At 63.0% G+C, this 57,671-nt stretch carries 52 protein-coding genes (1 of these 52 running past the window's edge); 11 read left to right on the forward strand and 41 right to left on the reverse strand.

Going from position 1 to position 57,671, the window contains the following annotated elements:
- From BLT65_RS41240 to BLT65_RS41255, 4 genes are all read right to left on the reverse strand, one after another.
- The coding region (locus BLT65_RS41240) for a transposase (RefSeq protein ID WP_143036663.1) at window positions 1-265 on the reverse strand (265 nt) is incomplete at its 3' end.
- 204 nt (window positions 266-469) lie between these two features.
- On the reverse strand, window positions 470-1,618 hold the full coding sequence (locus BLT65_RS41245; RefSeq protein ID WP_091789634.1) for a branched-chain amino acid ABC transporter substrate-binding protein: 1,149 nt from the start codon (window positions 1,616-1,618) through the stop codon (window positions 470-472).
- Window positions 1,619-1,719: 101 nt separating this feature from the next.
- The gene (locus BLT65_RS41250) at window positions 1,720-2,952 is read right to left on the reverse strand and encodes an NAD(P)/FAD-dependent oxidoreductase (RefSeq protein ID WP_091789637.1); all 1,233 of its coding nucleotides are present in this window, start codon (window positions 2,950-2,952) and stop codon (window positions 1,720-1,722) included.
- Entirely contained in the window at window positions 2,952-4,403 is a 1,452-nt protein-coding gene (locus tag BLT65_RS41255) for an amino acid permease (RefSeq protein WP_091789640.1), read from the reverse strand. Before BLT65_RS41255 ends, BLT65_RS41250 begins: the two co-directional genes overlap by 1 nt.
- A 249-nt stretch (window positions 4,404-4,652) precedes the next feature.
- On the opposite strand from BLT65_RS41255, the gene BLT65_RS41260 reads away from it, so the two are divergent.
- Entirely contained in the window at window positions 4,653-6,095 is a 1,443-nt protein-coding gene (locus tag BLT65_RS41260) for an aminotransferase-like domain-containing protein (RefSeq protein ID WP_091789643.1), read from the forward strand.
- Between the two features lie 15 nt (window positions 6,096-6,110).
- On the opposite strand, the gene BLT65_RS41265 is transcribed toward BLT65_RS41260, so the two are convergent.
- The 10 genes from BLT65_RS41265 to BLT65_RS41310 all read right to left on the reverse strand — a co-directional run bounded on the left by BLT65_RS41265 (window position 6,111) and on the right by BLT65_RS41310 (window position 16,399).
- On the reverse strand, window positions 6,111-7,037 hold the full coding sequence (locus BLT65_RS41265; protein WP_244186996.1) for a glycosyltransferase family 2 protein: 927 nt from the start codon (window positions 7,035-7,037) through the stop codon (window positions 6,111-6,113).
- A gap of 413 nt (window positions 7,038-7,450) precedes the next feature.
- Window positions 7,451-8,521: an MBL fold metallo-hydrolase gene (locus BLT65_RS41270; protein WP_167306645.1), complete on the reverse strand. Its 1,071-nt coding sequence runs from the start codon at window positions 8,519-8,521 to the stop codon at window positions 7,451-7,453.
- A 107-nt stretch (window positions 8,522-8,628) separates the two neighbouring features.
- Window positions 8,629-9,282 carry a peroxiredoxin gene (locus BLT65_RS41275; protein WP_091789652.1) on the reverse strand — a complete coding sequence of 218 codons (654 nt, stop codon included), beginning with the start codon at window positions 9,280-9,282 and terminating at the stop codon, window positions 8,629-8,631.
- Window positions 9,283-9,653: 371 nt separating this feature from the next.
- Complete coding sequence (locus tag BLT65_RS41280) at window positions 9,654-10,700, reverse strand: extracellular solute-binding protein (protein ID WP_079503209.1); 1,047 nt, start codon at window positions 10,698-10,700, stop codon at window positions 9,654-9,656.
- A 20-nt stretch (window positions 10,701-10,720) separates the two neighbouring features.
- Window positions 10,721-11,848 carry an NAD(P)/FAD-dependent oxidoreductase gene (locus tag BLT65_RS41285; protein WP_091789655.1) on the reverse strand — a complete coding sequence of 376 codons (1,128 nt, stop codon included), beginning with the start codon at window positions 11,846-11,848 and terminating at the stop codon, window positions 10,721-10,723.
- A complete protein-coding gene (locus BLT65_RS41290) occupies window positions 11,841-13,274 on the reverse strand; it encodes an FAD/NAD(P)-dependent oxidoreductase (protein ID WP_091789659.1) in 1,434 nt (477 codons plus the stop codon). The genes BLT65_RS41285 and BLT65_RS41290 overlap by 8 nt, the downstream gene beginning before the upstream one ends.
- A complete protein-coding gene (locus BLT65_RS41295) occupies window positions 13,271-13,591 on the reverse strand; it encodes a (2Fe-2S)-binding protein (protein WP_091789661.1) in 321 nt (106 codons plus the stop codon). Before BLT65_RS41295 ends, BLT65_RS41290 begins: the two co-directional genes overlap by 4 nt.
- Entirely contained in the window at window positions 13,591-14,385 is a 795-nt protein-coding gene (locus tag BLT65_RS41300; RefSeq protein ID WP_091789663.1) for an ABC transporter permease, read from the reverse strand. The genes BLT65_RS41295 and BLT65_RS41300 overlap by 1 nt, the downstream gene beginning before the upstream one ends.
- Before the next feature lie 24 nt (window positions 14,386-14,409).
- Window positions 14,410-15,315 (reverse strand): ABC transporter permease, encoded by a 906-nt coding sequence (locus BLT65_RS41305; RefSeq protein WP_091789665.1) that lies wholly within the window; start codon window positions 15,313-15,315, stop codon window positions 14,410-14,412.
- The gene (locus tag BLT65_RS41310; RefSeq protein WP_091789667.1) at window positions 15,308-16,399 is read right to left on the reverse strand and encodes an ABC transporter ATP-binding protein; all 1,092 of its coding nucleotides are present in this window, start codon (window positions 16,397-16,399) and stop codon (window positions 15,308-15,310) included. Before BLT65_RS41310 ends, BLT65_RS41305 begins: the two co-directional genes overlap by 8 nt.
- Window positions 16,400-16,700: 301 nt before the next feature.
- Here BLT65_RS41310 and BLT65_RS41315 point away from each other — a divergent pair, with 301 nt between their 5' ends.
- Entirely contained in the window at window positions 16,701-17,546 is an 846-nt protein-coding gene (locus BLT65_RS41315) for an IclR family transcriptional regulator (protein ID WP_042312828.1), read from the forward strand.
- An 8-nt stretch (window positions 17,547-17,554) separates the two neighbouring features.
- On the opposite strand, the gene BLT65_RS41320 is transcribed toward BLT65_RS41315, so the two are convergent.
- On the reverse strand, window positions 17,555-18,280 hold the full coding sequence (locus BLT65_RS41320) for a hypothetical protein (RefSeq protein ID WP_091789670.1): 726 nt from the start codon (window positions 18,278-18,280) through the stop codon (window positions 17,555-17,557).
- Window positions 18,281-18,395: 115 nt separating this feature from the next.
- Window positions 18,396-18,845, reverse strand: coding sequence for an Ohr family peroxiredoxin (locus BLT65_RS41325; protein ID WP_042312903.1), 450 nt, complete (start codon window positions 18,843-18,845; stop codon window positions 18,396-18,398).
- A 299-nt stretch (window positions 18,846-19,144) separates the two neighbouring features.
- On the opposite strand from BLT65_RS41325, the gene BLT65_RS41330 reads away from it, so the two are divergent.
- Window positions 19,145-20,884, forward strand: a complete 1,740-nt coding sequence (locus BLT65_RS41330) for an FAD-dependent oxidoreductase (RefSeq protein WP_091789673.1) — start codon at window positions 19,145-19,147, stop codon at window positions 20,882-20,884.
- Between the two features lie 21 nt (window positions 20,885-20,905).
- Here the strand turns inward: BLT65_RS41330 and BLT65_RS41335 are convergent, their stop codons facing one another.
- Complete coding sequence (locus BLT65_RS41335; RefSeq protein ID WP_091789678.1) at window positions 20,906-22,624, reverse strand: PQQ-binding-like beta-propeller repeat protein; 1,719 nt, start codon at window positions 22,622-22,624, stop codon at window positions 20,906-20,908.
- Window positions 22,625-22,811: 187 nt separating this feature from the next.
- On the opposite strand from BLT65_RS41335, the gene BLT65_RS41340 reads away from it, so the two are divergent.
- Window positions 22,812-23,918 carry an alpha/beta fold hydrolase gene (locus BLT65_RS41340; RefSeq protein WP_091789681.1) on the forward strand — a complete coding sequence of 369 codons (1,107 nt, stop codon included), beginning with the start codon at window positions 22,812-22,814 and terminating at the stop codon, window positions 23,916-23,918.
- Between the two features lie 47 nt (window positions 23,919-23,965).
- On the opposite strand, the gene BLT65_RS41345 is transcribed toward BLT65_RS41340, so the two are convergent.
- The 6 genes from BLT65_RS41345 to BLT65_RS41370 all read right to left on the reverse strand — a co-directional run bounded on the left by BLT65_RS41345 (window position 23,966) and on the right by BLT65_RS41370 (window position 28,632).
- Entirely contained in the window at window positions 23,966-24,721 is a 756-nt protein-coding gene (locus BLT65_RS41345; RefSeq protein WP_091789746.1) for an SDR family oxidoreductase, read from the reverse strand.
- A 207-nt stretch (window positions 24,722-24,928) separates the two neighbouring features.
- Complete coding sequence (locus tag BLT65_RS41350; protein ID WP_091789684.1) at window positions 24,929-25,930, reverse strand: LysR family transcriptional regulator; 1,002 nt, start codon at window positions 25,928-25,930, stop codon at window positions 24,929-24,931.
- A 110-nt stretch (window positions 25,931-26,040) separates the two neighbouring features.
- Window positions 26,041-26,448 (reverse strand): cupin domain-containing protein, encoded by a 408-nt coding sequence (locus BLT65_RS41355; RefSeq protein ID WP_042312837.1) that lies wholly within the window; start codon window positions 26,446-26,448, stop codon window positions 26,041-26,043.
- A 63-nt stretch (window positions 26,449-26,511) separates the two neighbouring features.
- The gene (locus BLT65_RS41360) at window positions 26,512-26,991 is read right to left on the reverse strand and encodes a carboxymuconolactone decarboxylase family protein (RefSeq protein WP_042312907.1); all 480 of its coding nucleotides are present in this window, start codon (window positions 26,989-26,991) and stop codon (window positions 26,512-26,514) included.
- 197 nt (window positions 26,992-27,188) lie between these two features.
- On the reverse strand, window positions 27,189-28,070 hold the full coding sequence (locus BLT65_RS41365; RefSeq protein WP_091789687.1) for an RNA polymerase sigma-70 factor: 882 nt from the start codon (window positions 28,068-28,070) through the stop codon (window positions 27,189-27,191).
- 142 nt (window positions 28,071-28,212) lie between these two features.
- Window positions 28,213-28,632, reverse strand: a complete 420-nt coding sequence (locus tag BLT65_RS41370) for a DinB family protein (protein WP_244186998.1) — start codon at window positions 28,630-28,632, stop codon at window positions 28,213-28,215.
- A 241-nt stretch (window positions 28,633-28,873) separates the two neighbouring features.
- Here BLT65_RS41370 and BLT65_RS41375 point away from each other — a divergent pair, with 241 nt between their 5' ends.
- Window positions 28,874-29,440 (forward strand): TetR/AcrR family transcriptional regulator, encoded by a 567-nt coding sequence (locus BLT65_RS41375; protein WP_244187000.1) that lies wholly within the window; start codon window positions 28,874-28,876, stop codon window positions 29,438-29,440.
- Window positions 29,441-29,639: 199 nt separating this feature from the next.
- Complete coding sequence (locus BLT65_RS41380; protein WP_091789694.1) at window positions 29,640-30,812, forward strand: porin; 1,173 nt, start codon at window positions 29,640-29,642, stop codon at window positions 30,810-30,812.
- Window positions 30,813-30,836: 24 nt separating this feature from the next.
- Here the strand turns inward: BLT65_RS41380 and BLT65_RS41385 are convergent, their stop codons facing one another.
- From BLT65_RS41385 to BLT65_RS41420, 8 genes are all read right to left on the reverse strand, one after another.
- Window positions 30,837-31,997, reverse strand: coding sequence for a porin (locus BLT65_RS41385; RefSeq protein WP_042312850.1), 1,161 nt, complete (start codon window positions 31,995-31,997; stop codon window positions 30,837-30,839).
- 307 nt (window positions 31,998-32,304) lie between these two features.
- Window positions 32,305-32,709 (reverse strand): response regulator, encoded by a 405-nt coding sequence (locus BLT65_RS41390; protein ID WP_042312851.1) that lies wholly within the window; start codon window positions 32,707-32,709, stop codon window positions 32,305-32,307.
- A 156-nt stretch (window positions 32,710-32,865) separates the two neighbouring features.
- Window positions 32,866-33,894, reverse strand: coding sequence for an aldo/keto reductase (locus tag BLT65_RS41395; protein WP_007733625.1), 1,029 nt, complete (start codon window positions 33,892-33,894; stop codon window positions 32,866-32,868).
- Between the two features lie 264 nt (window positions 33,895-34,158).
- Window positions 34,159-35,076, reverse strand: a complete 918-nt coding sequence (locus tag BLT65_RS41400) for a sterol desaturase family protein (protein ID WP_042312853.1) — start codon at window positions 35,074-35,076, stop codon at window positions 34,159-34,161.
- A gap of 288 nt (window positions 35,077-35,364) precedes the next feature.
- A complete protein-coding gene (locus BLT65_RS41405; RefSeq protein ID WP_091789696.1) occupies window positions 35,365-36,381 on the reverse strand; it encodes a VTT domain-containing protein in 1,017 nt (338 codons plus the stop codon).
- 240 nt (window positions 36,382-36,621) lie between these two features.
- A complete protein-coding gene (locus BLT65_RS41410) occupies window positions 36,622-36,933 on the reverse strand; it encodes an AtuA-related protein (protein WP_091789698.1) in 312 nt (103 codons plus the stop codon).
- Window position 36,934: 1 nt separating this feature from the next.
- Entirely contained in the window at window positions 36,935-38,293 is a 1,359-nt protein-coding gene (locus tag BLT65_RS41415) for an acyclic terpene utilization AtuA family protein (protein ID WP_091789700.1), read from the reverse strand.
- Window positions 38,294-38,317: 24 nt separating this feature from the next.
- Window positions 38,318-39,622, reverse strand: a complete 1,305-nt coding sequence (locus tag BLT65_RS41420) for a CitMHS family transporter (protein WP_091789702.1) — start codon at window positions 39,620-39,622, stop codon at window positions 38,318-38,320.
- A 100-nt stretch (window positions 39,623-39,722) separates the two neighbouring features.
- On the opposite strand from BLT65_RS41420, the gene BLT65_RS41425 reads away from it, so the two are divergent.
- Window positions 39,723-40,610, forward strand: a complete 888-nt coding sequence (locus tag BLT65_RS41425; RefSeq protein ID WP_091789705.1) for a LysR family transcriptional regulator — start codon at window positions 39,723-39,725, stop codon at window positions 40,608-40,610.
- Window positions 40,611-40,825: 215 nt separating this feature from the next.
- Complete coding sequence (locus tag BLT65_RS41430) at window positions 40,826-41,746, forward strand: response regulator (protein ID WP_091789708.1); 921 nt, start codon at window positions 40,826-40,828, stop codon at window positions 41,744-41,746.
- Between the two features lie 73 nt (window positions 41,747-41,819).
- Here BLT65_RS41430 and BLT65_RS41435 read toward each other — a convergent pair whose 3' ends face one another.
- From BLT65_RS41435 to BLT65_RS41460, 6 genes are all read right to left on the reverse strand, one after another.
- Entirely contained in the window at window positions 41,820-43,457 is a 1,638-nt protein-coding gene (locus tag BLT65_RS41435) for a gamma-glutamyltransferase family protein (RefSeq protein WP_091789711.1), read from the reverse strand.
- A 68-nt stretch (window positions 43,458-43,525) separates the two neighbouring features.
- Window positions 43,526-44,404, reverse strand: a complete 879-nt coding sequence (locus tag BLT65_RS41440; RefSeq protein WP_091789714.1) for an ABC transporter permease — start codon at window positions 44,402-44,404, stop codon at window positions 43,526-43,528.
- Window positions 44,404-45,348 carry an ABC transporter permease gene (locus tag BLT65_RS41445; protein ID WP_009770856.1) on the reverse strand — a complete coding sequence of 315 codons (945 nt, stop codon included), beginning with the start codon at window positions 45,346-45,348 and terminating at the stop codon, window positions 44,404-44,406. Before BLT65_RS41445 ends, BLT65_RS41440 begins: the two co-directional genes overlap by 1 nt.
- Before the next feature lie 5 nt (window positions 45,349-45,353).
- On the reverse strand, window positions 45,354-46,850 hold the full coding sequence (locus BLT65_RS41450) for an ABC transporter substrate-binding protein (protein ID WP_091789717.1): 1,497 nt from the start codon (window positions 46,848-46,850) through the stop codon (window positions 45,354-45,356).
- Between the two features lie 44 nt (window positions 46,851-46,894).
- Complete coding sequence (locus BLT65_RS41455) at window positions 46,895-47,998, reverse strand: ABC transporter ATP-binding protein (RefSeq protein ID WP_091789720.1); 1,104 nt, start codon at window positions 47,996-47,998, stop codon at window positions 46,895-46,897.
- On the reverse strand, window positions 47,995-49,017 hold the full coding sequence (locus BLT65_RS41460; protein ID WP_091789749.1) for an ABC transporter ATP-binding protein: 1,023 nt from the start codon (window positions 49,015-49,017) through the stop codon (window positions 47,995-47,997). Before BLT65_RS41460 ends, BLT65_RS41455 begins: the two co-directional genes overlap by 4 nt.
- A 162-nt stretch (window positions 49,018-49,179) precedes the next feature.
- On the opposite strand from BLT65_RS41460, the gene BLT65_RS41465 reads away from it, so the two are divergent.
- A complete protein-coding gene (locus BLT65_RS41465; protein ID WP_091789722.1) occupies window positions 49,180-50,061 on the forward strand; it encodes a LysR family transcriptional regulator in 882 nt (293 codons plus the stop codon).
- 22 nt (window positions 50,062-50,083) lie between these two features.
- Here the strand turns inward: BLT65_RS41465 and BLT65_RS41470 are convergent, their stop codons facing one another.
- The 3 genes from BLT65_RS41470 to BLT65_RS41480 form a co-directional block, all read right to left on the reverse strand.
- Entirely contained in the window at window positions 50,084-51,037 is a 954-nt protein-coding gene (locus BLT65_RS41470) for a diguanylate cyclase domain-containing protein (RefSeq protein WP_091789725.1), read from the reverse strand.
- The gene (locus BLT65_RS41475; protein WP_091789728.1) at window positions 51,031-55,050 is read right to left on the reverse strand and encodes a response regulator; all 4,020 of its coding nucleotides are present in this window, start codon (window positions 55,048-55,050) and stop codon (window positions 51,031-51,033) included. Before BLT65_RS41475 ends, BLT65_RS41470 begins: the two co-directional genes overlap by 7 nt.
- Before the next feature lie 465 nt (window positions 55,051-55,515).
- Window positions 55,516-56,223, reverse strand: a complete 708-nt coding sequence (locus BLT65_RS41480) for an SOS response-associated peptidase (protein WP_341865852.1) — start codon at window positions 56,221-56,223, stop codon at window positions 55,516-55,518.
- 410 nt (window positions 56,224-56,633) lie between these two features.
- On the opposite strand from BLT65_RS41480, the gene BLT65_RS41490 reads away from it, so the two are divergent.
- Together BLT65_RS41490 and BLT65_RS41495 are read left to right on the forward strand one after the other, a co-directional pair.
- Window positions 56,634-56,885 (forward strand): hypothetical protein, encoded by a 252-nt coding sequence (locus BLT65_RS41490; protein ID WP_042312882.1) that lies wholly within the window; start codon window positions 56,634-56,636, stop codon window positions 56,883-56,885.
- Entirely contained in the window at window positions 56,875-57,093 is a 219-nt protein-coding gene (locus tag BLT65_RS41495; protein ID WP_081921274.1) for a hypothetical protein, read from the forward strand. The genes BLT65_RS41490 and BLT65_RS41495 overlap by 11 nt, the downstream gene beginning before the upstream one ends.
- 313 nt (window positions 57,094-57,406) lie before the next feature.
- On the opposite strand, the gene BLT65_RS41500 is transcribed toward BLT65_RS41495, so the two are convergent.
- A protein-coding gene (locus BLT65_RS41500) for a DoxX family protein (protein ID WP_042312919.1) crosses the window boundary here: on the reverse strand, window positions 57,407-57,671 show its 3' portion. Its footprint extends 80 nt past the window's final position; only the last 265 of its 345 coding nucleotides appear in the window; its start codon lies off the right edge, out of view — the gene reads right to left on this strand; it ends in the stop codon at window positions 57,407-57,409.

The following is a 57,671-nucleotide window of genomic DNA, read 5'->3' on the forward strand; positions in this document are numbered from 1 at the left end:
CCGTGGACTTTTTTAAAATGTCGCGCTCCCGCTCCAGTTCGGCTACCCGCCTTTCCAGCTCCTGAATGCGGGTCTGGGCAGGCGTCGCGCCTGCCTTTGGCGGTTCGGTCACCGCACCCTGCGGCTGGCGATCACCAAGCCAGCGACGCAGCGCCGTCTCGCCAATACCCAGCCCTCGTGCTGCCTTGGTGACCGTATAACCTTGTTGCAGTACCAGATTAACTGCATCTTCCTTGAACTGCGGCGAGAATTCCCTTCGTCCCATCGAACACCTCTCTGTTGGCTAGAAGTCTACCTTTTGAGGTGTCCAGGATCATTGGACCACTACATGCCGCCCCGCACAGGGGCGACGCTTGAAGCGCGAAGGCAAAGCGCGGATGCCAGCGCAAACACCAGCAAACCAAAACCAACACCCGCGCCGCACAGGCTCAAACGCAAATGCCAGCGCAATGGCAAAACAACCAAACCGTCACACCCCTCCACCCACAGTCTTAACACTCTTCCACTGCCCCTGCTGCACCTCGAAGAGCGTATACGGCGGCTTGATCAGATCCCCATAAGGATCAAAAGTGATCTTCCCAGTAACACCCGTCAACGACACCTTAGCCAAACTCTCAACGATCTTCGCACGATCAAGCGAATTAGCATCATGAATCGCCTTCAACATAGCAAGCGCAGCATCATACGCAAAGGGCGCATACAGCTCTACATCCTGGTTGAACCGTGCCTTATAACGCTTGCCGAACTCCTGCGCCGCAGGCAACTTATCAAGCGCGGGTCCCGGCTCAAGATCCTGGGTTCGCTCACCCGAAGTACCCGCAATCTGCAAAAAGGCATTACTCTTCAACGCGCCCGCGCCAAACAGCTGTGTCTGCATACCCAGCGAACGCATCTGCTTGACCAGCATCGCGCCCTGCTCGTCCAGCCCGCCAAAGAAAATCACATCGACATTCTTGCTCTTCATCGAAGTGAGAATCGCGCGGAAATCGACGGCCTTGTCGTTAGTGAACTCGCGCGACACGATATTGCCGTTCGCTTCCTTCACCCCTTTCTCGAACGAATCGGCGAGACCTTGCCCGAACGCCGTACGATCGTCGATGATGCCAATGCGCTTCGCCTTCATCTGCTCTACCACGAAATGCCCCGCCACCACGCCGCCAATGCCGTCATGCCCCATCGTGCGGAACACGTTCTTGTAACCCTGCTTGGTTAGCTGCGGATTGGTCGAGCCCGGCGTGATCATCGCCACATTGGCGTTGTGATACACCGTCGAAGCCGGAATGCTGCACCCCGAGTTGTAATGACCAATCACGCCGACCACGCCTTCATCCACAAGCTTCTGCGCAACCTGAATCGCCACGCGCGGATCGGCCTGATCGTCCTGCACGTCCAGCACGAACTTGACGGGCTTGCCCGCAACGGTCGGATGCTTCGCGTTTTCTTCATCGAGCGCAAGTTGCGCGCCGTATTGCAGGTCCTTGCCGACCCGCGCGACGGGTCCCGTCAACGGGCCGACAAAACCTATCTTGACGATTTCCGGATCTGCGGCAAATGCGAATGAAGCATGCGCCGCCAGAGCGCAAACCGCTAACCTGCTCAGCCATGTACGTCGATTCATGATGCGCTCCTGTCATTAGAAAATGTCGCGCTCTCTGCCTGTCGACTGACCCGATGCGCGACGCGTCGAAGTCGTCCTTGAACACATGTGTATGCGTCGCCTTAGAACCGCGTCGGCGCGTAGCGCGACAGATCGAGCGGCGGCGCGCGCCGTGCGACGAGATCGGCCACGATGCGCCCGCTCACGCCTGCCAATGTCAGTCCGAGATGCTGATGCCCGAATGCGTAAATCACGCGCTCGCTGTCGCTCGAACGGCCCAGCACGGGCACGCCGTCGGGCAGCGTAGGCCGGAAGCCGAGCCACGAACTGTCGGGCTGCGTCAGCCCCGGCAACGCGCGCTTCGAAGAAAACGTAAGCAGGTCCAGTAACGAACGGTTGCGCACGTCGCTGAAGCCGCCCAGCTCAACCGTCCCCGCAACGCGCACGCCGTCGTCCATCGGCGTCATGTAAAAGCCGCGCTCGGCCCAACCGACAGGCCGCGAAATCAGTTGCGTCGCGCCGCGATAGCGCACGTGATAGCCGCGCTCCGTGTCGAGCGGCACGCGGTCGCCGCATTGCGCCGCAAACTTCGCGGAGCGCGCGCCCGTCGCGACGACGACATGATCGAAGCGCCGTGGCGTGCCGTCGTCCGTCGTCAGCGTGACGCCGTCTGCCGTGGGCGCAATCGCGCTCACGCTCTTGCGTTCGAGCTCGAGGCCACGCGCCGCGAGCAGTTCATGCAGCGTCAGCAGAAAACCTTGCGGATCGGAGAAATGCCAGCTGTCGCTGAAGAGCACGCCGCGCTCGAAGATCGGCGCAAGCGCAGGCTCCAGTTCGCGCACCTCGGCGGCGGACAGCACGTCGAACGACACGCCGAGTTGCTTGCGCAGATTCAGCGAAGCGCGCGATGCATCGAACGACGCGCCACTCGAATACAGATACAGGCACTCGCGCGGCCTCACGTACTTCGCAAGCTCCGGTTCTTCCAGCAAGGGCGCGTAGCCGTCCTGCGCCTGCGCGAGCAATGCAGCGAGCGCGCCGGCACTCGCTTCATAACGCTTGCGCGTCGAGCTGATCATGAAGCGCGTGAGCCACGGCAACAGATGCGGCAGATAGCTCCAGCGCAAACGGAACGGACTCTCGCTCGACAGCAGGAATCGCGGCAGATCGCGGAACACGGATGGGTTGTTCACGGGAATGCAGCCATACGGCGCGAACGTGCCCGCGTTGCCGAACGACGCGCCCTGCGCGACGCCCGACGGATCGAACAGCGTGACGCGGTGCCCGTCGCGCATCAGCCAGCCGGCGCTCGCAAGCCCGATAAAACCCGCGCCGACAATGCCGATCTCTGCCATCAACGCTCTCCCGACATTGCGCGTCCATCGGCTGCGGCGAGATAACCCGTGCGCGTGCCGTCATCCGCGTTGCGCCGTTTCGCCGCCAGCTGCCATGCCGCCGATGCAAACGCGAGACTCGCGATGCTCGCCATCAGTTGCGGCCGCAGGTCGGCATCCATGCCCATTGCGACCAGCACGCCGACGATCGCCACCACAACCGCATACGAGAGCCACGGGAACAGCCACATCGGCAACTCGGGCTGCTCGCCGTTGCGTTGCAGGCGTCGGCGGATGCGGATTTGAGCGAGCGCTGTCGCGAGATAGACGAACAGCATCACAGCACCCGACGCATTGACGAGGAACAGGAACACGCCCTGCGGCGACACAATCGCGGCGATGATCGCCACATAGCCGACCACGCTGCTCAACAGCACCGCAAGACGCGGCACGCGCGATGGCGTGAGGCGCAGCAGCGCGCGCGGCGCATCGCCACGTCCCGCGAGGCGGAACAGAATCCGCGACGACACATACAGCCCCGAATTCAGTGCGGACAGCACAGCGACCAGCACAATCGCGTTCATGATGTCAGCCGAGCCCGGCACGCGCATCGTCTCCAGCGCGGCGACAAACGGCGAATGGCCCGTCACGATGCTGGTCCACGGCACGATGCACGCAATCAGGAACATCGAGCCGACATAGAACGTGATCACGCGCAGGATCACCGAGCGGGTCATCGCGGCGACGCTCTTCGCGGGATTGTCCGATTCGGCGGCGGCGATGGTCGCGATCTCCGCGCCGCCGACCGCAAAGATCACAGTCGGCACCGCTGCGAACACCGACATCGTGCCGAACGGCAAAAAGCCCTTCGCTGCCGTCAGGTTGCTCCACGCGCTGTGCGTATGGCCCAGGCCGAACACCCACGCCGCGCCGATCGCGATAAACACGATGATGGCCGCGACCTTGATCGACGCGAACCAGAACTCGAATTCGCCGTACGACTTCACCGACATCAGGTTGATGAAGGTCATCAACGACAGCAGCACCAGCCCGATCATCCACACGGGCGCGGGTATCCAGCGCTGCAGGATCGCCGCGCCCGCCACCGCTTCCACGGCGACGACGATCACCCAGAAGTACCAGTAGAGCCAGCCGCTCGTGAAGCCCGCCCAGTCGCCGAGACCAATGCGCGCGTATTCGGTGAACGACCCGACGCCCGGCACGGCGAGCGCCATCTCGCCAAGCATGCGCATCACGAACAGCACGACGATGCCCGCCACCAGGTACGACAGGCACGCTGCCGGCCCAACCTTGTTGAGCGTCGCGCTGCTGCCCACGAAAAGCCCCGCGCCGATGATGCCGCCGAGCGAAATCATCGTGACGTGCCGCTGACGCAATGCGACGCCAAGACGGGGCGTTGCGCTCTCTTGCGTATCGCGCGATGCGCGGGCGTTTGTCCTGCTCTCTGCCATGCGAAATCTCCTTCCAACTCGATCCTGCGATTCGAAAACCACACAAAACCTGATTCAAAGAATCACACAACATTTTTTTGTGTGCAATTAAAAACGTCATTGTGTGGTCCAGGACTTTCCCTGGCGTTGACGGGCGTAGTCCTTGCCAGGCTTGAAAACAGTGGCATGCATGCGTATCTGGTATAAAATCCGGCGAACTGGCACAAACAGGCAGACAAAGCCTGTTTTGTATGGAGACAGGGCGAGACAATGGCTTCCAGCAGAGACAAGGCAGCACACAGCAACGGCGCCGCAGCCGAGGTGGACCAGACAAACGGCGACCCGGTCCAGACAAAACGCGCGACCTATATCGAGGTATCGGCGTCGATCGAGGACGAGATTCGCGGCGGCGTCTATCCGCCCGGCAGCCGTCTGCCGCCGCAGCGTCAGCTGGCCACCGAGCTCGGCATCAACGTGTCGACGGTATCGCGCGCTTATAAGGAATTGCAGCTGCGCGGCCTGGTGATTGGCAGCAAGCGGCGCGGCTCGCTCGTGACGGGCGGCGCGATGCCGCGCGTCGAAACGGCGAGTGCGCCCAATGCCGCACCGGGCGGCGCGATCGATCTGACCGTCAACCGGCCAGCGACAGGCGAGTTCCTGTCGTGTCTCGCAACGACGCTCGCCGATCTGCCGCGCGATCCGCGCTATCCATCGCTACAGGAATATCAGCCGCCGCAAGGCCCCGACTGGGCACGCGCGGCGGGCGCGAAGTGGATGGCCGGGCCCGGCTTCACGCCGTCGCCGGAGCATCTCGTCGTGACGAGCGGCGCGCAGCACGGGCTCTATGCCGTGCTCAACAGCCTGATCGGCACGGACGGTGTCATCATCGCCGACCGGCTCACGTACTACGGCCTGAAGGCGCTCGCGCCCGTGTTCCAGTTCGAGATCGTCAGCGTGCCGAGCGACCGCGACGGGCTGATCACGGATGAAGTCGAACGCATTTGCAGCCGCGTCCCCGTCAAAGCCATTTTTACGGTGCCGAATCTGCAGAACCCGACGGTGACGACGATGAGCCTGGAGCGGCGCGTGGCGCTCGTCGATATCGCGCGGCGCTATGGCGTGGCGATCATCGAAGACGACGTGTATGGTCCGCTCGTCTCGCAGCGTCTGCCTACACTCGCAAGCCTGTGCCCGGAGCTGACGTTTCACATCGCCGCGACGTCGAAGATACTCGCGCCGGGACTGCGGCTAGGCTATCTGCTGAGTCCGCCTGAACGTTCAGCGCTCGCCGCCGAAGCCGTGCGCACCACGGCGTGGATGCCCGCGCCGATGTCGATGCTGATCGCGACGATCTGGATCGAAGACGGCACCGCGCGACGCATCATGGACGCGCAGCTCGCCGAGATTCGCGTGCGTCACGATCTTGCGCGGCAGATTCTGCCGCAAGAGTGGCTGGAGTCCGACCCCGCGTGCATGTTTGTGTGGCTCAAGCTGCCGCCGCCATGGCGCGCCGACGATTTCGCCGCCAATGCGAAAGCGCGCGGCGTGGTCGTGATGCCATCGTCGGCCTTTGCGGTCGATCGTGCCGAGGTCGAGCATGGCGTGCGGATCAATCTCGCGTGCGCGTCTTCGCGCGAGCAACTGGTGAGCGCGCTGCAAACGCTCGCGCAAGCGTTGCGCGATCGCCCGCGTGCGTTGTTCGGCACGATCTGATTGCGCGCCTTTGCGCTACAGTTTCGCGGCCCGCTCCGGATCGCCCGATCCCGAAGCAATGGCGATCAGGCCGAGCACATTGCCGATCAGGCGTCCCTGACGGTCGAGATGCGGCTCGGGTCTCAATGACTTGAGCGCGTTCATCACAAGCGCCCTCGCGATATAACGCGCCGTTTCACTGCGCGACATCTCGCCCTTGCGCCGCAAATAGTTCGGGTTCACGACTTGCGAATAGCCGAACCGCTTGCCCGACACGCGGCCCGATGCCATGCCGAGATGCACGCCGCTCATTTGCGCGCATCGCACGATGGGACCGCGCCTCGACAGCCGGCACGAAAAGTCCTTGTCTTCGAGCCAGCCATACAGCACGAGGCGTTCGTCGAAACGCAAGCCGCTGATTGCGCTCATGCGACACGCCATGTTGCAGCCATAGAGAGAAATGCAAGGCGTCAGCGCATGCGGCGCACTCGCCGTTCTTTCCGCATCGGTCACGATGCGCCGGGCGTTGTCCCACGTCAGCGGACAGCCTTTCGAACCATCCTGCACTGTTTTTCCCGACACACCGAGCACGGCCGGATTGGACTCGAACATCCGCACGCATTGCGCGATCCAGTCGCGGCATGGCGCGTAATCGTCGTCGAAGAATACGACGATGTCGATATCGGCCGGGAGCACATCGAGCGCACGATTCCTTTGCGCGGGCAAACCGGCCGATCCGAAGACACGCATCACGGGAAAAGGCGTCGGGTACTTTTCACCGACGTCGGCTTCATCCGTAGCGGAAAGAATGACGACACAAGGCGTCATAGTTTGACGTGCGAGAAACGCAAGCGCGTTGGGTATGGCATCGGGACGCCCTTTCGTCGCGATGACGACCGCGACACGTGTCGCGTACACATCTTTCATCTCGTCGACAGTGCGCCGTTCGATCACACTCTCCATCATCTCTCCCTGTCATCGCGACCTGCATGGAAACGCTCGATTAACGCTAGCACGTATGATCAGCGGCAACGACGCATGGCGAGATCACGCGAGAGGATTGTCCGAAAACCATGAGGTGTTGTCCAAGGGCGGGATCAAATGGCGATGTGTGTGACATCGATATTGATAAGCATGGCGAACTATTTAAATCTACTGAGAAGCGCATTCACGTTCGCCAGTTTCTACCGGCTTGAACGACATAAAAAGTACCCCTTACACATTCGGAGGCTGTGCATGTTTACGGCGTGCATTCAGTGGGAAGAAGCTACCTGACGATAGAAAGACACGCAGCGCATCCGCGCATTTCTTTCCGCGTCGCGCAGGGTATTGAGGGATGTGTCAGACGAAAGAGAGAAATACTCCTGAAATCGCGCCTACAGACTGCCGTTCTCGACGACCCGGCCTTCGGCGCGCCAGCGCAACATGCCGCCCGCGAGATTCGCGACATCCTGGAACCCTGCCTGGCGAAGCATCACGGTCGCCTGTGCCGAACGGCCGCCCGCGCGGCAGACCGTGACAATAGGACGTTCCTTGCCGAGTTCCGCCGTGCGTTTCGCCAGGCTGCCGAGCGAAATCAGCTTCGCCTCGGGAATGCGTCCAAGCGGGCCGTCGAATTCGTCGGGCTCACGCACGTCGACGATCTGCACCGATTGCAGATGTTCTTCGAGCCATTGCGGATGAATTTCCCAAATCCCCGCGAACGTGTAGGTCAGCGGCGCCCATTCGGGTTGCGGCTTGAGCGACGGATCGTTGGCCGCGACGCCGCATTTCATGTTCGCGGGAACAGCGACATCGATTTGCCGCGGATGCGCAAGGCCGAGATTCGTCATATAGCCCGCGAAATCGTCTTCGCAAAGCTCACCGCCCAGCCGTGGATTAAACCGTCGCTCTTCAGCCACGCTCGTCACCGTGAGGCCGCGATAATCGTGTGCCGGATACAGCAGACAGCTTTCGGGCAACGAGAAAAGCTGCTCGTGTACCGCGCGAAACAGCGCATGCGGATTGCCGTTCTGAAAGTCCGTGCGACCTGTGCCGCGAATCAGCAGACAATCGCCCGTGAAGGCCATCGACTCGTCGTCGAGCACGAGACTGATGCAGCCATTCGTATGACCAGGCGTCGCGCGCACACGTAAGTGCCGTGTACCGAACGCAATCGCATCGCCGTGGCTGACATAGCGGTCCGCACCCTCCGCGCCGCTCGCCGCCGATATCGCAATCTGGCTGCCCGTGCGCTTTTTCAGCAGCCACGCGCCCGTCACATGATCCGCATGAACATGCGTGTCTATCGTATAGATCAGACGCAGGCCGAGTTCGTCGAGCAACGCGGCATCGCGGCGCGTCTGCTCGAACACGGGGTCGATCAGCACGGCTTCGCGTGTGTCGCCGTCAGCGAGCAGATAGGTGTAGGTAGACGATTGCTGGTCGAACAGTTGTCGGAAGATCAGCACGCTCACGGTCTCTCAACGTGTGTCGGAAAACGTCTTTGATGCGAATAGAAATCACGCCGGCGCGCGCTTCACAACCGCGCGCGCCGGACCGTCGCTTCAAGGTCTCACTTGGGTTGCTGCACGTAACGCAGATACGGCTTCAAGGTCTTGAAGCCCTGCGGATACTTCTCTTTGGCAGCGTCATCGGAAACGGACGTCGGAATGATCACGTCCTCGCCCGGCTTCCAGTTGACGGGCGTGGCAACCGTGTGCTTCGCGTTCAGTTGCAGCGAGTCCAGCAAACGCATCACTTCGTCGAAATTCCGGCCCGAACTCATCGGATACACGAGCATTGCCTTCACCTTCTTGTCCGGCCCGATCAGGAACACCGAACGCACCGTCGCGTTGTCGACGGCCGTGCGCGGGCCGCCGCTCGCTTCCGGGTGAATCATGTCATAGAGCTTCGCGACGTTCAGATCGGCGTCGCCGATCATCGGATAATTGATCGCGTTACCCTGCGTCTCCTCGATGTCCTTCACCCATCTCTGGTGATCGCTGACAGGGTCGATGCTCAGTCCGATGATCTTCGTGTTGCGCTTGTCGAACTCCGGCTTGAGCCCCGCCATGTAGCCCAGTTCCGTCGTGCAGACGGGCGTGAAGTCCTTCGGGTGCGAGAACAGGATTGCCCAGCTATCGCCGATCCATTCGTGAAAACGAATCGTGCCTTCCGTGGTCTCCGCCGTGAAATCGGGCGCTACTTCTCCTAGTCGAATCGCCATCTTCTTTCTCCGTGGTAACAGGTTCCAACCAGTGCGTCGGATGCCGCCACCGTCGTTCTGACGACGGCCGCGGGTTATCGGGAATCAGCATAGAGAGCTTCTGACGTTAGCCGCCGGCCATGATGCCGTACGACCTGGCGGGAGCGCAAATGGTTCGCGGCGGCTCCCGATCGGCACCGACGCGAGACAAGCGTGAATGCGCAGCAGGTAACTTTTATAGCGTAGAACAAATTACACGTTTCGTGTGCAGTTTGTCAGCGCGCCGGATTTTTTCGTGCCTGTCTGTACGCCGCAGCACAGACACAAGGGGGCGCGCGAAGTCGTGCCGCGCGGCGGCGAGCGGCACGGTCCGCTCGCCTCGCATCAGACCATTACTGCTCGACCTGCCGGTTCCAGCGCTGATCCCACTGCGCACGGTGCGCGTTGATCGAATCCCAATCGACGACCGTCACCTTTTTCACCAGATCGTCCAGATTGCCGAGGCTCTTCTGCATCGCGGGCGTCATCGTTGCATGCTCGTTGGTCGGAATCTGCTTGCCCGCTGCCGCCGCCTTCGATTGAGCCGGTGCGGACAACAGGAACTGCGCGAGCTTTTGCGCAAGCTGCGGATCGGCGTTGTTCTTAACGACGCACAGGTCGACGAGCAGCAAGACTGCGCCTTCTTTCGGATTCGCGTAGCCGACGGGAATGCCCTTGTCCTGCAGATCGCCGACAGCCGTCGGCGTCAGCGGGAAGATCCCCGCTTCACCCGTTTGCACCATCTCCGAGAGCTTCGCCGAATTGGGAATGTACTCGACGACATTCGGCCCAACCGTGCTCGACCATTTGCTGAAACCCGGCTCGACGTTCTGGTCGTTGCCGCCCATCAAGCGGTTGATGGCAAGAAAGCCGTGCAAGCCGAACGTGCTGCTCGACGCGGACTGAAACACCACTTTGCCCTTGTACTTCGGATTGGCGAAGTCCATCCACGATGTAGGCGGCGCCCAACCTTTCTCTGCGAACAGCTTCGTGTTGTAGCCGATACCCGTCATGCCGAGCTGCACGCCCGCGCCGATGTCATCCTTCATGCGCGCAAACGGATACAGCTCTTTCAGCACGGGCGCATCGTCGAGTTTCTGGCACACACCCATGCTGACGGCACGCGCCATCACGCCGTCATCGAGAAACGCGACGTGAATCTGCGGGCTGTTGCGATTGGCGAGCAGCTTCGCCAGCACATCAGATGAGGTGCCCGGCACCACGACCACCTTCACGTTGTTCGCCTTCTCGAAGTCGGGCAGCACCTGGCTCGTGTACGCCTTCTCCATCGGGCCGCCGTTCATGCCGATGTAGATCGTTTTGGTTTGCGACCAGGCGGGCGCAGCCGCCCCGATCGCGAACACGGCGGCCAGCGCCGCGACCGTGCTTGACAGCTTCATTGTGGGTCTCCTTGACAGGATTAAAGAACAGCGGGGATCGCGCTTCGGTTGAAGCGCCCGATCGCAAACGCATCGAGCGGCGTCGAGGTCTCGCCGTCGATCACGAGGTCGGCCAGCACTTCGCCGACACCGGGCGCAAGCAGAAAGCCGCCGCCCGAAAAACCGAATGCATGCAGCAGGCGCGGCACCTTCTGGCTCGCGCCGATCACGGGATTGCTGTCGGGCGTCTCGCCTTCGACGCCGCTCCACGTGCGGATCAGCAATGCGTCGCGCAACGCGGGCAGCAGCGCGCACGCGTCGCGCATCACGGCGCGCGTGGTTTGCGTCGACGGTTGCGCATATTCGCCGTCGCCATGTCCGCGCCCGCCGCCGATCACGCAGTTGCCGCGTTCGACCTGGCGCGCGTACACGCCGCCGCCCACGACGCCGAGGTTGTGCGTCACGAAGCGCGGCAGCGGCTCGGTCACCCACATGTTTGGATAGATCGGCTTCATCGGCACGGCTTCGCCGAAAAAGCCCGCGACGGTGTTCGCCCATGCGCCCGCGCTGTTGATCAGCCAGTCGGCCGTGATGCGTTCGTCGCCCGCGTGAATGTGGAAGCGCGTGCCGTCGTGCGTGATATCGGTGAGCGCTGTTTGCTCGCGCACCACGGCGCCCGCCCGTTGCGCCGCGCGCGCGAAAGCGGGCGACACGAGGCGCGGATTCGCATGGCCGTCGCTCATGCACAGCGAGCCGCCCAGCGCAGCTTCGCCGAGCCACGGATAGCGCTTTCGGAACGCCGCGCCTGCCAGCAGTTCGGTTTCGAGCCCGTGTTCGCGCGCCATCGCGGCCCACGTTTCGAGCACGGCAAAGTCGCTGTCGCGCCGCGCCAGACGCAGATGCCCCGACACGACGAGTTCCCCGTCGATGCCGATCAGTTCGGGCAAGCGGTCCCACACGCGACGTGCGCGCGTCGCAAGCGGCATCTGTTCGGCGGGGCGTCCCTGGCATCGCACGCCGCCGTAGTTGACGCCGCTCGCCTGCGCGCCGCAATAGCGCCGCTCGAACAGGCCGACGCGCACGCCGCGCCGCGCGAGCGCCAGCGCTGCCGACGAGCCGACCAGCCCGCCGCCCGCGATCACGACCTGATAGTGGACGGCGTCACTCATCGCGTGCCTCCTCGGGAATCGCGGCGACGTCGTCGTCGAACAGCATCGGCGAAATGGGGATGGGCTTGATCGGCGCCTGACTGCGCAAGCGCCCGACGCTTTCCACCGGACGCCCCGTTTCCTCGCTCAGCAGTGCAATGGCCGCTTCGCCGCACATGCGCCCCTGGCAGCGGCCCATGCCTACACGCGTCAACGCCTTGAGCCGGTTGATCTCGCTTGCCTCGCCGCCGCGAATGCAGCGCCGCAACGTGCCCGCATCGACTTCTTCGCAGCGGCAAACGGTCATGTGGTCGGGCCATTGCTTCGCGGGTTGTGAGGGCGGCGCGAAGGCTGCTTCGATGCCTGCGCGAAACACGGCAATGCGTTGCAAGCGACGCTCTAGCGTCGCGGCATCGAGGCCATCCGTCTGCGCAGGATGCGCAATGCCGAGATCGTCGAGCAGCGCGAGCGCCGCGCGTCGGCCCGCGAGTTCCGCCGCATCCGCGCCCGCTATGCCCACGCCATCGCCCGCGAGATAGATGCCCGGCACCGAGCTACGGCCTGCCGCGTCGCGCTCGGGCAACCAGCAGCCGTTCAATGCATCGAAGCGAAAGCGGCATCCGGCGAGATCGGCGAGTTGCGTTTCCGGGCGCAAGCCGAAGCCGAGGCCGACTGCATCGCAGGCAATCGTCTCGACGCGCTCGTTCTCATGAGACCTCTTAAAGCGAATACCCGCCACGCCCTCTTCGCCGTCGATGCCAACCAGCGTCACGCCACGCTCCACTCTGACGCCGCGCGCCTTGAGCCACGCCACGTAATAGACGCCCTTGGCGAATGTCGACGGCTGACTGATGAGCTTGGGCACCGCCGCGACCTGATTCGACCATGCGCTCGTGTCGAGCACGGCTTCGATCCGCGCGCCTGCCTTCACGTATTGATAGGCAACGAGGTACAGCAACGGACCCGTTCCCGCCAGCACGACGCGCCGCCCGATCGCGCTTCCCTGTGCCTTCAGCGCAACCTGCGCGCCGCCCAGCGTATAAACGCCCGGCAACGTCCAGCCCGGCACGGGCAACACGCGATCCGTCGCGCCGCTCGCGACGATCAACTGCGTGAACGCCACGCTTGCCTCGCGGCCATTGCGGATCGTGTCCAGCCTGCGGCCTTCGCACGACCAAACGAGCGTGTCCGGCCGATAGTCGATATGCGGCAGAAGCGCGCGCATCGTCTCGTGTACGGCATCGGCCTTCTTCGACTCGAAGCCATAGAGCGTCGCCTTGCTGCGAGTGAAGCCCGCATCGGCAGGCGGCTGACGATAAATCTGTCCACCCCAGCGTGCGTTTTCATCGAGCACGATGGGCCGGATGCCCGCTCCCACCAGCGTCTGCGCCGCACGAATTCCGGCGGGCCCCGCGCCGACGATCACCACCTGTTGCCCGCTACTCATCGCGCACCCTTCGTCACGATCCGCATGCCTTCTTTCACCAGCGTCGAGCACGCCCGAATCCGCGCGCCATCTTCGCAGCGCACCCAGCAGTCCTGGCATGCACCGATCATGCAAAAGCCCGCGCGCGGCTCGCCGCTGAATTCGCTGTGACGCACGTGGCGCTGCTGCATCAGAATGGCCGTCAGCACGGTATCGCCCGTCAGCGCGCCGACTTCGACGCCATCGAGAAAGAACGACACGGGCGCGCGTTCGGCTTCGGCCACGCGCAGCAACTGGCTGTTGGAACGGGACATGTGAGCGGGAGAGAAAGAAGCCATCAGTGCTGGCCAATCAGAATGCGGTTGAGACCGTAGACGCGGTCGAGTAGCAGCATCGCGCCCGCCGTGATGAAGATGACGAGCGCGGAAACGGACGCCATCATCGGATCGATCGATTCGGTCGCGTACATGTACATCCGCACCGGCAGCGTGACCGTCTGCGGCGACGTGACGAAGATCGACATCGTCAACTCGTCGAAGCTGTTGATGAACGCGAGCAGCCAGCCGCCCGTGATGCCGGGCACGATCATCGGCAGCGTGATGCGGCGGAACGTGGTCCACGCGTCGGCGCCGAGCGACGCCGCCGCGTGCTCGATGCTGCGGTCCAACCCGCTGACCGACGCGAGCACGAGGCGCATCACGAACGGCGTAATCACGACCATATGCGCAAGAATCAGCCACGCGAAAGAACCCGTCACGCCGATCAACGCGAAAAAGCGCAGCATCGCGATACCGAGCACGAGACCGGGAATCACGAGCGGCGACAGCAGCAACGCGTTGAGAAAATTGCGCCCCGGAAAGCGCGCGCGGCCAATCGCCAGGCCCGCAGGCAATGCCACGACGAGCGACAGCGTCGCCGACGCGAAGGCCAGTTTCAGGCTGTTGAAGAAAGCCGTGATGAAGTCGGGATAGTCGAGAATCGCGCGGAACCAGCGCAACGAGAAACCGTGCGTGGGCAGCGTCAGGGTTTCGTCGGGCGTGAAGGCGACCAGCACGACGATCGCCAGTGGCGCGAGCACGAAGAGAATCACGACGGTATGAAACGCGAGGGCAACGGGGCCGTTCTTGCGCATGATGTTTCGCCTGTCGGGTTCGCGTCAGCCCATGCTGCGCGTATAGCGCCGCTCGAGCACGCGGTAGTAGGTGAGCATCACCACCAGGTTCGCGACCAGCAGCAGCACCGCGATCGTCGCGCCGAGCGGCCAGTTCATCGAACTCAGGAACTGGTCGTAGACGGCCGTTGCCGCGACCTTCAGACGACGCCCGCCGAGCAGGCCGGGAATCGCAAACGCGCTCGCCGAGAGGCCGAACACCATCAGGCTGCCGGACAGAATGCCGGGCACGAGTTGCGGCAATACGATGCGGCGCAGTGTCGTCGCGGGCGACGCCATCAGCGAGAGCGCAGCGTTTTCCGTTTGCGGGTCGAGCCGTTGCAATGCCGTCCACACGGGGATCACCATGAACGGCAACATCACGTGTACGAGCGCGATCACGATCGCGAAGGTCGTGTATTCGAGCTTGTACGGTCCAAGGCCGAACAGCGCGAACGCCTGATTCACGAGGCCGTTCGTGTTGAGCAGCATGCTCCAGCCAAATGCGCGCACCACCACCGACACCAGCAGCGGCGCGAGAATCACCAGCAGGAAGAGCGAGCGCCACGGGTCGCGCATGCGCGACAGCACATACGCTTCGGGCGTGCCGATCGCGACGCACAGTACGGTCGTCAGCAAGGCGATGCCGAAGGTGCGCAGAAAGATCGTGTGGAAATACGATGAGCCGAGCACTTCGACGTAGTTGTGAAAGTCGAATGCCGCGATCGGGCCGACGGCGGGATCGAAGCGGTAGAACGTCAGCGCGAGCGTCATTGCGAGTGGCACGAGCACGAGCGTCGCGAACAGAATCAACGCCGGCGCGCTCATCAGCCAGAGCGGCACGAAGGCACGCCATGGCGCGCGCGCCGCGCTGCGGTTCGCGCTTTGCGTGGCGGGCAGCGTGCTATCCATGCGCGCGCTCCTGGCCGATCAGGCGCAGCGAATCGCTATGCCAGTCGATGCCGACTTTCGCGCCCTCCGAAAACGGCTCGTTGCCTTCGTTCTGGCAGCACACCAGCATCTCGCCGACCCGGCTGTCGAGCCGGTAAAGCCATTGACTGCCGAGAAAGAAGCGGCTCGTCACGTTGCCCGCGAGACGCCCCTTGTCGGGCGCGCACAATCGCAGCTTTTCCGGGCGAATGCACAGCGTGACGGCGTCGCCGACGTCGATTGCCTGACCTTGCGCGGCGAGCTGCGTCATGCTGCCCGTCTCCGCGAGATCGTGGCCGAGGTCGATGCCGATCGCGTCGCCGTCGCGCGATACGACCTTGCCCGCCAGCATGTTCGCCTTGCCGATGAACTGCGACACGAACAGATTCTCAGGCCGCTCGTACGCGCGATACGGCGTGTCGATCTGCGTGATGCGCCCCGCTTCCATCACGACCACGCGGTCGCTGATCGACAGCGCTTCGGATTGATCGTGCGTGACCATGATCGTCGTCGTGCCGATCTTGCGTTGAATCGAGCGCAGTTCGAACTGCATGTCTTCGCGCAGCTTCGCATCAAGGTTCGACATCGGTTCGTCAAGCAGCAGCACGGGCGGCGCGATCACGATCGCGCGCGCAATCGCCACGCGCTGCCGTTGACCGCCCGACAATTCACGCGGAAAGCGATGCGCGAGCGCATCGAGCCGCACCAGCGCCAAGGCCTCGCGCACGCGATCCGCGCGCTCGGCTTTATCGATGCCGCGCATTTCCAGCCCGAAGCTGACGTTCTGCGCGACGCTCATATGCGGGAACAGCGCGTAGCTTTGAAAGACGATGCCGAGGCCGCGCCGGTTCGGCTTCATGTGCGTGATGTCGCGGCCGTCGAGCGTGATGCGGCCGCGCGTCGTATCGATAAAGCCCGCGATCATCTGCAGCGTGGTCGTCTTGCCGCAGCCCGACGGGCCGAGCAGCGAAACGAATTCGCCCTTTTCCACCGCGAGGTTGATGCCCGTCACGGCATGCAGATCGCCGAACGTCTTCGAAACGTCAGTCAATGTGAGGAACGACATGGTCTGGCCTTTCGGTGCGCGGCACCGGCTGAATCGACTGGTGTCTGTTGAGCCGACTCTAGCTAGCCAAATTCCAGAGCGTCAATGTCAAATTCCAATGAACGATATAAAGATCACGTTTCTTCCGCTGAATGGAATATTTGAGCGATTACATGCACCTTCTATTCCGCTGCGTGCCGTCAGTGAAAATACTGAATTGCACGCGCATCTGTGCTTGCACGGTGTTTGGAGACGACAGTTTGTTTTTCAGTAAGAACATCGGCTAGTATTCCGTTCAATGGAATCCGAATCGAGATCGCCAATGAATTCTTCGAAAGAAGCCGACGCTCCCGGCACCGGCATGTTGCAGCGGGCATTCGCGGTGATCCGCGCGCTGGGAGAAATTCAACCGGAAGGCGGCCGCGTGACGCGCATCGCGAAAGCCGTCGGGCTGACGCAGGCCACCGTGCATCGCATCCTGCATGCGCTGATCGCCGAAGGGGTCGTCGAGCAAGATCAGAGTACGAAGCTTTATCGGCTGAGCGTCGACTTTTTTGCGCTGGCTTCGCAGGCCGGCAATCCGAGCGGCATGCGCGAGCTGTGCCGCCCTGCCTTGCTGCGACTGTGCGCGAGTCTCGGCGACACGATTTTTCTGCTCGTCAAAAGCAGCTTCGATGCCGTGTGCCTCGACATGTGCGAGGGCCCGTTTCCGATCCGCTCGTTCACGGGCGATATCGGCGGCCGCGTCGCGCTGGGCGTCGGCCAAGGCAGTCTTGCGATTCTCGCGTTCCTGCCCGAAGCCGAGCGCGAAGAGATCATTCGCTTCAACGTGCCGCGCCTGCGGAGCTATGGCGTGCTCGACGAAGTCTACTTGCGCACGGAAATCGAACGCGTCCGGCAAGTCGGCTACGCGGGGCGCAATAGCGGCGTGCTGGAAGGCATGGCGGGCGTGGCCGTGCCGATCATCGACCGAACGGGCTGCGCGGTGGCGGCGCTGAGCGTCGGCACGCTGTCGGCGCGACTGGGAGAGGACCGTTTGCCGATGGTCGTCGAACTCCTCAAACGGCAAGCCGATCTGATCGGCCCGCAAGTGAATCCGTTCGATGTCGCGATGCGCCGTCCGATGCACGGCCTCACACGCGCGATGACGACGGAACCGATCGCGTGATGCGTGATTTACATACCGCCCGATAAAGGCGCGGACGTTTTCGCAAGCGGCTGCGCGGCACCCGCTTGAGACACCAGCGAAATAGCGGCTGAATCGGGCATGCCGTTGGCGTCGATGGCGCCTGCTTTCGCGAGCGCTTCGAGATCGCTGTCCACGCCCGCCTGCCCAACCGCGAACGGCGTCGTCAAAAACGCCGGCGCAGTGAGCGTGACGGCATAGTGCTGCTGCAGGTTCGTGACCACCGCCGATTGCGCATTCTGCACGGTAGTCTGGTTTGCAAGCGCCTGCTGGAACTGCGCGTTGCTGGCGAAATTCGCAATCAGACTGGACTCGCTCGTCCCGAGTTGCGCGGCGAGGTAGACGAGCATCAGTTCGGTTTCAGGCGTCGCGTTGAACGTGCCGCCAGCGAAAGCAAGCGAATGCAGCGTCGTGCCGCCGGACGTCACGGTAATCACGCACGGAAGCGTCGCGTTGAACGCAAGGCTGTAACGTCCGCCACCATCCGATAGAGTGGCCCCCGACCCTTGCGCGCAGGCCACGTTGACGTTCGCGCTCGCAAGCGCCTTGCCCGTGGCTGCCGTGCCCGCGAGCGCGAGGTTTTGCGTCACGATTCCGCCCGCGCAACCGTCGAAGCCGATACACACGCTGCCACCGCACGCCGCGAGCGTGGCGAGTGACGCAGCACACATGGCAGACACCGTTGGGCGAACGAAGCGGGCGATGCACAGGTTCATGGCCGTCTGCCGTCGAGGAAAGGGCGCAGATTTTTATTCTAGCTCGCCCTTTCCGGCCTGACGTTCGTTACACGCTCGTCACACGCGCAAACGCATGCGCAACCAGACGCGGTGCTTAGATCACATTGATCGCAACGTCGATATTGCCGCGCGTGGCCTTCGAGTACGGACACAACTCGTCCGCGGCATGCACGACCGCCTCGGCGACGTCGCGCGCCACGCCCGGCATGCTCACGTTGATCCGCGCACCGAGGAAGTACGCGTTGCCCGTCATGCCGAGATCGATCTCGATATCGAGCGCGAGGTCGGACGGCAGCGCGACTTTCTTCGCCTTGGCCGCCAGCCCGATCGCGGTGATCAGACAGGCCGACCACGCGCCCGCGAACAGTTGCTCCGCGGTCGGATGCGGATCGGCGGCTTCGAATACGTGCTGCGGATGCACGTCGTTGCCGGGCGCCGACAGCCTGAGGTCGAGCCGCTCTTCGTGGCCGCGCGAAGCGCCCGTGTGCTTGCTTGCCGTCGTGTGCGTCTTGCCCGTGAACAGGACTTTTTCAATTTTGGTCATCGTGATTCCTTGGTCGAAAGTGGATATCGGTTGATATGGCTTATGCGATTCGATCGCATGCGACGCATATTGCTCGAAGCGTCTCGCAATGTCAATCGCATACGATTTAATCGCTCGCACACTTTCGATAGTGACTGGCGAAGCGATGCAACGGGGTCAAATGGACAGGCGGATACGAAACCGCGAAACCGGCCCATCGCACGCAAGAATCGAACGATGGAAGTATGCTTGGCTTACGGGCAGCCAACACTTGCGCAACGCCCACGCGCCACCCCGTCATGCGCCGGAGGAAGTCCGCGATGAGCAACGAGTCAACGCCGTCAGACGCAGCGCCCGCCCGTGAGCCAGCCACGGACGCGAACCTCTTCGACGGCGATCTCCTCGAAGACCCGAGCGTGCGCGATCATCCGCGGCACCAGCAGATGTTTCCCGTCCTCTCGGAAGCGGAGATCGAGCGGATACGGCGCTTCGGCGCGCGGTCCCGCTACACGACGGGCGCCCTGCTCTATCGCGCGGGAAGCCTGTGTCCTGGCGTGTTCGTGCTGCTGTCGGGCAAGGTGCGAATAGTCGGGCGCGATGGTCTCGGTCACGAGCGGGTTATTCATACGTACACGCAACGCGGCGAGTTCACGTCGGATGTGACGCAGCTCTCCAACAAGCCGGCCGTCGTCGACGCGCATGTGGTCGAAGATGTCGAAGCGATCCTGCTGCGGCCCGACGAACTGAGCGCGATGATGATCAGCGAAGCCGACCTCGGCGAGAAGATCATGCGCGCGCTGATTCTGCGGCGCGTTCTGGTGATCGAGCGCGGACACGGCGTCGTGCTGGTCGGGCCGTCCAGTAGCGGGCGGCTCGCCACGCTGCAGAACTTCCTGCGCCGCAACGTGTTCCCGAACATGACGCTCGACGCCGACAAGGACGCCGAAGCGATCGCGCTGCTCGAACGTCTGACGCCGCAACCCGACGACTTTCCGCTCGTCCTCTGCCCGAACGGCACGGTGCTGCGCAATCCCGACGAAGGGCAGCTTGCGTCGTGTCTCGGGCTGATTCCCGAATTCGATCCGGCGCATGTGTACGACGTCGCCATTGTCGGCGCGGGTCCGGCGGGACTGGCGACGGCCGTGTATGCGGCCTCGGAAGGGTTGTCGGTGGCCGCGCTCGATTGCCGCGCGCCCGGCGGGCAAGCGGGCACCAGTTCGCGCATCGAAAACTATCTGGGTTTTCCGACGGGCATCACGGGCCAGGCGCTCGCGGGCCGCGCGTTCGTGCAGGCGCAGAAGTTCGGCGCGCACATCGGCATTCCGTGCGAGGTCCGGGCCCTGTATTGCGACAAGGAGCCGCCCGTCGTCGAACTCACCGACGCCCGGCGCATCACCGCGCGCACGGTCGTGATCGCGAGCGGCGCGGAGTATCGGCGCCCGGATGTCGAAGGGTTGGAGCGCTTCGAAGGCTCCGGTGTCTATTACTGGGCCACGCCAATCGAGGCGCGTCTGTGCCGCAAGGAGCCCGTGCTGCTGATCGGCGGCGGCAATTCGGCGGGACAGGCGGTCGTGTTTCTCGCGGCGCATGCCGAGCATGTGCATATGTTCATACGCGGCGCGAGCCTCGAACACAGCATGTCGCACTATCTGATCGAACGCATTTTGGCGCTGCCGAACGTAACGCTTCACACGCGCATCGAACTGACCGCGCTGCAAGGCGATGCGCGGCTCGAACGCGTGCATTATCGGGGCGCGGGCGGCATCGAAGGCAGCATGACGACGCATCATCTGTTCGTCTTTATCGGCGCCGAGCCGAACACCGGCTGGCTCAAGACATGCGGCGTGTCGCTCGACGACAAAGACTTCGTTTTGACGGGGCCCGACATTCCCGGAGCCGGGCTGCAATCGATGTCATTGCAGACCAGCGTGCCCGGCGTCTTCGCGATCGGCGACGTGCGCTCGGGGTCGACCAAGCGGGTTGCATCCGCAGTGGGCGAAGGCGCGGCCGTGGTCGCGCAGATCCACCGCCTGCTGGCCGAGGCGCGGGCCGCGTGCTAGCGGGCGCGCCATACAGACGCGCTACTTCAACAATCCGAACACCGCGACGCCATTCGTCGTGCCGACGTACACGCGTCCATGCGCGACCATCGGCGTGATGTACTTGTTGCCCGCGCCGAACGTGTCGCGCGAACCCGACTGATTGCTGTTGTACAGCTCCTGCGCGAGATTCGCGGCATTGAACGCATGCAGCGCCGCCACCGAACCATTCTCGGCCGCCCACACGATCGCGTTCTGCGCGCCATTCGCCGAGATGCTCGGCGTCGTGCCGGGATACGGGAACTTGAACGCGCTTTGCGATGCGGGAGTCGTGGCGAGACGCGCGCCGCTGACCGGGAACGCCTTCAGGTTGTCGCCGACCGAGCCGTAGTACACGACGTTGCCGTAGAACGCCGCCGTCGTGAACACGCCGCCAATCAGTTGACCGTCGATCTCCTGCCAGATCGCGTTGCTGGAGCCGTTGAACTTGCCGAGGTTGTCGCGATCGACGACGTAGATCTTCGAGTCCTTGCCCGATCCGAGCGCAAGATGCCGCGTGACGCCGCCCGCATCGACGAGATCGGGCAACAGCATCGCGCCGCCCGAACCGAGGTCGGCGTCGCGCGCGGATTGCGACACGGTATCGAAGGTGGCGAAATAATCCGCGACGCCGAGATTCGGCGCCGCCCCGAGTTTGACGAACGCATTGCCGAAATTGCCATTCGATGGAAAACCTTGCGCGTTCAACGTGGTGTCGAACGTGCCGTTTGCATCGAGCAGATAAAGCGACGTACCGTCCGACGCCATCCCGCCGCCGCCCATCCATATCGCGCCGCCGCTGCCGTTCGGCGTCAGGTTCAGCGCGCCCGTCTGCGCGAGCGTGTCGGCGTTGTAGGCCATCACCCAGCCGGCGTAGACGCCCTGGTCGCAGTGCGAGGTCCACGCCAGATAGACGTTGCCGTTGACCAGCGTCAGCGCCTGCCGCTCCGCGTATTGCTGCGGATCGAAGACGGTCACGCCGTTGCTGCTGTTCGCACCGCTGCCCGGATAGCTGCCGGCTATTTCCGTTGGGCCGCCGAACACCTCGGCGCCCGTGGCGAGATCGATCGCATGCAGGCGCTGGTGAATCGTTCCGCCACCGTCCTTGCTCATCGCCACCGCATACATCACGCCGTTCGTGCCGCGTCCGCGATCGATGACGGGCGTCGCCGTAATGCCGATTTCAGGGGAAATCTGCGCGCAGTTGCGGGGGTCGCTGGTCGTTTCACCCGCGCCGAGCAGCGACCGCTGCCATAGCTGGGCGTTGCTGTCGGCGTCGAACGCGTACACGCTCGCATGCTCGGTCACGACGTACACGACGTTGTGCGCCGCACCGTTCATCGACACATTGCTGACATACAGCGGTTGCGCGTCGACTTTGCCGTCGACGGACAAAAAGCCCACCTTGCCGAAGCTCGTGGCGTTGACGTTCGCAGGCGTGAGCGTGGTTTCGGCGAGATATTGCCCTGTGCGGGCCAGGTCGTTGTGGAAGGTCAGCACGTCGGTTGCTGCCGCCGCCGTGCCGCCCGAACTGCCTGAGCCACCCGTACCGCCCGAGCCGCCCGGACTGCCCGAACTCGCGCCGCCGCTCCCGCCGTTCGTGCTCGCGTTGTTCGACGAGCCGCCCCCGCTGCACGACACGCAAATCGCAGTGACGAGGCACAGGATCGCGATATGCCGCACACGGCCCAGATTGGAGAACGAACGGTGCCAGCGGTTCATGGACGTCTCCCAGGCGGTCGAGCGACCGCATAGATTGTCGGCCTTGCAGTGGCGAAAGTCGCATGTCGGCGGATTTGCGGCATCACCACTGAGCAATTCGCGTACCGCGACGCGCCCGATTCATGCGACGGAATGCACCGCGTCGCGCGTTTAATACGCACGTACGTCACATCACGAGGCATTCGATATGTTTTCAGAACCGGCACGCCGCTCGTTGCTCGCCGCAGCATGGATCGCCTTGGCATTGACGGCGGCAAACTGCGCGCAGGCCGGCGCGAACACCGCGTCGTCGCGACAGAATGCGCCCGTCGCACATGTCGCCGATCAGGCCATGCGTGTCGTTACGCCCGACGGCGACGGCACTTTGCCACTCTACGCCGATCGCGACATCGACGCCGCAGAACCCGACGTCACACGCGTATTCATCATCGTTCACGGCACGCTGCGCAACGCCGACAAGTACTTCGCCACCGGGCAGCAAGTACTCGCCGCAGCCGGTGCGGATGCAACACGAAGCATGATCGTCGCGCCGCAGTTTCTGACGACGCGCGATCTGCGCGCGTTCCCGATGCCTGACAGCACGCTTGCGTGGTCCGAAGCCGGATGGAAAGAAGGCGCGCCCGCGCGCCGCCCCGCTTCGGTGAGTTCCTTCGCGGCGTTCGATGCGCTGCTCGAACACTTCGACGACCGGCAGCGCTATCCCGCGTTATCTTCTGTGACGGTGATCGGGCATTCGGCGGGTGCGCAGGTCGTGCAGCGTTATGCCGTGGCCGGACGCGCGGAGGAAGCGTTGGCGCGCGACGGAATCCGCGTGCGGTACGTGGTCGCGAATCCGTCGAGCTATCTGTACTTCGACGATGAACGTCCCGTGTCGCGCGGGGTTTTCGAGCACGTCGATATGCAGGCTTGTCCACGCGCTGTCGAATGGAAATACGGCATGGTCGATCCACCCGCTTATGTCGCCTCGCAGGACGCCGCGCAAATCGAGGCCCGCTACGCGAAGCGCGATGTCGTGTATCTGCTTGGAATGGATGACGTGGACCCGCGCACGCATTTTATCGACCGCTCCTGCGCGGCGATGGCACAAGGTCCGTTCCGGCTCGCGCGCGGGCTTGGGTACTTCGATTACCTGCAAAGCCGGTATCCCGTCGGGCTGAATCAGCGCGTGGTCGAAGTGCCCGGCGCGGGACATGACGCGCAACGCATGCTGACATCGGACTGTGGGATGGCGGTGCTGTTCGACGGGCGGATGCCGTCGTCATGTCCTGGCGAGAGTGAAATGCTGTCGCGGTGACGCAACTCGTGCTACTGGATCACAACGTGCGTCACCGCAACACCCGCTTATCGCGCGGCTTGCGATTGCGAGAACCACGCGTCGAAGTTCAACGCGCCGAGACGCGGATTCGCGCCGGGTACGAGCGTGTCGTCGTTCAACTCCGCTCCGAAGTAGCGCGCGTCCATATCCGCGACAACCTTGCGCGAATCGTGCGTGGCGTCGAGGAAGCGCTGCACCATATCCGCAAGCCGCACGCGGTCCGGGCCCGCGATCTCGACGATGCCGTTACGCGGCGCTTCAACGGCATAGTCCGCTACGGCCGCCCCGACGTCATCCGATGCGATGGGCTGGAAGTACGCGGGCGACAGGCGGATGGTCTCGCCGTCGCCGCCCGACTGCGCGATGCCGCCGAGAAACTCGAAGAACTGCGTCGAATGAATGATCGTATAAGGCACGCCCGATTCGCGGATCAACTTTTCCTGCGCGATCTTGCCGCGGAAATAGCCGCTTTGCGCGAGCCGGTCCGTACCGACGACGGATAGCGCCACGTGATGCTGCACACCCGCCGCCCTTTCCGCAGCGAACAGGTTCTTGCCTGCCGTCGTGAAGAATTCGAGCACGGCTGCATCTTCGAATGAAGGCGAGTTGGCGAGATCCACCACGACGTTCGCGCCTGCCAATGCTTCGCTTAGGCCCTCGCCCGTGATCGTGTTGACGCCCGATGCAGGTGAAGCGGCAATGACGTCATGACCACGCCCGCGCAGATTCTTGACCACTTTGCTGCCGATCAGTCCCGTGCCGCCTATCACAACGATCTTCATGATTTTCTCCAAAGTCTTGCGCGGCGCGCTCGCCGCTTGCGGGCTTTCGAAGCCGGCAGAACGTGTCATTGCCGGTTGCTTGCCGGACATGCCGTGATGCCCGGCGTCCGTACAGGAAGCATCGTAGGTGTGTGCTCTTCGATGCGGTAGACGTTCGAAGGTATCCATCGTGTTGCCCTGCGGACACCAATCGACACTTCGCCGCGTTCAGTCGACCGTTGACATCGCATCCATCGTGGTCAGGCAATGCAGGTCGAGCGCTCGCGTGTGCTCGGTCATGTAATCGACGAACACGCGGATGCGCGCCGGAAGATGCTTGCGGCTCAGATAGCAGATGTAGTGGCCGCTATCGTCGGGTGCATACTGGGTGAGACAGGTGACGAGACGCCCTTCGCCGAGCAGATCGCACACCTGATAACCAGGCAGTTGCGCGATGCCCTGTCCATCCAGCACGGACTGAAGAATCAGATCCGGGTCGTTGAACGTATGCGGCGCATGCAACTGGCGTCGCATCGGCAGGCCGTCGACCTTGAACTCCCATTCCCTCACGCGCCCCGATGCCGTACGCAGGTTGATGCAGCGATGGTCGGCCAGTTCATCGACATGGCGCGGCAAGCCGTGAGCGGCCGCATATGCGGGCGACGCGCAGACGATCATCTGCATGGGTATCAGTTGACGCGCGACGATCTCGCTGTCTTCCATGCGTCCGTCGCGAAACGATACGTCGATACGATCGGCCGTGAAGTCGGCGGGACGGTCGTTGAGCAGCAGTTCCAGCGAGATATCCGGATACTGTGCGTGAAAACCGCGCAACAAGGGCGCAACGATCCTGCGCCCGAAGCCCGGCGTCGAGTAGATGCGCAGCCGCCCTCGCGGCGGCCCGCTGCGCAGTTCGCGCATCTCTTCGAGCGCCTGGACGATGCGCTCGACGCCCGCCTGACAGTTCTCGAAGAAGAGTTCGCCTTCGCGCGTCAGCGACGTGTTGCGGGTCGTGCGCAGAAAGAGGCGGGTATCCAGCTGGGCCTCCAGCTTCTGCACGTTCCGGCTGACGGACGAGCGGCCGATGCCGAGGCGATCGCCCGCTCTGGCGAAACTGCCTTCGTTGGCAACGGCAAGAAAGGAAACGACGCCGGCGAAACTCGTTGCAAACGTGCTTGCAATCGGATCGTCGGCGCCCGTAACGGAGCGGCGCGGTGCGTAGTCTGACATGGAAGCGCGAAGAGTGGAGGTTCTTATCCAACTAGACGTTTCAGCGCTTCCGTTTGTGACATTGTCCGCCGATTTTCTTTTGCGGCCACGCGTGCGGCCGCTCGCGCGCCTTACTTCTCCGGCACCAGAACGGGCGCGCCCTTGTCCTTCAGCAGCAGCACGAGGAACTTCGCCGGCTTCGTCTGGCTCGCGTTGTGGCCCACCGTGTGGACATCGTTCGGGCCTTCATAGAAGGACTGGCCCGGCGTCAGCGTGACTTCCTTGCCGCCCCTGACCTGCATCACGATCGACCCTTCCAGCACGTAGATGAAGCCGTGCGCATTATGCCGATGCACCGGGTCCACGGCGCCAGGCGGATATTCGACGAGGATCATCAACGCTTCCTTGCCGGGATAGTCGTCGAGCGGCTTGGTCATGACGGGTGTTACGATGGCCTGCGGCGGCTCGGCGCGGGCCTGTTGGGTCAACGCGCCCGCCATGACGAGCAGGGCTGCGATAGTTCTCTTCGAGCGAAACATGATGCGCTCCTCACATGGACGCGGCCCGTACAGACCGAGGTTGAACAAGAACGGCGCCCCGGCTCAGGCGAGGTTCGCCTTGTCGAGGCCGAATGCCTTGTCGGACGATCCCGGCACGAACTTGAACGCAACGTTCGCGCGGTTCCAGGCGTTGATGGCCATGACTTCGAATGTCAGGTCCGACAGTTCCTTTTCCGAGAACTGGCCGCGCACGCGCTCGTAGATATCGTCGGGCACGCCGTGCTCGGGCAATGTGGTCAGCACTTCCGTCCACGCGAGCGCGGCACGTTCGCGCGGCGAGAACAGCGTCGACTCGCGCCAGATCGCCACATGGTGGACGCGCAGCGCGCGCTCGCCGTGAATGGTCGCTTCCTTCACGTGCATGTCGAGGCAAAAGCCGCAACCGTTGATCTGCGAAGCGCGGATGTTGACGAGATCGCGGATCGGTTCTTCGATCGCACAGTCCTTCAGCAGGTTGCTGAGTTCGATGAACTTCTTCGATAGCTCGGGCGATTGGTGAAAGTAGTTGATACGCTGAGTCATGACTTCTCCTGGCGACGATGACGGATGCATCCGTGCGGGACGGATGCCGTTCGCGGTGGTGAACCGCACGTCGCCATGGTAGGTTCGTGACGCGCGCAGCGGTAGACCTGCGGACGGGCTCACGGTGTTGCCCATCCGGCACCAATCCCGCCGTCAGACGCTGGCGGGCGGAGTGATCGCAGCGGCGCGCAGCGCGCTCAGGGTTCGCCGTATGCGGCGGCGATGCGCGCCAGCTTGTCGGGATTGCGTTGGACGTGAATGCTGACGATGCGCTCGCCGTCCGTTTCGAATGACATCGCCGATTCGAGTTTGCCTTCGATATAGCGCAACAGCGCGCTCTGACCGTTGAGCGTCACGAGCTTGACATGAACCCCGTCCGGAAAACGCCGCAACGCCGCGTAGAAAAGCTGCGCGATGCGCCGGCCGCCCACCATCGGCTTCGGGAAGCTCGTCACCTTGCCGCCGCCGTCGCCGATCAGGGTGGCCTCTTCGGCGAGGAATGCGTTGATGGCGTGGAAGTCCGCGCTCGCGAGCGCCTGCGCAAAGCTCTGCAACAACTGTCGATGCTTCTCGCGCGGCACGGCATAGCGCGGGCGCTCGTCCCGCAGTTGCGCCTTCGCGCGGCTCACCAGTTGACGGCATGCGGACTCCGTCTTGCCGATCGCATCGGCAACCTCGTCGTAGTCCGCGTCAAAGACTTCGCGCAGCAGGAACGCGGCGCGCGCTTCGGGCGTGAGTCGTTCGAGCAGCATCAGGAACGCGACGGACACGTCGTCGGCGCGCTCGGTCATCTCCTCCGGTGTCGCGGGCGAGTCGCTGATCTCGGGCTCGGGCAACCAGATGCCCGTGTAGTGCTCGCGCTGGATCTTCGCGGCGCGCAGACGGTCGATGGACATGCGCGTCGTGACGGAGACGAGCCACGCTTCGGCGTTGTCGATGCTCGCGTGGTCGGCCGCATGCCAGCGCAGCCAGACGTCCTGCACGATGTCCTCGGCTTCGGCGACGGAACTGAGCATCCGGTAAGCGATTTTCTGCAGGCGCGGGCGAAGCTGGTTGAAGGCGAGGGCGTCGGCGTCCATAGAGTGTGTGTCCTGCCCCTTCCCGGCAACTGGAAAGAGGCGAGGCGCGACAGAGCAGAGATGGCAAAGCTGGAGTTTGCCATGGATGCGCTACGAGGATGGTAGATGGGGCATGGTTGATATGAAGAATCGGGCAGACAGATCAAGCCGCTGTGTCTTCCAGGAAGTCCGTGATCGCATCGCGGCTCGGCGTGAGGCCTCTCAGTTGAAGAAGCGCGCCCGCGTTGCCGCGATGATAGGTGCCATGCAGACAGACATGCAGAACGATCTCGCCGCGCCGCATGCGCGCGGGCTTTCCGCTGGTGAAGACGAAATCGACAGGCTGTTCGAAGCCGTGCTCCGTCATCGCGTCCACGTATGACGCGTACCAGTCGTCGGTTTCCCTGATGCCGTCTACAAGCGCGCTGAGTTCCGGCATGTTTGCCGATCGCGGCGCCTGAAACGCATGCGGCACGCCCTGCAGATGATGCTGAAAAATCCGGTCGACCGCATGGATATGGTCGAAGATACGAAGCATGAGCAAAGCATCTTCTTTGCTTAACTTATCGAAGTCGCGGCTCACGACATCGCAGAGTCCGCGATCGGCCCATCGTTTGATTCCAACGAGTTGCGAGTATGACTGACACGCCATGTGACCTCTCCTTTTCGCGTTGATCCTGATTGGTTTCGACATTGCGATTCGAATCACAAGATGCATAATACGAGCGACTGCTCGTATTACCTACTCGCATTAGGAGCGCGGAAAAATGGCGCGAAAACCGCTCACGAAACCCAGAAAACACGCGTCTCAGCAAAGATCACGCGTGACGGTCGATGCCCTGATCGAAGCAACCGCTCGCATTCTCGTGAAGGACGGCTTCGACAAGGCCAGCACCAACCGTATCGCTGAAAAGGCGGGCGTGAGCGTCGGCTCGTTGTATCAGTACTTTCCCAGCAAAGAGGCGCTTGTCGCGGCCGTCGTTAAGCGTCACGGCGAGGAACTCATGCAGGTTGTCCGTGAGACGCTAGCTGAAGTCACCGCGCTACCGATGGAACAGGCAGTGCGCAGGCTCGTGCTCGCCGCCATCGAGGCGCACCGCATCGATCCGGAACTGCACCGCGTGCTCGCCGAGCAGATTCCGCGCACGGGCGGAACGGAAGAATCGGCGCTATTAGGCGGAGAAACGTATGCGCTGTTCAGAGGCTATCTCGATGCTCATCGCGACGAGTTCCGCCCAATGGACCTTGGGCTTGCGACGTTCGTGTGCGTAACGTCGATAGAGGCACTGACGCATACGGCCGTCGTGCATCATGCCGATCGTCTCAGTGACGAAGCGTTTGGCGCGCTCGTCGACGAGACTACGCTGCTTATCGTTCGATATCTCCAATAGGGTTTTCCTCTCTTCTCCGGCATATAGCACTTCCGCCACAGATACGTTTTCTTCAACTGCAGTTGCTTAAGAAAATGCACGGCACGCATTGAAGTGCTCATCCGCTCTGCCTTGCGACAAATTTTTTGCCATCCGTTATATTCCCGTCGACATATCGACAGAGATCGATCGTCGAACACTTTTAGTGACTGGAATTTGGATGTTAAAAAGAACTGTTGCCACTGCGGCATTAAGCCTGGTCGGTTCCGTCGCGCACGCGCAAAGCAGCGTGACGCTCTATGGATTAATCGATACAGGCATCACCTATGCGAACCATGTCGCCACGTCTACCGGACATAGTTCTCTCGTCCGATATGCCGACGGCGTCGCGCAAGGCAGCCGCTGGGGCATTCGCGGCAAGGAAGATCTCGGCGACGGTCTCTCGGCCATCTTCACACTCGAAGGCGGTTTTAATTCCGGCGACGGCACGATCTCGCAAGGCGGCGCGCTGTTCGGACGACAAGCCTGGGTCGGATTGAACAAGAACGGCGTTGGCTCGCTGACATTCGGCCGCCAGTACTCGCTGTCCAGAGACTACATCCACAACTACGCGATGGGCCACGAAACGCCGGCCGGCAACTACGCTTATCACATCAACGATCTGGATCAGTTGACATCGAGCCGCATCAATAACTCGGTCAAGTTCAGCAGCGCGAACTTCAATGGCCTGACCTTTGGCGTGCTCTACGGCTTTTCGAATCAGGCGGGCGCGTTCTCGGGTTCACCTACCACGACCACGAGCACCACGACGACTCAAGGTTCGTCGAGAACATTTAGCACTGGCGTCAACTACACACCCGGTCCGTTCGCGATCGGCGCGGCGTACACCGACATCCGCTTTCCCGGCAGCGCGACGCCGGCATTCACAGCCAACATCGCGAACATCAATACGGGGCCGCTGCGCGATCTGCGCACCTTCGGCATCGGCAGCAGCTATCTGATTGGGCGCGGCAAGGTGTGGGGCAACTGGACGCATACGCAACTCACGCAGATCGCGTCGCGTGAATCGACAGTGAACAACTATGAAGTGGGCGGAAAGTATGCGTTCACGAACGCAGTCAGCGGCGGACTCGGCTACACGTTCTCCGATCTGAGCGGCGAGTTCAGCGGCAAATGGCATCAGGTGAACAGCTTCGTCGACTATGCACTGTCGAAACGAACCGACGTCTACGCGCTTGCCATCTATCAGAAGGCATCGGGCAGCAACGTCGTCAACGGGCATGAGGTGCCCGTTCAGGCGGAGATCGGTGCGAGTTCGAGTTTTATCGGTAACTCGGGGACGGGCGCCAATTCGCAGCTTGCCGTACGCGTTGGCTTACGGCATCTGTTCTAGCGCCCGTCCGCTACGTCACACGGATCAGAACGCGTGACGCAGGCCAACCGTCACGGCAACCTGCGTATCCGTCGACGACGGCGACAGCGTGTTGATCATCGCGTGCGAGAGCACCGAACCCGTCGGTGCGCCATGCACGCCCTGATAGACGCCTTCAAGGTAGAAGTCGGTGCGCTTGCTGAGCGCATAGTCCGTTTGCAGCATCGCCGTATTCCATCCCGGCGACGAACCGTTGTACGCGCCGTGCGTGTACGTGTATGCGCCCGACACGCTCAACGCAGGCGTCAGCGCGTATTTCGCGTTCACCTCGTAGTTATCCAGTCGCAACGAACCGGCCAACGTTCCCGCCGACGAATCGTTTGCGCCAAGATAGGTGCCCGTACCGAACGAGAACACACCCGCCGCGTTGTCGATCTGCGAATGGCTCCACACGAGACCGACCGTCGCGGGGCCAAACGTGTAATTGCCGCCAACCGACCAGATGCGCTGCCGTTCCGCGATAAAGTTCGCGCTCGTATCCGACGACGTGGTCGCGCCGCTACCGTTGCCCGCATTGTTGAACTGCAGGTATCCGGCGGCGAGATTGACGGGGCCCATCGCATACGACACGCCGAAGCCATACGAGCGATTGTTCGCGAAGTCGCCTGCCTTGTTGCTGAAGCTATACATCGTTTCAAGCGTGACGCCGCTCCACGTCGGACTGGTGTACTTGACCGAGTTGTTGATCACGACGGAGTTCGCAGCGAGGTTGTCGTTCTCGAACGGATGCGCGGCCATGCTGCCGCCCCACGTGTTGAACTCGGCTGTCAGCGGCCCGACGAGATCGTTCATTGCGTCGAACTGCCGGCCGAACGTCAAGGTGCCGTACGGATCACTTTGAAGGCCGACCCACGCCTGCGAACCGAAGGCACTGCCCGAAAATGCCTGCGCGCCGTTGTTAAGCAAGAAACCCTGCTCAAGCTTGAACACGGCATGCAAGCCGCCGCCAAGATCTTCCGAGCCCTTGAGCCCGAAGACCGTATTCTGCGTCGAGCTGCTCACCATCTGCCAATTGCTGTGCCCCTGCTGGTTATTGGTGTACACCAGACCGGTGTCGATAAGACCATAGAGCGTCACGCTGCTTTGCGCGTGCGCGGAAGCGGTAAAAACACCGAGTGTTGCGAGGGCGAGTAAAGATTTCTTCATGTTGGTTTGGCTCCGTGATGTAGCTGTGAAGAGTTTTTAGGCGCGCGATCATAAAAGAACGGACGATGGTTTGGCAACCTCGCACGCCCCGGACTCAGCAGCGTCTTCATCATAGGAGTGTCAAAAATAACCGGGGCTGAACGGCGCAGTCGCGCAACGCAAAAGCAACGCATGCCGATACCCGATTACTTTCAGACAGATAAAAGTGCTTTTGTGATTGGCTAACAGAAAGAGCACAGACGCGTGCTCAAAGGCGAAAAGCGTATTGCAAGCAAACCACGCATTGCACGTGGTTAGCACGGACTGGCTATCCGTTCTTCGGCGCGGAAGAAATGTTTCGTCTGCGACGACCATCGGCGGCACGTTCGAGCAACAGCCGGTCCATTGCCGACAGCAGATCCGTAGGGGCGAGCGGCTTGCGCAAAAAGCCGTCGTAATAGACGAACGCGGGCGGGCTCGGCTCGCCCGATACGAGGATGAACACGATCTCCGCGAGGTTCTGCTCGTTGCGCACGTGATGGCACAGCACGCTGCCCGACATCACGGGCATCCGCCAGTCCGCGACGACGACATCCACATCGCGCTCGCGCAGCATATCGAGCGCGGCGCGCCCATCTTCGGCGAGACAGGTCGCATAGCCATGCGCTTCGCACACGCCTTGCCATGCGTCCAGCGTTTCAACGTCATCATCTACAAGCAGCACTGTCGGCATATCTGGCCTCGCTCATGACCATTCGATGCACTGCGCTCGCGTCCGCTTCGTGACGTTCAAGCGCGCCTGGATACATTGCTGTCGAAGGAAACCGAAAGCCGGCGCCGCGTTCCGATTCGAACCCGATGATGCGCCGGCCCTACGATGCAACTCAACTCATACGGGGAACGGATTGCGTTCCGCGAATCCTTCCTGATGCCAGTACGGGTACGCCGGCCGGACCTTGCTCGCTTCATCGAGCTTCGCGACCTGCTCTTGCGTGAGATTCCAGCCCACCGCGCCGAGGTTCTGACGCAATTGCTCCTCGTTGCGCGCGCCAATCAGCACCGTCGAAACCGTGGGCCGTTGCAGCAGCCAGTTCAACGCGATCTGCGGAATCGTCTTGCCCGTTTCTTCGGCGATCGCATCCAGTGCATCCACGACGCGATACAGATACTCCTCAGGCACGGGCGGACCCATGTCGGCTGTCTTGTGCAATCGGCTCTGGTCCGGCAGCGGCTGGCCACGACGGATCTTGCCCGTCAAACGGCCCCAGCCCAGCGGACTCCATACGACAGCGCCCACACCTTGGTCAATGCCGAGCGGCATCAGTTCCCATTCGTAGTCGCGCCCGATCAGCGAGTAATAGGTCTGGTTCGCCACGTATCGCGGATAACCATAACGGTCCGCGACATCGAGCGATTTTTGCAGATGCCAACCCGAGAAATTCGACACGCCCGTGTAGCGGATCTTGCCCGCGCGCACGAGATCGTTCAACGTGGAGAGCGTTTCTTCCACGGGCGTCTTCGCGTCGAAGCCATGCAACTGGAATAGATCGATATAGTCGGTTTGCAGACGCTTTAGCGCGGCATCGACTGCCTGGATCAGATGGAAACGCGACGAGCCCACGGCATTCGGATCGTTTTCATCGAAGCGAAACGTGGCCTTCGTCGAGATGATGGTCTTGTCGCGACGCCCTTTCAATGCCTCGCCGAGAATCGATTCCGATGAGCCGTTCGAATAGATGTCAGCGGTGTCGAACATCGTGACGCCGGCGTCGAGACAGACATCGATGAGCTTGCGTGCTTCGGCGACATCCGTCGCGCCCCACGCCTGAAAGAATTCGCCTTTGCCGCCGAACGTGCCCGTGCCGAAGCTGAGTACGGGTACCTTGAATCCTGACGCGCCCAGGTGACGATATTCCATGTTGGCCCCATTGATGAATCGGTTGAATGATGCGGACCGCTCGCAAGCTTCGATGCGAGCGCAAAGGTCAGGTCCATAGACTACCCCATTGGCCCGTGGCGTGCAGGCGTGTCGGCCGACGTCATTCAATTGAAAGAAGAAGCATGCGAATATCCAGAATGAATACATGCATGCGAAAGAGATGAGCAAGCGCAGCGCCTGATCCGAATTGCAAAAACAAACGGGGCGCGCATCTCACTGCGCGCCCCGCTTCTCTAAGCTGCCTCAACCGTTGACGGTCTCGACCTCGCTATGCACCGGCTTGCTCTTGCGGCGCAGCTCTTCCGTCGTTTCGCCGCCGCCATCGGGCAGCCAGCCCGGCGGCTGGATCACGTGATTGATCGCGATCCACACGCTCTTCGCCGTCACGACATCGCGAATCAGCGTGGCCCAGTGTTCGAACTCGACGACGAACGGATTGCGTGATGTGGTCGGCGTGACGAGACCGTAGCGGCAGGGTTCTTCGGCGCGTTCTTCGACATAGGTGCCGAACAGACGGTCGAAGATGATCAGCACGCCGCCGTAGTTCGCATCGAGGTACTCGACATTCGAAGCGTGATGCACACGGTGCGCGGACGGCGTGTTGAACACATACTCGAGCCAGCCGAGCTTCGGCACCCACGTCGTATGCAGCCAGAACTGGTACAGCAGGTTCATGTAGAGCGTCAGCAGCACGACTTCAGGGCGCACGCCGAGGAACACGAGCGGCGTGAAGAACATGGCCGAGCCCGTCAGCTTGCCTGTCACGCCGAGCCGATAGGCCGTGGAAAGCGTCAGCTGGTTCGGCGAGTGATGCACGGCATGCGTGGCCCAGAAGAAGCGCATACGGTGCGACGCGCGGTGATACCAGTAGTAGCAGAACTCCTGTCCGATGAAGAGCGCGAACACCATCACCGCGCTATTGATCGACACAGTGAAGAGGCGATGGTCCCACGCGAGGGCGAAAACCGGCGTCGCGAGCGAGAGCGGCAACAACGCGAGCAGCTTGCGTCCGACCAGGTCGAACAGCGAAATCCAGACTTCGTACCACGCGAACGGAGTGGCGGTGCTGCGGTTTTTTCTGCTGAGCACGACTGCTTCGATCAACGACACGAATACGATGACGGCCGAAGCGTAGAGAGGGAGTTTTCCGAAGTGTTCCATGACGATGCCATAACGGTTGTGGCGGGAGGTATCGTCTGCGGTGGGTTGGATCAGTCAGTGCATCGCATCCGATATGCGCACTGTAGTGATGGCCGTCGTTACAGGCTATGCGGAAGTTATTTCACCTTATGTCATGGCGCCCGGCGCCTTGTGGGACGGGGCTTTCGGGGTTTTTTGCGAGACTCGGAAAATGGCCACGGAAGGGGAAAAATTGCAGCGATTGCCGTGTTGCGAACGGTCGTGCTACTCAAAGGTGAATCGCTGCAATCACAACGATTCGCCCAAGCCTCAGCCCGCCATCGTCGCGCGCACCGTGTATTCGCCTTCCGGCACCGCGACCGCCAGCCGCTCCAGCGACGTGTAGAAATCGGCGGGCAGCGGTTCGACGGGATAGCCGCGTTTCTCCCACGCATCCAGACCGCCCTTCAACGCGTGCGCGTGCCGAATGCCCTTGCGATGCAACTGCTCGATGATGCGCCGCGCCGTCGCCTCGCTCGGACAGACGCAATACACGACGATGGGATGCGCGAGCAGCACGGCGTCCAGCTTGTCCGGCGAGTCGAGATCGAGCGGATAGGCGCCCGCGATCCGGTAAGCCTCTTGTTCGCGCACGCTGCGCGGCCGTGCGTCGAAGACCAGCGGCGGCGCGTCCGAACGCATCATCGTATCGAGCTGCTCGGGGCTGATACGCGTCTTAGCGAGCAAGCGCCGGAATTGCACGCGCCGCACCCAGCGGTACAGCAACACCGTCACGCAGATGGCCGCGAATGCGTCGAAGATCGTGCCGCCGTTGTGCCGCACCAGCAGCATCGCCTGCACGATCTCGTCATGCAGCGCCGCGCCGCCGAGCAGATACGCGCCCGTCCACAGCGACGCGCCGACGGCATCCCAGAACAGAAACACGCTGGTCGCAATCGCCGTCGTGCCGAGCAGCGGCGCGGAAATCAGGCCGAGGCCGGGCAGGAACTTGGCGAGCGTGAGAATCGGCGCGCCATGCCGCTCGAAGACGCCGCGCGCAGTGCGCAGCGTCGTATCGAGCGACAGCGAAAAGCGCACCAGCCCGTTCAGCAGTCGCCGGCCGCGCACGCGCCCGACGAAGAACCACATCGAATCAGCGAGCAGCGTCGCGCCAACGGCCGCGCAGAACACGGCCGCGTACGACACCTGCCCCATCGCCGCCATGGTCCCGGCGAGCATCAGCATCGGCGCGGCCGGCACGGGCACGCCGAGTTGCGTGACCAGCACGCTGAGAAACACGGCCCACGGGCCGAGCGAAGCGGGGATAGCGGTGGGGAAATGCCACACGACAGCGGTCCTTTAAAGCATGGTGCGGGCGGCGTTCTCGCTGAACGACGCCCGTCGAAACGGCGTTGCGCGTTGCAGTTGCTGAAGCCGAAAACGAACCCGGCCAGCAAGCGACGCCCGGCGATTCTAGACGGGATTGCGCGAGGACGTGTTCCTGCCGTACAACGCGCCGCCTGTCTTTCCATGCAAAAAGTAACGGATTTCACGGTCAATTCCGTGAAACCGCTTGCCGCTCCCGTGTCAGTCCGGGTCGGGCACCGTCATGCCGAGCAGCGCGGAACTGACCGACTTGCCGTGCGCATCGAGCGCGAGCGAGCGCGTGACGCCGCCGCCGAGCGCATCGCGCAGCACGAAGTTGAACGCCGCGAGGCGCGGCAATTCATGGCGCGTCACTTCGCCATGCACGAAATCGGCGAGCAACGCCTTCACCTGCGCGGCGCTCAGATTGGCGCGTAGATGCTCGTAGTGACGCGGGTCGTGACAAATCACCGACACATTCAGCGTATTGCCCTTGTCGCCCGTGCGTGAATGCGCGAGTTCGCGTAATTGCATGTCAAGCCTCCACGAAAGCAAAAGCCGGCTTCACGTCGTCGCGCGGCAACAGCACGGATTGCACCGCGAGCACCTCGCGTGTCGATTTGGTGACGCCGCCACCGCCCGCCGGTCCGTTCGTATAAAGCGTTTCGACTTCGTTGCCGATGCGTAGCGCTTCCTCAGCCGTGGCCGTTCGTCCGGCGACGCGTGCGCGTACTTCGTACGGCTCGCCTCGCTCGGCGGCGGCCGTCTCGCCGTAAAGCGAATCGATGCCGATCAGATCGAAGCGCAGTTCGCTCGCGGCGACGCTCGTCAGCGCCAGCCGCTCTCGCACGATGTCGAGCGCGAGCCGCGCGCGCGCGACGGCGCCCGGCCCACCATACGAAATCTGCCCTTCGCCGATATAGCCGTCCGCATAAGCCACCGACACCTTCAGCGTGTCCGTGCGCGCCGTGCCCTTGCCGCCCGTCACCCGCACGCGATCCACCGCCTCTTCCGCGACTTCGACTTGCGTGAAATCGGCGACCACATCCGGTTGCAGATAGCGGGCCGGGTCGTGAATCTCGTAGATCAGTTGCTCTTTGCATGTCGCCGCGCTGACGCGGCCGCCCGCGTGCGGCACTTTCGTAATCGTGACCGCACCGTCCGCCGTGACTTCGCCGATCGGGAAACCGAGCCGCGCAAGATTCGGCACGTCCTTGTAGCCGGGATCGGCGAAATAGCCGCCCGTGATCTGCCCCGCGCATTCGAGCAGATGCCCGACGACAGTCGCCTGGCCGAGCGTCGTCCAGTCGTCCATGCGCCAGCCGAACGCGTGGATCAGCGGCGCCGTGAACAAGGACGGATCGGCGACGCGCCCGGTCAGCACGATATCGGCGCCCGCGTTGAGCGCGGCGACGATGGGCGCCGCGCCCAGATAGGCATTCGCCGACACGATGCGCTCGCGATACGCCGCGACGTCATCGCCCGACTCCTCGAAGCGGAACTGGCCTTGCAGCACGACATCGAGCACGTCGTCGCCGCTCACCGCCGCGATCGTCAGGCCGCCCAGACCGAGCGACTGCGCGATCTGCGCTGTCTTGCGCGCAGCCGCATACGGATTGGCCGCGCCCATGTTCGAGATGATCCGCACGCCGTTGCGCGCGGCAACGGGCAGCACGGCGCGCATGCGCGCTTCGAGCAGCGGATCGTAGCCGAGTTGCGGATCTTTGCGTTTCGCCTGCTGCGCGATCGCAATGGTCCGCTCAGCCAGGCACTCGAACACGAGAAAGTCGAGTTGCCCGTGCTCCGCCAGTTCGACGGCGGGCTCGATACGGTCGCCCGAGTAACCTGCGCCGGCTCCGAGCCTGACACGTCGTTCGTGCTGATTTGCTGTCATTGCCGCACCACCCTCTGCTAAAACTCACAACGAAAAAATACCCAGCACGACGCACGCAACCGTCATCACGATCGACGCGCCGAACAGCAGCGGGAACGTGAACTTCTGATGCTCGGCGAGTTCGATCCCGCACAGGCCGACCACGAGAAACGTCGCGGGCGTCAACGGGCTGACGGGAAAGCCCGTCGTCATCTGGCCGAGCAGCGCCGCCTGGCCGACCTGCACGGACGGCACGCCGAGCTGCCCCGCCACTTCGGCAATCACGGGCAACACGCCGAAATAGAACGAGTCGGGGTCGAACAGCATGCTGAGCGGCATCGAAAGCAGGCCGAGCACGACGGGAATGTGACCCGCCATCCCAGGCGGCACGAAGCCGACGGCCGCCTGCGCCATCGCTTTCAGCATGCCGCTGCCCTGCATGACTCCCGTGAACACGCCGGCTGCGAGCAGAATGCCCGCCATCATCAGCGCGGCGCGCGCGTGGGCATCGATGCGCTTGCGTTGCATGTCGACGTTCGGATAGTTGACCATCAGCGCGATGCACAAACCGACCATGAACATGATCGCGGGCGGAATCTTCTCGCCCATCACGACCATCGTGCCGAGCACGATCACCGTCAGCACGATGTTGAACCAGAAATTCTGCGGGCGGCGCAGCGCCTGCTCTTCGGGTGTGAGTTCGCGTTGCGGCATCGGAATCCCGCCAGCCGCGCCCGACACGCCGAGCCGTTTCTCTTCGCGCCGCCCCAGCCAGTACGCCGTGCCGAACACGAACACGAGGCCGATCGCCTGCACAGGAATCAACGGATTGAACAGCGCCGAGACGGGCAGGTGCAGCGACGCGGACGCGCGGATCATCGGCCCCGTCCACGGCAGGAAGTTGATGCCCGCCGCCAGCGATACTGCCGCCGCCAGCACACGCTTGTCCATCTGCAGGCGCTCGTAGAGCGGCAGCATCGCCGGAATCGTGACGAGAAAGCAGACGGCGCCCGAGCCGTCCAGATGGATCAGCAGCGCGAGCAGCGTCGTGCCCATCACGATGCGCGTCGGCCGCGTGCCGACGGCCCGCAGAATCCGGTCGATGATGGGATCGAGCGTGCCCGCGTCGGTGATCGTGCCGAAGTACAGGATCGCGAACACGAACATGCCGACCACGGGCGCCAGGTTCTTCAACCCGTCGACGACGAACTTGCTGGTCTGCAGCCCGAAGCCGCCCATCAGCGACGCCGCAATCGGCACGATGATCAGCGCGACGAGCGGCGACATGCGCTTCGACAGAATGGCGCCGAGCAATACGGCGATGGTGATGAGCCCCAGTAAAGGCAGCATGTGCGTGTCTCCAGGTCTTGTCTTTTAATGGCTTCGAGCGTAAGTTCGGCGCAGCAATAACACAATTGAAATGATTTGATCGCAGCAATCACGAACTGTTATGGATCTGAATCTTCGCGACATCCGCGCATTCGTCACGGTCGCTAACGCGGGCAATTTCACGCGGGCCGCCGCCCGGCTGCATCTGTCGCAGCCGGCGCTCACCGTGCAGATACGGCGGCTCGAAGAGACCGTCGGCGCACGGCTGTTCGACCGCAATAGCCGCTCGGTCGCGCTCACGCAAACGGGCCGCGAGCTGCTGCCGCTGCTGCAACGCTCGCTCGACGACATGGAGCGCGTGCTGCGCGACGCCCGCGCGCTCGGTGAGGGATCGAGCGGCACCGTGCGCCTAGCGTGTCTGCCGACGTTCGCGGCGAGCGCGCTGCCCGATCTGATCCAGGTGTTCAGGAAGCGCGTGCCGCAGGCGCAGTTCCAGATTCGTGACGTGGTCGCGAGCACGGTGAATGCGCTCGTGCGCAATGAAGAGGCCGATATCGGCCTGACGGGCGGCGATACCTTCGACGCGGCGCTCGAAGTGCTGGTCGAAGGCGCCGACCGGCTCGTGGTGGTGTGCCCGAAAGACCATGCGCTGGCCCGCAAGCGCCGCGTGTCGGTCAGCGATGTCGCCGCATCGCCGCTCGTGCTGACGGCGCAAGGCACGAGCGTTCGCAGCGTCGTCGATGCGGCGCTCGAGCAGGCCGGCTGCGCGCCCGAGATCGCCTGCGAGCCGACCTACATGATGACGGCCGTGGCAATGGTGCGCGGCGGGCTCGGCGTGACGATCCTGCCCGCGACGGCCCGCGAGGTGCTGGCCGAACAGGATCTGATCGCAAGACCCATCGACGATCCTTCGTTCGTGCGGCCCATCGCGCTGATCAAAAAGCGTGGCCGCACCTTGCCCCGCGTCGCGGAAGACTTCGTGACACTGATCGCGAAACGCATGAAGTGATCGCCGGAAAAATCCGAACACTTGACATGCGCGCGTCACATGACGTCGTGAGTCGATTGGACGCATTGTGCAATCGCAACCTTACCGGGAAATCGCTATTGCCCGTTTTATGCATCTCCGCCTACTCTTGAGTTCGGCAAGCGGTAGCACCCTGCATCGCAAGCGGCGTCGACGAGCGCCGCGTTCGGCATTCATTCCGAGGCGTTACGCATCACATGTCAGCGTACAAGTTCAAGCTCCTGATCGTCGACGACGACGTCGCGACCGTGCGCATCATGAGCGATATGCTTTCTGATTACGGAGAACGGCGCTTTGCGCTGTCGGGCGAAATGGGCTTGTTGCTTGCGCGGCAATCCACGCCCGACCTGATTCTGCTCGACGCGAGCATGCCCGGCATGACGGGCTTCGACTTCTGCGAAATCCTGAAAGCCGACAGCGAACTCGCGAAAATCCCGGTGATCTTCGTCACGAGCCACGACGCGCCCGCGCTCGAAATCGATGCGTTCCGGCTCGGCGCAGCCGATTACGTAACGAAGCCTCTGAACGCAACCCAGTTGCGCGCACGCGTCGAGACGCAGTTGCGCAAGCGGCTCAAGATCCTGAACCAGTCGGAAAGCTTTCGCGCCGGCCTGTTCCTGCCGCCCACGCTCGGCGCGTTGCCGGACAACATTCTGGTCATCGACAGCGATCCCGGCCGGTTGAACCGTTTGCAGGACCTGCTGCACGATCTCGGCCGCTGCACGTCGGCGACGACGGGCGCGCAAGGTCTCGAACGCGCGCTGCACAGCCTGCCGACCGTGATTCTCGTGGACGCCGCATTGCCCGACACGAGCGGCTTGCAGCTATGCGCGGCGTTGAAGAAGGAGCCGCGGCTCGAAGGCGTGCCCGTGCTGTTGATGACGGACGGCGCGGCCAGTGACAAGGCCGATTATGAACGCGCGCTGCTGAACGGCCTCGCCGACAGCGTGCTGAATCACGCGCAACCCACCGTGCTCAAGGCGCGCGTGAAGCATGCGATGGCGTCGGTGCATGCGGACCAGAGGCGGATCGGCGCGATGCGCGAATACTGGCTCGCCGTGGAGAAAGCCGCACGGCGCGTTGAACGCAAGGACGGCGAAGGGACGGTGCCTGATTGAGCGGAACGGCGGCGAAGGCGCTCTCGCGCTTTTGCCGCCGTTCCACGCTTCACGGCGCGCTGCTAGCGCTCGCTCAGAACCCCGCGGCGAGACCGTCGCGCCGGCTGTCGCTCGCAGCAACATAGCCACGATCCGGCTCGTTGCGGTCGAGCTTCCAGATGAACTGGCCTGAGCCGAAATCCATATACGGATCGTCGATCGACTTGATCGTGTGGCCGAGGCCTTCGAGTTCGCGCGCGGTGCGCGGATCGAGCGTGTGCTCGATATCGATCGAGAAGTCGCGGTTGACCTTCCAGCGCGGCGCGTCGCACGCGGCCTGCGGCTGCTGGCCGTAGTCGAGCATCCGCACGACGGTCTGCAAATGGCCTTGCGGCTGCATGTCGCCGCCCATCACGCCGAAGCTCATCACCGCTTCCTGCTGGCCATCCACCTGCTGCGTGAGGAACGCCGGGATGATCGTGTGGAACGGCCGCTTGCCGCCTTCGACGACATTCGGCGACTTCGGGTCCATCGAAAAACCGCAGCCGCGGTTTTGCAGCGAAATGCCCATGCCGGGCACCACACAGCCGGAGCCGAAACCCATGTAGTTCGACTGGATGAAGCTGACCATCATGCCGCGCTCGTCCGCCGCCGACATATAGATCGTGCCGCCCGTCTTCGGCATGCCGAAGTCGAACTGCGTCGCGCGCTTCGGGTCGATCAGCTTCGCGCGCGATTTCAGGTAGGCGTCGTCGAGCATCTGCTCGGGCGTCACTTCCATCGAACGCGGATCGGCGACGTAGCGGTAGACGTCCGCGAAGGCGAGCTTCATCGCTTCGATCTGCAAGTGCTGCGATTCGATGCCGTCGAGCTTCAGCGAAGCCACGTCGAACTGTTCGAGTATGCCGAGCGCGATCAACGCGGCGATGCCCTGCCCGTTTGGCGGAATCTCGTGTACCGTGTAGCCGCGATAGTCCTTGCCGATCGGCTCGACCCACTCGGGTTGATAGTTGCGCAGATCGTCGAATGTCATCGCGCCGCCGTATTCACGCGCAAACGCCGCGATGCGCTCGGCGATTTCGCCTTCGTAGTAAGCGCGCGGGCCTTTTTCGGCGAGCAGGCGCAAGGTCTTCGCATGGCCCGGCATCCGGATCAGTTCGCTGACTTCGGGCGCGCGGCCGTGCGGCATGAAGGCATCGGCGAAACCCGGCTGGTTCTTCAGCTCGGGCACGGCGGCCGCCCACTTGCGCGCGACGACGCTTGCCACCGCGTGGCCACGCTCGGCAATCTCGATGGCGGGCTCCATCAGGTCGGCGAACGGCAGCGAGCCGAACTTCTTGTGCAGCGCTTCCCAGCCAGCGATTGCGCCCGGCACCGTCACCGTGTCCCAGCCGCGCACGGGTTGCGAGGCGACGCCGTTGTTCTCGCCGTATTTGCGCTTGAAGTAATCGACATTCCACGCGGCGGGCGCGACGCCCGAAGCATTCAACCCGTGCAGCTTCTTGCCGTCCCACACGAGCGCGAATGCATCGCTGCCCAGGCCGTTCGACACAGGCTCGACGACGGTGATCGCCGCGGCGGCCGCGATCGCGGCATCGACGGCATTGCCGCCTTTCCACAGCATGCGCAAGCCGGCCTGCGCGGCAAGCGGCTGCGAAGTCGACACGATGTTGCGCGCAAACACGGGCATGCGCAGCGTGGGATACGGGTTCTGCCAGTTGAAGCTTGTCATGTTGTCACTCTTAGGTTTTGCTGGTTCAGCCACGGCGCCGTCTTGAACGATAGCGCTGCGTAAAGAAATCAGGACTCGCGCGGATCGAGCGCGTCGCGCAGACCGTCGCCGAGCAGGTTGAAGCCGAGCACGGCCAGGAAGATCGCGATGCCGGGAAAGATCGACATCCACGGCGCCTGGCTGACGAAGTCCTTCGCGGTGTTGAGCATCGATCCCCACGACGGCGCGGGCGGCAATTGTCCGAGCCCGAGGAACGACAGGCTCGCTTCGGCGATGATCGCGCTCGCCACCGTGAGGCTTGCCTGCACGATGATGGGCGGCAGCACGTTCGGCAGAATGTAACGCAGAATGATGCGCGCGTGATCGAGACCGATCGCGCGCGCGCCTTCCACGTACTCTTCCGCTTTCACGCTGATCGCCTGTCCGCGCGTGAGGCGGATGAAGCGCGGCATCGCCGAAATGCCGATCGCGGCCATGGCATTCGTCAGGCTCGGCCCGAGGAACGCGCTCAAGGCGATCGCGAGAATCAGGAACGGAATGGACAACAGCGCGTCGGCGATACGCGAGATCACGCCGTCGACGAGCTTGCCGAAGTAGCCCGCGAGCAAACCGAGCGGCACGCCCAGCACAACTGCGATGCCGACCGACACGACGCCCGCCAGCAGCGACGCGCGCGCGCCGTACAGCAGGCGGCTCAACACGTCGCGGCCGAGTTCGTCGGTGCCGAACCAGTGTGCCGCCGACGGCGCCTGGCGTACGGTCATGAAGCTCGCCTGCACCGGGTCGTACTGCGTGAGCCACGGCGCAAACAAGGCCATCACGACGATCAACGCGACGAGTATTGCGCCGAACACGGCCGCCTTGTTGCGCATGAAGCGCACGAGACCACGGCGCTTGCGGCGCGGCAGCGCGGCCGCTGCGGAACGTGCATCGATTGAAGTAGCCATCAACTGCGCCTCAGTCGGGGATTGAGCAGGATATACAGCACGTCGGCGCACAGATTCACGACGATGAACGCCAGCGCCGTGACGAGCACGACGCCTTGCACGACGGGGTAATCGCGATTGAACACGGCATCGACGACCAGCTTGCCGAAGCCGGGAATCGTGAACACCTGCTCGGTCAGCACGGCGCCCGCGAGCAGTTCGCCGAACAGCAGCGCGAGCACGGTGACGATGGGGATCAACGCATTGCGGAACGCATGCTTGACGACCACAGCGCCGCGCAACAGGCCCTTCGCGCGCGCAGTGCGGATGTAGTCGGTGCGCAGCACGCCGAGCATCGCGCTGCGCGTGTGGCGCATCAGTTGCGCACCGAGCGCCGCGCCCAGCACGAACGCGGGCATCAGCATCGTCTTGATGCTGAGCCAGAAGTCCTCGCCCGGCGACACATAGCCCGACGACGGCAGCAGGTGCCAGCGCACCGACACAATGAAGATCAGCATGATGCCGAGCCAGAAATTCGGTATCGACATGCCCGACAGAGCGAAGATGTTCGCCGCGTAATCGAGCGGCCCGCCGCGGCTCGCCGCCGAAATCACGCCGGCCGGGATGCCGATGCCGATGGCGAGGATCATCGCCATTACTGCAAGCTGGAGCGTAACGGGCAGCTTCTGCGCGATCAGCGAGCGCACGGGCACGTCCGTACGCAGCGACGAACCCAGGTCGCCGTGCGCGACGTCACGCACCCACAGTGCGTACTGCGTCGGCACGGGCTGATCGAGGTGATACTTCACCCGCAGCGTCGCGATGACCTGCGCGTCCTGATCTTCGCCCGCCATCGCCAGCACCGGGTCGCCCGGCAGCAGCTTTTGCAGGCCGAAGATCAGCACCGACACCAGGATCAGCGTCGGCACGGCCACCAGCATGCGATTCGCGATGATCCGCAGCATGACGCTCAGCCCTTGACCGACACGCCGCGCAGGCGCACCAGACCGTCGGCGGAGGGCGTGAAGCCCTGCACTTTCTTCGACAGCACGAACGGCCACGGTTGCGCGTACAGATAGACGATCGGGTCGTCGTCGGCGAGGATCTTGCCGGCTGCGTCGTAGTCCGTCTTGCGCTCGGCCGGGGTGAGCCGCGTGCGCGCGTTATCGAGCAGCGAGTCGACCTGCTGGTTGCAGTAGTGCGCGTAGTTCAGGTTGCCCGCACAGGTATTGAACTGATGCAGGTTGCCGTCCGGGTCGACGCGGCCCGACCAGCCCGTGTACATCGCCTCGAAATCGCCGCTATGCCCGGCGTTCAGCTCCGTTGCGTAATCGCTCGGGCGCAGCTTCAGCGTGATGCCTGACTCGCTCAGCATGGCCTGAAGCATCTGCGTGATCTGGCTCGCAACCGTGTTGTTCGGATACGCGAACTCGACGGTCGGATGCTCTTGACCTGCCGCTTTCAGCAACGCCTTCGCTTTCGCGACGTCGCGCTTCGTGGTCGGCAGCGACGTGTTGTAGTACGGGCTCGACTTCGGAATGCCCTGGTTGGCCGGCGAGAAAATGCCCGCGCCGATCACCTGATCGATGGCGTCGCGATCGATCGACAGTTCGAACGCCTGGCGCACGCGCTTGTCCTTCAGCGGATTGTTGCCTCGCGGCCCGTTGTTGATGTTGAAGGTCACGTAGTAGAAGCCGAGGCCCGTCACCGGCTTGAACTGCACGTTCGCGTCGCCCTTGACCGATGCGACATCGGACGGTGCGAGGCGTTCGAGCATATCGAGCGAGCCGGAGCGAAGGTTCGCGAGACGCACGGTGCTGTCGGGAATCGGCTGGAATACGACGCGCTGGATCGGATACTTGTCGGCGTCCCAATAGCCTGCGAACTTCTCCAGCACGACGCGATCGTTCTGCACGCGCTGCACGAACTTGTACGGACCCGAGCACACAGGATGCGAGCCGACGCCAGCGGCATCGGCGAGCGTCTTCGGCGCGAGCATCATGCCGGCGCGGTCGGACAGTGTGGCAAGCAGCGCGGCGTCCGGCTGCTTCAACACGATCTTCACGGTGCTGTCGTCCACGACATCGACGTGATCGACGGACGATAGCTCGCTCTTGCGATTACTCGTCGGCAGACTGCGATAGCGGTCGAGATTCGCCTTCACGGCGGCCGCGTTGAACGGCTCGTCGTTCTGGAACTTCACGCCCTGGCGCAGCTTGAAGGTCAGGGTTTTGCCGTCGGGACTCGTCGTCCACGACGTCGCGAGCATCGGCACGATCTTCAGGTCAGGCGATACATCGACGAGCGAATTGCACAGCGACGCAAACACGATGCGGTCGACGAACTGCACGCTGCGCGCCGGATCGAGCGAGCCGATATCGTCCTGCAAGCCAATGCGGATGGTGCTTTGGGCCATCGCGGCGGAAGCGCCCAATGCGAGCGCGGCGGCAATCAACATTCTTCGCATGCGTTGTGTCCTTGTTGCAGTTCGGGTTGCCATCAGAGGTTGTGCTATGGGTTCGCGTTCGCTGTCAGCGCTGCCTGCTTCTCGCGGTAGATCGCGAGGCGCTCGTTTAGCTTCGTGCTGACGCTCGCGGCGAGCGGCGCGCCGCCGCCCGCGTTCTGCACGTCGCGCCAGAAATGACAGGCGACCTGCCGCCCGCCCGGAAGTGTTTCGGCGATCGGACGTTCCTGCGAGCAGCGCGGCTTCGCGTGCGGACAGCGCGTATGAAAACGGCAGCCCGGCGGCGGCGCGGTCGGGCTCGGCAGATCGCCTTGCAAGGCGGGCTTCGTGCGCCGCTCATGCGGACTGCTGGCGGGAATCGCGCGCAACAACGCTTGCGTGTAGGGATGCAGCGGCGCGTCGAACAGTTCGTCGACCTGCGCCAGTTCGACGATTTCGCCGAGGTACATCACGGCGACGCGGTCGCTCATATGGCGGATCACGGCGAGATCGTGCGCGACCATGACGAGCGTGAGGCCGAGTTCCGCCTTCAGCGATTCGAGCAGATTGATGACCTGCGCCTGCACGGACACATCGAGCGCCGAGACCGGCTCGTCGCCGACGATCAGCTTCGGCTCGCCCGCCAGCGCCCGCGCAATGCCGATGCGCTGCCGCTGCCCGCCCGAAAACTCATGCGGATAGCGCTCCGCATACGCGGGTTGCAGGCCGACTTTAGCCAATAGTTGCGCGACGCGCTCGCGCCGCTCCGATGCATTGCGCGCGAGACCATGAAACGCCACCGGCTCGCCGATGATCTGCCCGATCGTCATGCCCGGATTAAGCGACGCGAACGGGTCCTGAAAAATGATCTGCATCTCGCGGCGCAAGCGGCGCAGCTTTGCGCCTTGCCAGTGCGTGATGTCTTCGCCCTGATAGAGCACGCGACCTTGCGTCGCGTCGATCAGGCGCAGCAGCAGACGGCCGAGCGTCGACTTGCCACAACCCGATTCGCCGACGATCGCAAACGTCTCGCCCGTCTGCACGGCGAACGACACGTCGTTGACGGCATGCACAGTCGGCGTACGCGCGAACATCTGGCGCTCGCCGCCGAAGCGTTTGGTCAGCGCGCTCGCTTCGAGGATGGGTGTCGCGATGTGCTTCGGGCTCGTCATGTCAGCTCCTTCTGCTGCACCGGCTTGACGAGCTGTTCGACAGGCGCGAGCCAGCATGCGACGCGATGCTCGCCCGAAAGCGTCCGGTCGGGCGGCGCGGCGTCGATACAGCGCTGCTCCGCGAACGGGCAGCGCGGCGCGAAGCGGCAGCCGCGCGGCATCTGCTCGGGCGACGGCACCGAGCCGCGAATCGTCGCGAGCGACCCTTCGCGCTTGCCGACGGACGGAATCGCGCCCATCAGGCCGATCGTGTACGGGTGCTGCGGATCGTCGAACAGATCGGCGACCGTGCCGTATTCGACGATCCTGCCCGCATACATCACCGCGACGTGATCCGCGACTTCGGCGACCACGCCGAGGTCGTGCGTGATCAGCAGCATCGCCGTGCCCGTCTCCGCCTGAAGCGTGCGCACGAGCGACAGCACTTGCGCCTGAATGGTCACGTCGAGCGCGGTGGTCGGCTCGTCGGCGATCAGAAGACGCGGGCGGTTTGCAAGCGCCATGGCGATCATCACGCGTTGGCGCATGCCGCCCGACAGTTGATGCGGGAAAGTGTCGAGCCGCGTTTCGGGTGCGGGAATATGGACGAGGCGCAGCATCTTCAGCGCTTCTTCGCGCGCCTCTGCACGCCCGATGCCGCGATGCCGCCGGATGCTCTCGCCAATCTGCTCGCCGATCGTATAGGCGGGATTGAGCGAGGTCATCGGCTCCTGGAAGATCATCGACATCCGGTTGCCGCGAATATCGGCCAGTTCGCGCTCGGACAGCGCGAACAGATCCATGCCTTCGAAATGCGCAGTACCCGCCACGCGACGCGCGGGCGGGCTCGCAAGCAATCCCATCAGCGCCAGCGACGTGACGCTCTTGCCGCAGCCCGACTCGCCGACCATGCACAGCGTCTCGCCTGCATGGACGGGAAAAGAGACGTTATCGACGACATTGGGCACATCGGGCGCGTTCGAAAACTTCAACGAGAAGCCGCGTACATCGAGAACCGGTTGGCGTTCAGCACCGGTCATGCCTGGGTACTCCGCATCGTGTTGCTCGTCCTTGCAGATCGTCATCGAACGATCATACTGGCGGCCATCGTACAAAAAATATTAAACTTTCTTTTCCATACTTAAGTTTTTCTCATGAGTCGATCGTGCGATCGACCGTGAATATCAGATCCGGAACCGCCCATGCCGACGCTTCGCATGTTGAAGACCTTCAAGGCCGTTGCCCGCACCGGCTCGTTCTCGGCCGCCGCCGATAAGGTCGCGCTGACGCAGGCCGCCGTCAGCCTGCAGATGCGCGGGCTCGAAGAGGCGTTGGGGCGGCAACTGTTCGATCGCAGAGGGCGGCAGATTACGTTGACGCAGCACGGTCAGGCGATCTGGCCAAAGGTCGAGCAGATTCTCGATCTGCTGGCTGAACTCGAAGGCAAGCCGGCTGATGCGATGGAAGGGCCTGTGACCATCGGTGCGGTGGTGTCGGTGATTGGTGCGCTGTCGCTGGCCGTGGCGAGGCTAAAGGCTGCTCATCCTCGGCTCGACGTGCGTCTGCTGTCGGCACGCTCGAATGAACTGGCGAACATGGTGGAAGTGGGCGAAGTGGACGTTGCTGCCGTGGTCGCGCGCGCGGACGAGTCGCTGCCCGACACGCTCAAATGGACCAAGCTCTATACGGAGCCGATGATGCTAGTGGTGAGCCGCGACGTCGCCGACAACGATCCGCAGCGCATCCTGCGCAGCCACGGCTTTCTGCGTTTCGACCGGCGCGTACGCACCGGCCAGGTCGTCGAACAGGCGCTGGAAAAAGCAGGCTTGATGGTCAACGAGTATCTCGAACTCAATTCGATCGAAACGATCGTCGCGCTGGTGCGCGAGAAGGTCGGCGTCGCGGTGCTGCCGCTGCTGATACGCGGCAACTGGCTGAACGACCCGCTGTTACGTGTGATCCCTATTTCCAGCCCGCCGACGCTGCGCACGGTCGGCATGGTGCAGCGTGCGTCGGATGACCGCAAGGCGCTGATGCGCGAGATCGTCGATACGCTGCAAGCGATGCCGCGCGACAGAGCGTGACGCGCAGCGAAATGCGGAACGCCTACCCTTCCATCATCCGCATCGGCGAAGCGACGCGGCCGCGTCCCGCGTGCTTCGCTTCATAAAGCTGGCGGTCGGCGGCATCGATCAGCTCGGAGGGCTGCGAGTCATCAGTCGGGAGCAGCGTCGCGACACCCGCCGAGATCGTGACTGTCTCCGCACAGCCCGAATCGAGATGCTCGAGCTTGAGCGCGCGCACGGCCTCTTCCATGCGCATCGCGAGACGTGTCGCCGCTTCAAGCGGCGTGTTCGGCAACAGGCAGGCGAACTCCTCGCCGCCATAGCGGCCGACGGTGTCATAAGGTCGGCGCAGCGTTTCCGTCAGCCGTTTCGCAACGGTTTGCAGACAACGGTCGCCCGCCTGATGCCCGTAACGGTCGTTGTAGCGCTTGAAGTAATCGACATCGACCATCACCAGCGACAACGGCGCCGATTCGCGCAGGCAGTGCCGCCAGCTCGCGTCGAAATCCTCTTCGAACTTGCGCCGGTTGCCGACGCCCGTCAGGCCGTCGACGAGCGCAATCGAGCGCAGCACGTCGCCCTGCATTTTCAACGACAAATGCGCGCGCACCCGCGCGCGCACAATCGCCGGCTTGACCGGTTTCGTGATGAAGTCGACCGCGCCGAGCGACAGGCCATACTCTTCATCGGCTTCGTTGGTCTGCGCGGTGACGAAGATGATGGGAATCGTGTGGGTCAGCGGATCGGCTTTCAGGCGACGGCACACTTCGTGGCCGTCCATGCCGTCCATCACGACGTCGAGCAGGATCAGGTCGGGCATCACCTTGTGGCACAGCTCGATGGTCTGCGCGCCGCTGGTCGCCATGAACACGTCGCAGTCGTCCTTGAAGAGCGCATGCAGCGCGCGAACGTTGATGGGCTGATCATCCGCGATGAGCACCTTCGGACGCCGCGTGAACGTGTGAGCCCAGTCTCCGGGGATGTGTTCTAGCATGTCAGGTTATCCAGCATCTCACGGGTGCTTGCGGCAGCCGTGACGAAATCGAGCGCTTCGATCTCGGCGAGCAGCCGGTCGAAGCGCGGCTGCAACGCCGACGGCACATGCGGCGCGAGCGTTTCGGCGAGATCGAGCGCTTCCAGATTGGACGACTCCAGCCGTTCGAGCAGGCGTCCAAGCCGCTCGCGATATTCGTCCGTCTGCAGCTGCGCGGCGTCCGCCGCATGCGCGCTTTGCTTGCTGCCGAACACGACACGCAACCGTGCAACGCTTTCGAGCAGCAGACGTTCGAGGCTATCCACGTCAACGTGCGAGACGGATGCCGCTGCCTGGCCCTCGTCCGCGTCGTCCGCCTCGATCACGCGATGTTCAAGCGCCGCTGCCGTATCGGCGAGCGCCTTGGCGCCCATCGTTCCCGCGCTGCCCTTGATCGCATGCAGCAGCGCCGCGCTGCGTCCCGTGCCGCCCTGCTCCGCTTCGTCGCGCAAGTCGTCGAGATGCCGCTCCATTTCGCTCACGAACACGCCGAGCGCCTTGCGGATCAGGTCTTCACTGCCGCCAAAACGCCCGACGATCGATTCCTTTCGTTCGAGCAATTCGCTCACGGCAGGTTTATCGTCCGCGCGCGAGTTCGCCGTAGACTCCGGCGCCGCACTTGCTCGCGTATGGGCCAGCAATGCGTTGACCAGTTGCGCGACGTCGATCGGCTTGCCGACGTGGTCGTTCATGCCCGCCGCGAGACATGCGTCGCGGTCCGCGCGGGTCGCATTCGCCGTCATCGCGATGATCGGCAGCGACGCGAAGCGCTCGTGCGAGCGAATCAGCCGCGTCGCTTCGAGACCGTCGACATCCGGCATCTGCATGTCCATCAGCACCGCGTCGAACACGCGCGTGCCCGTCAGCACCTTCTCGACGCCTTCGAGCCCGCTTTCGGCGAGCGCCACCTGCGCGCCTTCGCGGCTCAGCAAGCCTTCGGCCACTTCGCGGTTCAGAGGATTGTCTTCGACTACCAGCAGCGTAAGGCCCGCGAGCCGCCCGGCGCCCTCCGGGGCGGGCGTCGCCTTCCGCTTCGCGTGCGTCGCCTTCTGGCCCGTCAGCACGCGCTGCACGGTCTGCGCAAGCTGCTTCGGCGTAACGGGCTTCGTAACGAAGGCATCGAACGGCATGTCGTCGGATTCCTGCGCGGCGGCGAGCACTTCCTGGCCGTACGCGGTGATCATCACGATAGCGGGCGTGCTGCGGCCCGCGCGCGCTTCGTCGATCCGCCGCGCCGCCGCCAGCCCGTCGAGATCGGGCATGCGCCAATCGAGCAGGATCACGTCATAGCCTTCGTTCTCGCGCTCGGCGGCGCTCGTCAGCTTGACGGCAGAAATGCCGCCCGGCACCACGTCCGCTTCCCAGCCGAGCGCGCGCGCCGTGCGCGACAGCACTTCGCGCGCGATGCCGTTGTCGTCGGCGACGAGTACTCGCAAGCGCCGGTCGCGCGGCTGATAAAGATCGAAGTGGTCCACGGGCACCACGTCGCTGACGCCGAGATTGATGTCGAACCAGAAACGGCTGCCCTTGCCGAGTTCGCTTGCCACTTCGAGCTTGCCGCCCATCAGTTCGACGAGTCGCCGGCTGATCGCAAGGCCAAGCCCGGTACCGCCGAAACGGCGCGTGGTCGACACTTCGGCCTGGCTGAAGCCTTCGAAAATCTGCGTGAGCTGCGTCTCGCTGATGCCGATGCCGCTGTCCGTCACCGCGATCCGCACGCGCACGCCGCTATCGAGCCGCGACAGCAGTGTGAAGCTGACGACCACCTGGCCTTTGATCGTGAACTTGAGCGCATTGCCCGCGAGATTCACGAGCACCTGTTGCAGCCGCAAGCTGTCGCCGATCACGACGGGCGGCAAATCCGGGCTGATATCGAACAGGACTTCGACTTCCTTGTCGTACTGGTTGCCCGACAGCACGACGCCGAGGTCCTGCATCAGCGGCTCGATTTCGAACGTATGCGTGTCGAGCTGGAGCTTGCCGGCTTCGATCTTCGAGTAATCGAGAATATCGTTCAGCAAGCCGAGCAGCGACTTCGCCGCCGTCTCGGCTTTTACGACATAGCCGCCCTGCCGCTCGTTGAGTCCTGTGGATTGCACGAGATCGAGCATGCCGAGCACCGCGTTCAACGGCGTGCGGATTTCGTGGCTCATGTTCGCGAGGAACGCCGACTTCGCTTCATTCGCCGCGTCGGCCTGCTGCTTCGCGTCGCGCAGCCGAAGCTCGATATTGCGCGGCTCGGTGACGTCGTGATTCACGCCCGTCATGCCGACTGGTTTGCCCGATACGTCGCGCTGAACAGTGAAGGTGGTCTGGATATGGCGAATTTCGCCGTCGGGCAGCACGATCCGGTAGAGCGGCAAATGGATGTGCTTCGCGGTGATCTCGCCGGCAAACGCGGCTTCCAGTTTTTCAACGGCAGCCGCGCGGTCTTCTTCATGCACGCGCGACAGCCAGTGCTCGAAACGCAAGCCTTCGGTGGGTGTCGACGTGTAGCCGAAAATCTCGAACATCCGCGTGTTCCAACGCAGCGCGTCGCTCGCAAACTCCCATGACCAGATACCAAGCTCGGCGATATCCGCGGCCAGCAGCAACTGGTCGCGGGCTTCCGATAGTTCGGCGCGCTCGCGAATCTGCTCGGACATGTCCGTGATCACGCAGACGAAACGGCGCTCGCCGCCCGTCACCATCGTCCCCGTCGACACATGGATGGGAAACTCGCTGCCGTCCTTGCGCAAGCCGGCCAGTTCGCATTCGCTGGCGATCTCGCGTGCGTCCTTGTCGACGTTCTCGGCGAACTGCGACGCATAGCGGGTGAACAGCTCGTTGACCGTGGCCGACACGAGCACGCGCACATCCTTGCCGGCGATCTCGCGCTCCGCATAACCGAAGGCCTTCTCGCCCGCCGGGTTGAGCGTCAGGATCACGCCCGAGCGGTCGAGCGTGATGATGGGATTGACAGCTGTGTCGAGAATCCCGCGTGTCGTTTCGAGACTCGCGGCCAGCTTGCGCTCGATGCGCGTGCGCGCGTTCGCGTTGCGCACCAGCCGCCAGCCGAACACGGCGAGCATCAGCACGAGCACGGTCGTGCCCGCCGCATGCCATAGCGTGTCCGACCACCACGGCGCGAGGATTTCATCTTGCGCGAGCGCGGCGGCGACGAAGAGCGGGTACTGGCTCAGGTTGCGCACGCTGTTCAGCCGCGTCACGCCGTCTTGCGCCGACTTCGACACGAAGCGGCCCGCTTCGCCCGATTGCCGATGCACCTTGAATAGCATCGTATCGACGACGTTCTTGCCGATGAAGCGCGTTTCAAACGGACGGCGCACGACCATGATGCCGTTGTCCGCGACTAGCGCGACGGCGCCGTATCGGCCGATATCGAGGCTGTCGTAGAAGCGCGTGAAGAACTCGATGTCGATGGTCGCGAGCGCGACGCCGGCGAACTGGCCGTCCGGACCGTCGATGCGGCGCGATACGGGGACGATCCATTTCCCCGTCGAACGGCTTTTCACGGGCATGCCGATGTGCGGGCCACGGTCGGCATGCGTGCGGTGATAGATGAAATACTCGCGGTCCGCGTTGTTGAAGGTCGTGACGAGCGTGGGCTGCGAGTTCGCGAGCCATTTGCCGTCGCGGTCGTAGAGATACAGGCCGTTGAGTTGCGGCAGTTCCGCGACGCTCTGCATGAACAGGCGATGCAGCCGGTCGAGCGCGACAGGGTTCACGCCGTCATGCTCGACGCGCTCCACGACGCCGACCAGCGTGGTGTCGGCCTGCTTGATGGTGTCGTCGGCGTGCTGCGCCATGGCGCGCGCGAGGTTCGCGGCCGCGACGGACATTTCTTCCATCTGGTCCTGACGCGACGTGACGCTGCGCCATACGTCACTGCCGATCAGCAGCGCGCAGACGACGACGAGGAACAACGTCACCCTGATGGGAAGCGAGATCCGACTGAAAACACGACTGGCCAAGCGAAGCCTCCGACATGCTTACCGCATCTTTTGAAGGTGGCCTACCGGCAATTCTTGCCTGTATTGGCGTAGCAATCGCCGAAAACACGCGAAACGACGGCTACGCACGCAAGGACGGGGCCTTGGTGCCTGATGTCGAGACTACCTTGACTTTCCGGTTAACGACAATGGTATGAGGTTCTTTAAGACGGCTGGCGTTCGTAAGTTAACCACAAGGTGACTCCACAGCCCCTTTTTGCCTTAGTTTCAGGAACGACCAACTATTGCTTTGACAGTCGCAGGCGGATGATCAGCCCCGATCGGATAGGCGCGTTCGCTGGTGTCTCGACAATGCGGACGGCGGCTCGCTGGTAAGTCCGCCGGTTGGAGTACTGCCGCCTGGCGAGACAATTGGCAACGAAGTGTGTGTCACAGGCTTTTGCCTCATGCTACCGCCTCGTCTATAAAACACCTGGCCCGAACGCATCAAAGCAAGGACTGCTGCCCGCTGCTGTCGTCAGCTGGCTTCGGCTTTCGTGGCGGCAGCGGAAACGGTTCTGCACGCATGGCTTCTGCCGGGAAGAGACTCAGAAACCCGCGCGCATCGTCGGTCGTCGTGCATGACAACCAGCTTGCATAGTTCGCGGACGGCACGATCACGACAGAGCGCTTCTCGTCACCCGGTTTGTGGAAGCGGTTCATCAACGGATGCTCGTCTGAATTGACCGTGAGCATCGTGAAGGCAAGCGTCTGTGCCCCATCGATTTCCCTCCATGAGCGCCACAGTCCCGCAATTGCGAAGGGGGCGCCACCGGACATCCCTATCTTCCAGCGGACTGGTTTGCCCGTTTCGTAATTGGGTTCGAAGAACGTTCGGCAAGGGATGAGGCAGAGTTGCAGATTCTTCCACGCGTCGCTGAAGCTTTGCTTGTCGGCAACCGATTCGGAACGTGCGTTCATTGTGTCGTAGGCCTTTCTCCCCGGCCGGATGTGGCGCCGTGGGACGATACCGAACGAGGCTGGCACCGTCTCGAACTCATCTGCACTGCGACGCAAGACAGGCGCGAAATAATCCTTGTAGATCTCAGGCCTGTAGTCGAAGTCCGGGACGGGGAACAGGCTGAACACGTCCCAGGCGTCGTTCGGATTGGCTTCGTAGCTTGTACACATTCGAGCCTCCTCTGCTGCCATCATACCTGCGCCGATCCAGGATATACTGTACATTCATACAGTAGTTTTCTGGCCATGCAAGCTGATTACGCCCCAATACTGGAGTCAATCCATCCCTCGCTCTGGCGGGCCTTGCAGTTCGCGCGCGAACGTCAGGTGACGGTTGACACGGGGTACCCGGCACTGTCGCACGAGTTATCGGGCGGAGGATGGCCGATCGGAGCGCTCGTCGAGGTCCTGCCGCAGGGGCCGGGTTCGGGAGAGAATCTGCCGCTTGCTCCGGCACTTGCATCACTCAGGGAGCCGATAGTCCTGGTTGAACCTCCGTGTGACCCGGGCGTCCAGGGACTCGCTTATTCAGGAATCCCGTCAGGCCGGATGCTGCTCTTACATGCGAAGCGTTCCAACGACAAGTTGTGGCCGGAGATTCCAACATGAGAGCGGACGAATGGGTTCGGGAGGCCGAGCGAGAATCGAAGCTTGTCGATGCCTTGTATAAAGCGCGTTATCTGATCTCGATACACAACGGGCTGACCGTGCGGTGCGACGGCGAGGAATGGGCGCTTGATTTCGCTCAGGAGCTGAACATGATTGACGCCACCTTAAAAATGGCCGGAATCGACACTCGGCGCTTCGAGCCGACGGCAGGCAAGCTCCAGCGGAGGACGAACGCCAATGGAAAGTGAGACCTACAGGGGCTACGTCCTGTGGGGACATGTCATTCGAGAACAACCAGGCGTTCTCGAACGCGAACGCTATGCGGCGAGCGGCACGGTCACCAAGGGCGGCAAGTTTATAGAAGCATCAGGCATTCTTGGTGTTGTGGATTCAGAGTCGGCGGCGGAACGCATCGGCCTGGAATGGGCTCGCGCGTGGGTCGATAGCCACGCCTGACGCGCCGGTACGTATCAGGACTCGTCGCGCGGCGAAGCGGAGTTCGCGAATCGCGCGCTCTCCGCATTGCGCAAGGACTTCGGCGGTAATGCTGAAAAGCCAGGCTCTGCGACCACTTAACGGAAGGCGGCGATGCACGCATGTGTAACGCCGCCTTGTCCAGAAACGAAGGGGCCGGCATCCTTGCAATACCACTTCGCGCCGCTGCATGACGCTCGTGATGAAGTTGGAGTTGCTCCAATGCCGCTATCCGTGTGCGCATTTCAAGCACCCGCAGCACAAATTGCTGACTCGCCCTTTTGGCCAGCAAGCCTCAACCGCGGAGCGCCACAGTAGCCACAACGAGAGCCGAGAAGATCAGCGCCGGGGCAAGATGCTGGAACGGCTCCCGATTTCGTAGCAATGTGAAGAGCGCGCCGATCATGATCGCACCGGCCAGCGTTAGGCCCAAGACTCTGGTTTGTTGCCCGAAAAGAAGCGCCGCACACAACAGCTCAAGAGCGCCGCAGAGCAAATGAAACCATGCCGGGTAACCCCAGCGCGCGAAGTCGCGCTTCACCGCGCCGCGTCCCGCGAGA

Origin of the sequence: Paraburkholderia steynii (assembly GCF_900100565.1) — a bacterium.
Taxonomy (GTDB): Bacteria; Pseudomonadota; Gammaproteobacteria; order Burkholderiales; family Burkholderiaceae; genus Paraburkholderia; species Paraburkholderia terrae.

Coding starts and splice junctions, on each gene's coding strand:
- BLT65_RS41420 (WP_091789702.1), bottom strand. CDS start 39,622: ATGCTGCCTTTACTGGGGCTCATCACCATCGCCGTATTGCTCGGCGCC.
- BLT65_RS41425 (WP_091789705.1), top strand. CDS start 39,723: ATGGATCTGAATCTTCGCGACATCCGCGCATTCGTCACGGTCGCTAAC.
- BLT65_RS41490 (WP_042312882.1), top strand. CDS start 56,634: ATGAGAGCGGACGAATGGGTTCGGGAGGCCGAGCGAGAATCGAAGCTT.
- BLT65_RS41440 (WP_091789714.1), bottom strand. CDS start 44,404: ATGGCTACTTCAATCGATGCACGTTCCGCAGCGGCCGCGCTGCCGCGC.
- BLT65_RS41300 (WP_091789663.1), bottom strand. CDS start 14,385: ATGCGCAAGAACGGCCCCGTTGCCCTCGCGTTTCATACCGTCGTGATT.
- BLT65_RS41350 (WP_091789684.1), bottom strand. CDS start 25,930: ATGTCAGACTACGCACCGCGCCGCTCCGTTACGGGCGCCGACGATCCG.
- BLT65_RS41465 (WP_091789722.1), top strand. CDS start 49,180: ATGCCGACGCTTCGCATGTTGAAGACCTTCAAGGCCGTTGCCCGCACC.
- BLT65_RS41390 (WP_042312851.1), bottom strand. CDS start 32,709: ATGCCGACAGTGCTGCTTGTAGATGATGACGTTGAAACGCTGGACGCA.
- BLT65_RS41470 (WP_091789725.1), bottom strand. CDS start 51,037: ATGCTAGAACACATCCCCGGAGACTGGGCTCACACGTTCACGCGGCGT.
- BLT65_RS41380 (WP_091789694.1), top strand. CDS start 29,640: ATGTTAAAAAGAACTGTTGCCACTGCGGCATTAAGCCTGGTCGGTTCC.
- BLT65_RS41285 (WP_091789655.1), bottom strand. CDS start 11,848: ATGAGTGACGCCGTCCACTATCAGGTCGTGATCGCGGGCGGCGGGCTG.
- BLT65_RS41410 (WP_091789698.1), bottom strand. CDS start 36,933: ATGCAATTACGCGAACTCGCGCATTCACGCACGGGCGACAAGGGCAAT.
- BLT65_RS41340 (WP_091789681.1), top strand. CDS start 22,812: ATGTTTTCAGAACCGGCACGCCGCTCGTTGCTCGCCGCAGCATGGATC.
- BLT65_RS41365 (WP_091789687.1), bottom strand. CDS start 28,070: ATGGACGCCGACGCCCTCGCCTTCAACCAGCTTCGCCCGCGCCTGCAG.
- BLT65_RS41250 (WP_091789637.1), bottom strand. CDS start 2,952: ATGGCAGAGATCGGCATTGTCGGCGCGGGTTTTATCGGGCTTGCGAGC.
- BLT65_RS41455 (WP_091789720.1), bottom strand. CDS start 47,998: ATGACGAGCCCGAAGCACATCGCGACACCCATCCTCGAAGCGAGCGCG.
- BLT65_RS41260 (WP_091789643.1), top strand. CDS start 4,653: ATGGCTTCCAGCAGAGACAAGGCAGCACACAGCAACGGCGCCGCAGCC.
- BLT65_RS41460 (WP_091789749.1), bottom strand. CDS start 49,017: ATGACCGGTGCTGAACGCCAACCGGTTCTCGATGTACGCGGCTTCTCG.
- BLT65_RS41430 (WP_091789708.1), top strand. CDS start 40,826: ATGTCAGCGTACAAGTTCAAGCTCCTGATCGTCGACGACGACGTCGCG.
- BLT65_RS41345 (WP_091789746.1), bottom strand. CDS start 24,721: ATGAAGATCGTTGTGATAGGCGGCACGGGACTGATCGGCAGCAAAGTG.
- BLT65_RS41415 (WP_091789700.1), bottom strand. CDS start 38,293: ATGACAGCAAATCAGCACGAACGACGTGTCAGGCTCGGAGCCGGCGCA.
- BLT65_RS41305 (WP_091789665.1), bottom strand. CDS start 15,315: ATGGATAGCACGCTGCCCGCCACGCAAAGCGCGAACCGCAGCGCGGCG.
- BLT65_RS41280 (WP_079503209.1), bottom strand. CDS start 10,700: ATGAAGCTGTCAAGCACGGTCGCGGCGCTGGCCGCCGTGTTCGCGATC.
- BLT65_RS41495 (WP_081921274.1), top strand. CDS start 56,875: ATGGAAAGTGAGACCTACAGGGGCTACGTCCTGTGGGGACATGTCATT.
- BLT65_RS41355 (WP_042312837.1), bottom strand. CDS start 26,448: ATGTTTCGCTCGAAGAGAACTATCGCAGCCCTGCTCGTCATGGCGGGC.
- BLT65_RS41320 (WP_091789670.1), bottom strand. CDS start 18,280: ATGAACCTGTGCATCGCCCGCTTCGTTCGCCCAACGGTGTCTGCCATG.
- BLT65_RS41335 (WP_091789678.1), bottom strand. CDS start 22,624: ATGAACCGCTGGCACCGTTCGTTCTCCAATCTGGGCCGTGTGCGGCAT.
- BLT65_RS41255 (WP_091789640.1), bottom strand. CDS start 4,403: ATGGCAGAGAGCAGGACAAACGCCCGCGCATCGCGCGATACGCAAGAG.
- BLT65_RS41385 (WP_042312850.1), bottom strand. CDS start 31,997: ATGAAGAAATCTTTACTCGCCCTCGCAACACTCGGTGTTTTTACCGCT.
- BLT65_RS41400 (WP_042312853.1), bottom strand. CDS start 35,076: ATGGAACACTTCGGAAAACTCCCTCTCTACGCTTCGGCCGTCATCGTA.
- BLT65_RS41325 (WP_042312903.1), bottom strand. CDS start 18,845: ATGACCAAAATTGAAAAAGTCCTGTTCACGGGCAAGACGCACACGACG.
- BLT65_RS41290 (WP_091789659.1), bottom strand. CDS start 13,274: ATGAGTAGCGGGCAACAGGTGGTGATCGTCGGCGCGGGGCCCGCCGGA.
- BLT65_RS41445 (WP_009770856.1), bottom strand. CDS start 45,348: ATGCTGCGGATCATCGCGAATCGCATGCTGGTGGCCGTGCCGACGCTG.
- BLT65_RS41435 (WP_091789711.1), bottom strand. CDS start 43,457: ATGACAAGCTTCAACTGGCAGAACCCGTATCCCACGCTGCGCATGCCC.
- BLT65_RS41245 (WP_091789634.1), bottom strand. CDS start 1,618: ATGAATCGACGTACATGGCTGAGCAGGTTAGCGGTTTGCGCTCTGGCG.
- BLT65_RS41275 (WP_091789652.1), bottom strand. CDS start 9,282: ATGGCGATTCGACTAGGAGAAGTAGCGCCCGATTTCACGGCGGAGACC.
- BLT65_RS41360 (WP_042312907.1), bottom strand. CDS start 26,991: ATGACTCAGCGTATCAACTACTTTCACCAATCGCCCGAGCTATCGAAG.
- BLT65_RS41310 (WP_091789667.1), bottom strand. CDS start 16,399: ATGTCGTTCCTCACATTGACTGACGTTTCGAAGACGTTCGGCGATCTG.
- BLT65_RS41295 (WP_091789661.1), bottom strand. CDS start 13,591: ATGGCTTCTTTCTCTCCCGCTCACATGTCCCGTTCCAACAGCCAGTTG.
- BLT65_RS41480 (WP_341865852.1), bottom strand. CDS start 56,223: ATGATGGCAGCAGAGGAGGCTCGAATGTGTACAAGCTACGAAGCCAAT.
- BLT65_RS41395 (WP_007733625.1), bottom strand. CDS start 33,894: ATGGAATATCGTCACCTGGGCGCGTCAGGATTCAAGGTACCCGTACTC.
- BLT65_RS41450 (WP_091789717.1), bottom strand. CDS start 46,850: ATGCGAAGAATGTTGATTGCCGCCGCGCTCGCATTGGGCGCTTCCGCC.
- BLT65_RS41330 (WP_091789673.1), top strand. CDS start 19,145: ATGAGCAACGAGTCAACGCCGTCAGACGCAGCGCCCGCCCGTGAGCCA.
- BLT65_RS41315 (WP_042312828.1), top strand. CDS start 16,701: ATGAATTCTTCGAAAGAAGCCGACGCTCCCGGCACCGGCATGTTGCAG.
- BLT65_RS41265 (WP_244186996.1), bottom strand. CDS start 7,037: ATGGAGAGTGTGATCGAACGGCGCACTGTCGACGAGATGAAAGATGTG.